61 protein-coding genes and 2 pseudogenes (1 of these 63 running past the window's edge) are annotated in these 57,671 nt (G+C 37.3%); 36 read left to right on the top strand and 27 right to left on the bottom strand.

What is annotated here, in order from left to right; translation table 11 throughout:
* The 4 genes from KGF86_RS12455 to mreBH all read right to left on the bottom strand — a co-directional run.
* Positions 1–666, bottom strand: partial view of an NAD-dependent succinate-semialdehyde dehydrogenase gene (locus KGF86_RS12455; protein ID WP_281413786.1) — the 5' portion only. It extends 780 nt beyond the left edge of the window; the window shows 666 of its 1,446 coding nt (coding positions 1–666); it begins with the start codon at positions 664–666; its stop codon lies off the left edge, out of view.
* Between the two features lie 356 nt (positions 667–1,022).
* Positions 1,023–2,225, bottom strand: coding sequence for an acyl-CoA dehydrogenase family protein (locus KGF86_RS12450; protein ID WP_186868889.1), 1,203 nt, complete (start codon positions 2,223–2,225; stop codon positions 1,023–1,025).
* A 6-nt stretch (positions 2,226–2,231) separates the two neighbouring features.
* Complete coding sequence (locus tag KGF86_RS12445; protein WP_211742070.1) at positions 2,232–3,392, bottom strand: CaiB/BaiF CoA transferase family protein; 1,161 nt, start codon at positions 3,390–3,392, stop codon at positions 2,232–2,234.
* A 741-nt stretch (positions 3,393–4,133) separates the two neighbouring features.
* Positions 4,134–5,141: a rod-share determining protein MreBH gene (gene mreBH, locus KGF86_RS12440; protein ID WP_186868887.1), complete on the bottom strand. Its 1,008-nt coding sequence runs from the start codon at positions 5,139–5,141 to the stop codon at positions 4,134–4,136.
* Between the two features lie 736 nt (positions 5,142–5,877).
* Between mreBH and KGF86_RS19340 the strand changes: the two are divergent.
* The 3 genes and pseudogenes from KGF86_RS19340 to KGF86_RS12430 all read left to right on the top strand — a co-directional run.
* Positions 5,878–6,240: pseudogene (locus KGF86_RS19340) on the top strand (CAP domain-containing protein); the annotation flags it as partial.
* A gap of 21 nt (positions 6,241–6,261) precedes the next feature.
* Positions 6,262–6,639, top strand: a pseudogene (locus tag KGF86_RS19335) (CAP domain-containing protein); the annotation flags it as partial.
* Positions 6,640–6,736: 97 nt separating this feature from the next.
* Positions 6,737–7,093: a hypothetical protein gene (locus tag KGF86_RS12430; RefSeq protein WP_211742069.1), complete on the top strand. Its 357-nt coding sequence runs from the start codon at positions 6,737–6,739 to the stop codon at positions 7,091–7,093.
* A 189-nt stretch (positions 7,094–7,282) separates the two neighbouring features.
* Here the strand turns inward: KGF86_RS12430 and KGF86_RS12425 are convergent, their stop codons facing one another.
* Positions 7,283–7,843 (bottom strand): maltose acetyltransferase domain-containing protein, encoded by a 561-nt coding sequence (locus KGF86_RS12425; RefSeq protein WP_211742068.1) that lies wholly within the window; start codon positions 7,841–7,843, stop codon positions 7,283–7,285.
* A gap of 147 nt (positions 7,844–7,990) precedes the next feature.
* On the opposite strand from KGF86_RS12425, the gene KGF86_RS12420 reads away from it, so the two are divergent.
* From KGF86_RS12420 to KGF86_RS12410, 3 genes are all read left to right on the top strand, one after another.
* Positions 7,991–8,752, top strand: a complete 762-nt coding sequence (locus KGF86_RS12420) for a lysophospholipid acyltransferase family protein (RefSeq protein WP_211742067.1) — start codon at positions 7,991–7,993, stop codon at positions 8,750–8,752.
* 172 nt (positions 8,753–8,924) lie between these two features.
* Positions 8,925–9,920: a glutaminase gene (locus KGF86_RS12415; RefSeq protein ID WP_186868883.1), complete on the top strand. Its 996-nt coding sequence runs from the start codon at positions 8,925–8,927 to the stop codon at positions 9,918–9,920.
* 22 nt (positions 9,921–9,942) lie between these two features.
* The gene (locus KGF86_RS12410) at positions 9,943–10,611 is read left to right on the top strand and encodes an SOS response-associated peptidase (RefSeq protein ID WP_211742066.1); all 669 of its coding nucleotides are present in this window, start codon (positions 9,943–9,945) and stop codon (positions 10,609–10,611) included.
* 58 nt (positions 10,612–10,669) lie between these two features.
* Here the strand turns inward: KGF86_RS12410 and KGF86_RS12405 are convergent, their stop codons facing one another.
* On the bottom strand, positions 10,670–12,148 hold the full coding sequence (locus KGF86_RS12405; protein ID WP_211742065.1) for a sodium:solute symporter family protein: 1,479 nt from the start codon (positions 12,146–12,148) through the stop codon (positions 10,670–10,672).
* 2 nt (positions 12,149–12,150) lie between these two features.
* Positions 12,151–12,324, bottom strand: a complete 174-nt coding sequence (locus KGF86_RS12400; protein WP_186868880.1) for a hypothetical protein — start codon at positions 12,322–12,324, stop codon at positions 12,151–12,153.
* Between the two features lie 207 nt (positions 12,325–12,531).
* Here KGF86_RS12400 and KGF86_RS12395 point away from each other — a divergent pair, with 207 nt between their 5' ends.
* Entirely contained in the window at positions 12,532–13,074 is a 543-nt protein-coding gene (locus KGF86_RS12395) for a transcription repressor NadR (RefSeq protein ID WP_211742227.1), read from the top strand.
* A 60-nt stretch (positions 13,075–13,134) separates the two neighbouring features.
* On the opposite strand, the gene KGF86_RS12390 is transcribed toward KGF86_RS12395, so the two are convergent.
* On the bottom strand, positions 13,135–14,478 hold the full coding sequence (locus KGF86_RS12390) for an alanine/glycine:cation symporter family protein (protein WP_186868878.1): 1,344 nt from the start codon (positions 14,476–14,478) through the stop codon (positions 13,135–13,137).
* A 136-nt stretch (positions 14,479–14,614) separates the two neighbouring features.
* On the opposite strand from KGF86_RS12390, the gene KGF86_RS12385 reads away from it, so the two are divergent.
* The 3 genes from KGF86_RS12385 to KGF86_RS12375 all read left to right on the top strand — a co-directional run bounded on the left by KGF86_RS12385 (position 14,615) and on the right by KGF86_RS12375 (position 16,300).
* Entirely contained in the window at positions 14,615–15,121 is a 507-nt protein-coding gene (locus tag KGF86_RS12385) for a low molecular weight protein-tyrosine-phosphatase (RefSeq protein WP_211742064.1), read from the top strand.
* Positions 15,103–15,396 carry a YtxH domain-containing protein gene (locus KGF86_RS12380; RefSeq protein WP_211742063.1) on the top strand — a complete coding sequence of 98 codons (294 nt, stop codon included), beginning with the start codon at positions 15,103–15,105 and terminating at the stop codon, positions 15,394–15,396. Before KGF86_RS12385 ends, KGF86_RS12380 begins: the two co-directional genes overlap by 19 nt.
* A 79-nt stretch (positions 15,397–15,475) precedes the next feature.
* Positions 15,476–16,300 carry a YihY/virulence factor BrkB family protein gene (locus KGF86_RS12375; protein WP_186868875.1) on the top strand — a complete coding sequence of 275 codons (825 nt, stop codon included), beginning with the start codon at positions 15,476–15,478 and terminating at the stop codon, positions 16,298–16,300.
* A gap of 14 nt (positions 16,301–16,314) precedes the next feature.
* On the opposite strand, the gene KGF86_RS12370 is transcribed toward KGF86_RS12375, so the two are convergent.
* The gene (locus tag KGF86_RS12370; RefSeq protein ID WP_211742062.1) at positions 16,315–18,240 is read right to left on the bottom strand and encodes a heavy metal translocating P-type ATPase; all 1,926 of its coding nucleotides are present in this window, start codon (positions 18,238–18,240) and stop codon (positions 16,315–16,317) included.
* Positions 18,241–18,479: 239 nt separating this feature from the next.
* Here KGF86_RS12370 and KGF86_RS12365 point away from each other — a divergent pair, with 239 nt between their 5' ends.
* A complete protein-coding gene (locus KGF86_RS12365; RefSeq protein WP_186868873.1) occupies positions 18,480–19,322 on the top strand; it encodes a transporter substrate-binding domain-containing protein in 843 nt (280 codons plus the stop codon).
* Positions 19,323–19,333: 11 nt separating this feature from the next.
* A complete protein-coding gene (locus KGF86_RS12360) occupies positions 19,334–20,047 on the top strand; it encodes an amino acid ABC transporter permease (RefSeq protein ID WP_186868872.1) in 714 nt (237 codons plus the stop codon).
* 101 nt (positions 20,048–20,148) lie between these two features.
* Here the strand turns inward: KGF86_RS12360 and KGF86_RS12355 are convergent, their stop codons facing one another.
* The gene (locus tag KGF86_RS12355) at positions 20,149–21,321 is read right to left on the bottom strand and encodes an MFS transporter (RefSeq protein ID WP_186868871.1); all 1,173 of its coding nucleotides are present in this window, start codon (positions 21,319–21,321) and stop codon (positions 20,149–20,151) included.
* 85 nt (positions 21,322–21,406) lie between these two features.
* Here KGF86_RS12355 and KGF86_RS12350 point away from each other — a divergent pair, with 85 nt between their 5' ends.
* The 5 genes from KGF86_RS12350 (at position 21,407) to KGF86_RS12330 (ending at position 29,163) form a co-directional block, all read left to right on the top strand.
* Positions 21,407–22,204 carry a YfkD famly protein gene (locus tag KGF86_RS12350; protein ID WP_211742061.1) on the top strand — a complete coding sequence of 266 codons (798 nt, stop codon included), beginning with the start codon at positions 21,407–21,409 and terminating at the stop codon, positions 22,202–22,204.
* 158 nt (positions 22,205–22,362) lie between these two features.
* Positions 22,363–23,670, top strand: coding sequence for a Na+/H+ antiporter family protein (locus KGF86_RS12345; protein WP_186868869.1), 1,308 nt, complete (start codon positions 22,363–22,365; stop codon positions 23,668–23,670).
* Positions 23,671–23,751: 81 nt separating this feature from the next.
* On the top strand, positions 23,752–24,546 hold the full coding sequence (gene pdaA / locus KGF86_RS12340) for a delta-lactam-biosynthetic de-N-acetylase (protein ID WP_211742060.1): 795 nt from the start codon (positions 23,752–23,754) through the stop codon (positions 24,544–24,546).
* Between the two features lie 558 nt (positions 24,547–25,104).
* Positions 25,105–26,691 (top strand): acyl-CoA synthetase MbcS, encoded by a 1,587-nt coding sequence (gene mbcS / locus KGF86_RS12335; protein WP_211742059.1) that lies wholly within the window; start codon positions 25,105–25,107, stop codon positions 26,689–26,691.
* A gap of 330 nt (positions 26,692–27,021) precedes the next feature.
* The gene (locus tag KGF86_RS12330) at positions 27,022–29,163 is read left to right on the top strand and encodes an ATP-dependent Clp protease ATP-binding subunit (RefSeq protein WP_211742058.1); all 2,142 of its coding nucleotides are present in this window, start codon (positions 27,022–27,024) and stop codon (positions 29,161–29,163) included.
* A gap of 85 nt (positions 29,164–29,248) precedes the next feature.
* On the opposite strand, the gene KGF86_RS12325 is transcribed toward KGF86_RS12330, so the two are convergent.
* On the bottom strand, positions 29,249–29,581 hold the full coding sequence (locus KGF86_RS12325) for a hypothetical protein (protein ID WP_186868865.1): 333 nt from the start codon (positions 29,579–29,581) through the stop codon (positions 29,249–29,251).
* A gap of 249 nt (positions 29,582–29,830) precedes the next feature.
* On the opposite strand from KGF86_RS12325, the gene KGF86_RS12320 reads away from it, so the two are divergent.
* The 4 genes from KGF86_RS12320 to KGF86_RS12305 all read left to right on the top strand — a co-directional run bounded on the left by KGF86_RS12320 (position 29,831) and on the right by KGF86_RS12305 (position 32,785).
* The gene (locus KGF86_RS12320) at positions 29,831–30,706 is read left to right on the top strand and encodes a ComEC/Rec2 family competence protein (RefSeq protein WP_186869102.1); all 876 of its coding nucleotides are present in this window, start codon (positions 29,831–29,833) and stop codon (positions 30,704–30,706) included.
* Between the two features lie 156 nt (positions 30,707–30,862).
* On the top strand, positions 30,863–31,237 hold the full coding sequence (locus KGF86_RS12315) for a GntR family transcriptional regulator (RefSeq protein WP_211742057.1): 375 nt from the start codon (positions 30,863–30,865) through the stop codon (positions 31,235–31,237).
* Positions 31,227–32,081, top strand: a complete 855-nt coding sequence (locus KGF86_RS12310) for an ABC transporter ATP-binding protein (protein WP_186868863.1) — start codon at positions 31,227–31,229, stop codon at positions 32,079–32,081. Before KGF86_RS12315 ends, KGF86_RS12310 begins: the two co-directional genes overlap by 11 nt.
* 2 nt (positions 32,082–32,083) lie before the next feature.
* Complete coding sequence (locus KGF86_RS12305; protein WP_186868862.1) at positions 32,084–32,785, top strand: hypothetical protein; 702 nt, start codon at positions 32,084–32,086, stop codon at positions 32,783–32,785.
* A gap of 49 nt (positions 32,786–32,834) precedes the next feature.
* Here the strand turns inward: KGF86_RS12305 and KGF86_RS12300 are convergent, their stop codons facing one another.
* From KGF86_RS12300 to KGF86_RS12280, 5 genes are read right to left on the bottom strand one after another with little or no spacing between them, the layout of a single operon-like run.
* Positions 32,835–33,611 carry an ABC transporter permease gene (locus KGF86_RS12300; protein ID WP_211742056.1) on the bottom strand — a complete coding sequence of 259 codons (777 nt, stop codon included), beginning with the start codon at positions 33,609–33,611 and terminating at the stop codon, positions 32,835–32,837.
* Positions 33,611–34,522: an ABC transporter ATP-binding protein gene (locus KGF86_RS12295; RefSeq protein WP_211742055.1), complete on the bottom strand. Its 912-nt coding sequence runs from the start codon at positions 34,520–34,522 to the stop codon at positions 33,611–33,613. The genes KGF86_RS12300 and KGF86_RS12295 overlap by 1 nt, the downstream gene beginning before the upstream one ends.
* On the bottom strand, positions 34,523–34,714 hold the full coding sequence (locus KGF86_RS12290) for a PLDc N-terminal domain-containing protein (protein ID WP_186868859.1): 192 nt from the start codon (positions 34,712–34,714) through the stop codon (positions 34,523–34,525).
* A gap of 32 nt (positions 34,715–34,746) precedes the next feature.
* Positions 34,747–35,847, bottom strand: a complete 1,101-nt coding sequence (locus tag KGF86_RS12285; RefSeq protein WP_211742054.1) for a DUF1648 domain-containing protein — start codon at positions 35,845–35,847, stop codon at positions 34,747–34,749.
* Positions 35,848–36,237 (bottom strand): GntR family transcriptional regulator, encoded by a 390-nt coding sequence (locus KGF86_RS12280; RefSeq protein WP_186868857.1) that lies wholly within the window; start codon positions 36,235–36,237, stop codon positions 35,848–35,850.
* A gap of 634 nt (positions 36,238–36,871) precedes the next feature.
* On the opposite strand from KGF86_RS12280, the gene KGF86_RS12275 reads away from it, so the two are divergent.
* Positions 36,872–37,135, top strand: a complete 264-nt coding sequence (locus tag KGF86_RS12275; protein ID WP_211742053.1) for a hypothetical protein — start codon at positions 36,872–36,874, stop codon at positions 37,133–37,135.
* A gap of 41 nt (positions 37,136–37,176) precedes the next feature.
* On the opposite strand, the gene KGF86_RS12270 is transcribed toward KGF86_RS12275, so the two are convergent.
* The 3 genes from KGF86_RS12270 to KGF86_RS12260 all read right to left on the bottom strand — a co-directional run bounded on the left by KGF86_RS12270 (position 37,177) and on the right by KGF86_RS12260 (position 39,160).
* Complete coding sequence (locus tag KGF86_RS12270; RefSeq protein ID WP_186868855.1) at positions 37,177–37,296, bottom strand: YfhE family protein; 120 nt, start codon at positions 37,294–37,296, stop codon at positions 37,177–37,179.
* Positions 37,297–37,352: 56 nt separating this feature from the next.
* Entirely contained in the window at positions 37,353–37,907 is a 555-nt protein-coding gene (locus KGF86_RS12265; protein ID WP_186868854.1) for a GNAT family N-acetyltransferase, read from the bottom strand.
* Between the two features lie 344 nt (positions 37,908–38,251).
* Positions 38,252–39,160, bottom strand: coding sequence for a TIGR01777 family oxidoreductase (locus tag KGF86_RS12260; RefSeq protein WP_425516494.1), 909 nt, complete (start codon positions 39,158–39,160; stop codon positions 38,252–38,254).
* A 62-nt stretch (positions 39,161–39,222) separates the two neighbouring features.
* Here KGF86_RS12260 and recX point away from each other — a divergent pair, with 62 nt between their 5' ends.
* Positions 39,223–40,044, top strand: a complete 822-nt coding sequence (recX, locus tag KGF86_RS12255) for a recombination regulator RecX (protein WP_211742051.1) — start codon at positions 39,223–39,225, stop codon at positions 40,042–40,044.
* Between the two features lie 191 nt (positions 40,045–40,235).
* On the opposite strand, the gene KGF86_RS12250 is transcribed toward recX, so the two are convergent.
* Positions 40,236–40,895, bottom strand: coding sequence for an SDR family NAD(P)-dependent oxidoreductase (locus KGF86_RS12250; RefSeq protein ID WP_186868851.1), 660 nt, complete (start codon positions 40,893–40,895; stop codon positions 40,236–40,238).
* Between the two features lie 97 nt (positions 40,896–40,992).
* Between KGF86_RS12250 and KGF86_RS12245 the strand changes: the two genes are divergently transcribed.
* The gene (locus tag KGF86_RS12245; protein WP_186868850.1) at positions 40,993–41,328 is read left to right on the top strand and encodes a YfhH family protein; all 336 of its coding nucleotides are present in this window, start codon (positions 40,993–40,995) and stop codon (positions 41,326–41,328) included.
* A gap of 88 nt (positions 41,329–41,416) precedes the next feature.
* On the opposite strand, the gene KGF86_RS12240 is transcribed toward KGF86_RS12245, so the two are convergent.
* Positions 41,417–42,403 (bottom strand): metal-dependent hydrolase, encoded by a 987-nt coding sequence (locus KGF86_RS12240; RefSeq protein ID WP_186868849.1) that lies wholly within the window; start codon positions 42,401–42,403, stop codon positions 41,417–41,419.
* Positions 42,404–42,483: 80 nt separating this feature from the next.
* Between KGF86_RS12240 and mutY the strand changes: the two genes are divergently transcribed.
* The 6 genes from mutY (at position 42,484) to yidC (ending at position 47,676) form a co-directional block, all read left to right on the top strand.
* A complete protein-coding gene (gene mutY, locus KGF86_RS12235; protein WP_211742050.1) occupies positions 42,484–43,557 on the top strand; it encodes an A/G-specific adenine glycosylase in 1,074 nt (357 codons plus the stop codon).
* Between the two features lie 98 nt (positions 43,558–43,655).
* Positions 43,656–43,826 carry a gamma-type small acid-soluble spore protein gene (locus tag KGF86_RS12230; protein WP_186868847.1) on the top strand — a complete coding sequence of 57 codons (171 nt, stop codon included), beginning with the start codon at positions 43,656–43,658 and terminating at the stop codon, positions 43,824–43,826.
* Between the two features lie 193 nt (positions 43,827–44,019).
* Positions 44,020–44,550 carry a nucleoside tri-diphosphate phosphatase gene (gene ntdP / locus KGF86_RS12225; RefSeq protein WP_186868846.1) on the top strand — a complete coding sequence of 177 codons (531 nt, stop codon included), beginning with the start codon at positions 44,020–44,022 and terminating at the stop codon, positions 44,548–44,550.
* Between the two features lie 187 nt (positions 44,551–44,737).
* Entirely contained in the window at positions 44,738–46,483 is a 1,746-nt protein-coding gene (locus tag KGF86_RS12220; RefSeq protein ID WP_211742049.1) for an ABC transporter ATP-binding protein, read from the top strand.
* An 84-nt stretch (positions 46,484–46,567) separates the two neighbouring features.
* Complete coding sequence (locus KGF86_RS12215) at positions 46,568–46,948, top strand: hypothetical protein (RefSeq protein WP_186868844.1); 381 nt, start codon at positions 46,568–46,570, stop codon at positions 46,946–46,948.
* On the top strand, positions 46,882–47,676 hold the full coding sequence (gene yidC, locus KGF86_RS12210; RefSeq protein ID WP_211742048.1) for a membrane protein insertase YidC: 795 nt from the start codon (positions 46,882–46,884) through the stop codon (positions 47,674–47,676). The genes KGF86_RS12215 and yidC overlap by 67 nt, the downstream gene beginning before the upstream one ends.
* 79 nt (positions 47,677–47,755) lie before the next feature.
* Here yidC and KGF86_RS12205 read toward each other — a convergent pair whose 3' ends face one another.
* The 3 genes from KGF86_RS12205 to KGF86_RS12195 form a co-directional block, all read right to left on the bottom strand.
* Complete coding sequence (locus KGF86_RS12205) at positions 47,756–48,070, bottom strand: hypothetical protein (RefSeq protein WP_211742047.1); 315 nt, start codon at positions 48,068–48,070, stop codon at positions 47,756–47,758.
* A gap of 19 nt (positions 48,071–48,089) precedes the next feature.
* Complete coding sequence (locus KGF86_RS12200; protein WP_211742046.1) at positions 48,090–48,473, bottom strand: hypothetical protein; 384 nt, start codon at positions 48,471–48,473, stop codon at positions 48,090–48,092.
* Positions 48,474–48,560: 87 nt separating this feature from the next.
* On the bottom strand, positions 48,561–49,859 hold the full coding sequence (locus KGF86_RS12195) for a glutamate-1-semialdehyde 2,1-aminomutase (RefSeq protein WP_186868840.1): 1,299 nt from the start codon (positions 49,857–49,859) through the stop codon (positions 48,561–48,563).
* A gap of 141 nt (positions 49,860–50,000) precedes the next feature.
* On the opposite strand from KGF86_RS12195, the gene KGF86_RS12190 reads away from it, so the two are divergent.
* From KGF86_RS12190 to perR, 6 genes are all read left to right on the top strand, one after another.
* Positions 50,001–50,438, top strand: coding sequence for a potassium channel family protein (locus tag KGF86_RS12190; RefSeq protein ID WP_186868839.1), 438 nt, complete (start codon positions 50,001–50,003; stop codon positions 50,436–50,438).
* 58 nt (positions 50,439–50,496) lie between these two features.
* Entirely contained in the window at positions 50,497–50,967 is a 471-nt protein-coding gene (gene bcp / locus KGF86_RS12185; protein ID WP_186868838.1) for a thioredoxin-dependent thiol peroxidase, read from the top strand.
* Between the two features lie 142 nt (positions 50,968–51,109).
* On the top strand, positions 51,110–51,829 hold the full coding sequence (locus tag KGF86_RS12180) for a sugar transferase (protein ID WP_211742045.1): 720 nt from the start codon (positions 51,110–51,112) through the stop codon (positions 51,827–51,829).
* A gap of 178 nt (positions 51,830–52,007) precedes the next feature.
* The gene (locus KGF86_RS12175) at positions 52,008–52,958 is read left to right on the top strand and encodes a D-2-hydroxyacid dehydrogenase (protein ID WP_211742044.1); all 951 of its coding nucleotides are present in this window, start codon (positions 52,008–52,010) and stop codon (positions 52,956–52,958) included.
* Position 52,959: 1 nt separating this feature from the next.
* Complete coding sequence (locus tag KGF86_RS12170; RefSeq protein ID WP_211742043.1) at positions 52,960–53,517, top strand: cob(I)yrinic acid a,c-diamide adenosyltransferase; 558 nt, start codon at positions 52,960–52,962, stop codon at positions 53,515–53,517.
* Between the two features lie 257 nt (positions 53,518–53,774).
* A complete protein-coding gene (gene perR / locus KGF86_RS12165; RefSeq protein WP_186868834.1) occupies positions 53,775–54,218 on the top strand; it encodes a peroxide-responsive transcriptional repressor PerR in 444 nt (147 codons plus the stop codon).
* A 43-nt stretch (positions 54,219–54,261) separates the two neighbouring features.
* On the opposite strand, the gene pabB is transcribed toward perR, so the two are convergent.
* The 3 genes from pabB to KGF86_RS12150 form a co-directional block, all read right to left on the bottom strand.
* Positions 54,262–55,986 carry an aminodeoxychorismate synthase component I gene (gene pabB / locus KGF86_RS12160; RefSeq protein ID WP_211742042.1) on the bottom strand — a complete coding sequence of 575 codons (1,725 nt, stop codon included), beginning with the start codon at positions 55,984–55,986 and terminating at the stop codon, positions 54,262–54,264.
* Positions 55,979–56,563, bottom strand: a complete 585-nt coding sequence (locus KGF86_RS12155) for an anthranilate synthase component II (RefSeq protein ID WP_211742041.1) — start codon at positions 56,561–56,563, stop codon at positions 55,979–55,981. The genes pabB and KGF86_RS12155 overlap by 8 nt, the downstream gene beginning before the upstream one ends.
* A gap of 167 nt (positions 56,564–56,730) precedes the next feature.
* Positions 56,731–57,117, bottom strand: coding sequence for a YgzB family protein (locus KGF86_RS12150; RefSeq protein WP_186868831.1), 387 nt, complete (start codon positions 57,115–57,117; stop codon positions 56,731–56,733).
* Positions 57,118–57,671 lie beyond the last annotated feature (554 nt).

Raw genomic sequence — 57,671 nt, 5'->3', positions numbered from 1 at the left:
AACCTCTTTATTAGTAAGCATTTCTTTTCCAATTGCTTGAGCATCACCAGTAACTAGATTGACGACCCCAGCTGGCATTCCTGCTTCTTCAAAAATCTTTACAATTTCAATAGCAGACAGTGGTGTTTCAGGTGAGGGCTTTAACACAACTGTACATCCTGCAGCTAGTGCTGGACCTAATTTCCGAGTAATCATGGAAGATGGGAAGTTCCAAGGTGTAATCGCTCCAACAACACCAATTGGCTTAGGTACTACTAGCATACGCTTCGTTTTAACCGATGAAGGAATCCATTCCCCGTAACCACGAGACGCCTCTTCAGCATACCAAAGTAAAAATCCTGCAGCACCTTTTACTTCTCCAATTGCTTCAGCCAATGGTTTACCTTGCTCTTTCGTTAAAATTTCACCAAGTCGCTTAGCCTCTTTTCGCATCAGTTCAGCAGCTTTGTACAAAACACGAGAGCGCTGTCTACCCGTCATTTCACTCCAAACTGGAAATGCATTAGCAGCAGCCTCAATTGCTTCCTTTGTTTCTTCCATACCGCCATAAGCTACCTCTGTAATTGGTTCTAATGTTGCTGGGTTGTAAACGGTATGTGTCTTGGATGAATCAATTTCACGCCACTCACCATTAATGTAAATACTTTTGGTTAATGTTGAAATCATGTTTTTCCTCCCCATTTTAAATTTTTTTAATTCGCGACACCAATAGGCAAATGTAGCCCAGTTCAAATCTATTATAACATGGCAGGGTGTGAGAACACCCAGTTCGGGGTACCTGTAGGTTGATCAATGTCATAAGTATACTGGTAATGGTCAGATGTAAGTTTCTCAAGGTCGCAAGTGAACAGGAAATGGTCGCAAGCACGCCCCCACAAGGTCACATAAACCGCAAAATAAGGCGCATCTCCCACCAACAAGGGCTTAAAAGCTCATTGCTTTGCTTTAAGAAGCATTTACCTAACAATAAGCACAGCGCACCTACAATTATGCAGTAATTAGTAGGTGCGCACTTGTACGCTTTACACTAGTTCTTTATCTGGGTTCCAGGCAGGGAGCATTTTATTTAATGGTTTATCTTTACGATATCCAAGCACATACTCAGCTTGCATAACGGTATGAATTTCACGAGTTCCTTCATATATAACTGGAGCTTTAGAGTTTCGTAGGTAGCGTTCAACTGGATATTCATCAGAATATCCATATGCACCGTGAATCTGCATGGCATCATCGGCGGCACGGTTTGCAAAATCACAAGCTTGCCATTTTGCCAGAGATGTTTCTCTTGTATTACGTTTCCCTTCATTTTTAAGCTCTCCAGCACGATATACTAGTAATCGGCTCATTTGAAGTCCTGCTTCCATTTTGGCAATCATTTGTTGTACTAATTGATGACGGCCAATCGGCTTGCCAAATGTTTCCCGATCATGGCAATATTTCACACTTGCTTCAAGACACGCCATTATTTGTCCAACAGCACCAGCGGCAACCGTGAAGCGCCCATTATCTAATGCAGACATGGCAATTTTGAATCCTTCACCTTCTTCACCAAGTAAATTCTCAGCAGGAACCTTTACATTATCGAAGAAAAGTTCTCCCGTATTACCAGAGCGGATACCATGTTTTCCTTTGATTGCTTTTGAAGAAAAGCCATCCCATGTTCTTTCCACGATAAAGGCAGAAATTCCGTGGTGTTTCTTCGATTTATCGGTATAGGCAAATACTAGGAAATGGTCAGCAACATCACATAAGGAAATCCAAGTTTTTTGTCCATTTAAAATATAGTAATCGCCCTCCTTAACAGCAGTAGACTGCAGGGAAGCAACGTCAGAGCCTGCACCTGGCTCAGTTAAACCGAAAGCGCCGATTTTTCCCCCCTTAGCCTGCGGTGTAAGATACTTTTGCTTTTGTTCTTCTGTACCCCATTGTAATAACGTCATAGAGTTTAATCCGGTATGAACAGATACTGCCGTACGGAATGCAGTGTCTCCGCGTTCTAATTCCTCACATACAATAGCAAGGGCATTATAATCCATTCCACTTCCACCATATTCTTCCGGTATACAAACCCCCATTAGACCAAGTTCAGCTAAACGATTATATATATTTTGATCAAACTGTCCTTCGCGATCCCAATCCGCAATATAGGGCATAATCTCCTTGTCTACGAAACTTCTAACCGTTTCACGCAACATATTTTGCTCTTCAGTAAAATTAAAATTCATCCTTGATCACTCCTGATTCAGATTAGTTTTGATAGATTGTAAAATTTCCTCGTTATGCTCACCAGCATTTGGAGGATGATATCTTAATGTAACGGGTGTCCGAGAGAGCTTTAATGGACTGCCAATCATTTTAATGATGCCAGCAGTTGGATGCTCGGTTTCTAAGAACATATCGCGGGCAGATAGCTGTGGATCTTCGGCAACTTCTTGCAAGTTTTGGATAGGTCCACACGGAACATTGTTTTCATGACACAGATCCAACCAATAGCTAGTCGGTTTTGTAACTAGAATTTCCTGGATTAATGGGATTAATATGTCTCGATTTGCAACCCGTGCAGGATTGGTACGAAAGCGGTCATCTTCACTATATTGTTTTTTTCCTAAAATAGTACAAAATGTTTTAAACTGATTGTCATTTCCAATCGCTATGACCATTTCACCATCCATTGTATTGAAGGTTTGGTAAGGGACGATGTTAGCATGATGATTACCGAGTCTAGAAGGAATTTTTCCAGACATTAAGTAGTTACTGCCGATATTAATTAAGGCACTTACTGCCGAATCATAAAGAGAGAGATCTAGCTTTTGACCTTTTCCAGATTGATTTCGTTCGATAATCGCTGCCTGGATCCCAACCGCTGCGTACAAGCCTGTTAAAATATCGGCTATGGCCACTCCCACCTTTTGTGGACCAGATGCTTCATCACCTGTTATACTCATCAATCCACTCATGCCCTGAATGATAAAGTCATAGCCTGGTAAGTCTTTATAGGGACCAGTTTCACCGAATCCAGTAATAGAACAGTAGATTAACCTTGGATTAATATTGGCTAGGTTATCATAATCAATCCCGAATCGCTCCATCGTACCGGTCTTGAAATTATGAATTACAACATCAGACTCTTTAACTAACTCTTTAATAGTTTGAATGCCTTCATCAGTTTTGAGGTTTACCGTGATGCTTTTCTTGTTCCGATTGGCACAAAGGTAATAGGCACTCACATCATTTTGAAAAGGAGGACCCCATTTCCGTGTTTCATCACTTCCACCAGGTGCCTCCACTTTAAGAACCTCAGCACCTAAATCACCTAGTATCATCGTACAATATGGCCCAGCAAGAACTCGTGTTAAATCAAGAACTCGTATATGCTCTAAAGCTCCTGACACGGCTACACTCCTTTCTTCATACTCATTTTGTTTTTCTATAGGTGAAATTAACTTGCGAAAAATATAATAAAAAAAGCCAATTCAAAATGAACACAGCTGGTGCTGTAACTCAAGTTGAACTGGCTTATCGCCTGTTGGAACAGATCAGGTCGCGAACTGTGAACAAGCTAGGCAGTATGGTAAAGTGTATTAATCTGTTAAAAAAGGTCATGCGGGTTAACGGTGTAAGCGCTTTAACATGACTCTTTTCTTTAGTTTAATTTATTCTAATATATTTGTAAACAGGTAATCGTTAATTTTTTGTTTGTTAATTTGAGGGCTGTAGATTTTAGGGGGAGGAGGAATGATAGGGCAGCAGATCTAATAATAAGGAGATGCGCCCAATTTAAGTTAAGATGGTCCCAATCAACGAGGAGATGCGCCCAATCCAAGTCAAGATAGACCCATTCCACACAGGGAGATGCGTCCAAACCAAGCCAAGATAGACCCATTCCACAGGGAGATGCGCCCAACCCAAGCCAAGATAGACCCATTCAACTGGAAGATGCGCCCGACCCAAGTTAAGATAGCCCCATCCAACCGGAAGATGCGCCCAAACTAAGTCAAGTTAGTCCCATTCAACTGGAAGATGCGCCCATCCCAAGCCAAGCTAATCCCATCCACTCAAAAGCTACGCCCAAACGCATCAGCACACACTACCAAACTCCAAAATAAAACACGGGAGCATGTGCCCCCGCTTTATTACTTCGTAGCTTTTTCAAGCTTAGAAATCATTTTGATTGCTTTTCCGGTACCGATAGCTACGGATTCTAGTGGGTTTGGTGCAAGATGAACAGGTACAGATAACTCATGTGCTAGCCATTCTTGCATGCCTTTTAGCAACGATCCTCCACCAGTAATGACAATTCCGTGATCTACGATGTCACCACTTAATTCTGGCGGACAGTTTTCTAAAGTTACCCTGATAGCTTGTAAAATTTGCTCTAGAGATTCGCTAATTGCTTCATAAACTTCTTTAGATGAAATAGAAATTGTTTTTGGTAGCCCGGTTACCATATCACGACCACGAACATCTATAAGTTCTTCTTTATGATTTTCGTGAGCGTAACCGATTTCCATTTTCACATTTTCAGCGGTACGTTCACCGATTAGAATATTGTATTTCTTGCGGATGTATTGGATAATCTCTTCATCCATTTTATCTCCACCAACACGAACAGAGCTAGAGGATACAACTCCACCAAGGGAGATGATTCCGATTTCAGCAGTACCACCACCGATATCTACGATTACGTTTGCAATTGGTTCATCAACTGGTAAGTCTGATCCAATAGCAGCAGCTACAGGCTCTTCAATTAAATGAACTTGCTTCGCACCATAGCTAGTTACCGCATTATGAATAGCTCTTCTTTCCACAGTTGTACTACCAGAAGGTGTACATACCACCACGTTTGGTTTTCGCATAGACATGCCTAATTTTTTGCTTACTTTCTTTAAGAAAGCCTTTAACATTTGAGCCGTAATATCGTAGTCAGCAATAACGCCGTCTTTTAGTGGGCGAATAGGTACGATATTTCTTGGTGTTTTACCGATCATTTCTTTTGCTTCCGTACCAACAGCTACGACTTGCTTTGTATTTATATCAATTGCCACAACTGATGGCTCGTTTAAGATAATGCCTTTATTTTTAGCATAGATAAGTATATTAGCAGTACCTAAATCAATTCCGATTTCTGCATTAGAAAACATAATTAGTTCCTCCATTGATGACGATTAGTCTTACTATATAATATAATCTTCTACTTCGACAAATAAATTATGGGTGTTAATAGACATATTTTTAGTATTTGCAAACTCTCTTACATTATCAGGAATAATTGGTTCGATATCCATTACCACAATATATTAGTGCCACTATATAAAAATAAGACAAAATAGGAGTAAATACAAGTTTCATTTCCTTTACATTTTTTGTCGAATGTAATAAAACTGGAAATTTCAAGAACGACAGGATGTGAGATAATAAACTCAGAACGTGTCGAAACGGGAAATGATAATGAAAAGGGGAGCTAATATGAAAGGGAAAACAGTACATATAGGGTTACTCGTCCTGACATGTATATTATTTATCATGCCAAAATTAGTCGATGCTGAAAATAAAGAACTGTACCGCTATTACTTCAAGGAGGGCACCTTCTATAAGCATACGGCTTCCTCATTAAATGAATATTTCCAACTAAATAGAGGCGGGCAAGGAAAAGGAATAGCAAATATAGACTGGAAAGGATTGAATAACCTAACGCTTGCATGGAGAGCGGGGAAGGAAGAGGTAAAGCATACGAAAATAAAGCAAGATGTACAGCAAGAGGAGCAACAAGCAGCACCGCCTAAACAAAACTCTGCGGCAAAGGAAACATTAAACCCGACAGAGAAACAGACAGAAGAACGAACTGTTCAAACTACAGAGATAATTCAAAGGGAGTTTGAGCAGGAGGTTATTCGACTGACCAATATGGAGCGAGAAAAAGCCGGGCTAGCCCCTCTGCAGCTAGATAATCAGTTGGCGGAGGTAGCACGAAGAAAATCAGTGGATATGGCAACAGAAAATTATTTTTCTCATGAGAGTCCAACCTATGGTTCCCCATTTGATATGATCGATAGTTTTGGAATAACGTATTATTCAGCAGGAGAAAATATCGCGAAGGGGCAAACCTCACCACAAGAAGTTGTCCAGGCCTGGATGGATAGTAAAGGGCATCGGCAAAATATTCTTCACCCTGATTTTACTCACATAGGAGTGGGCTTTACGCAACAGGGCTATCATTGGACACAGCAATTCATAAAAAAATTAGATCCATCAGTTAACGAGTCTACCTATGAACAACAAGTCGTGGACCTAACCAATCAAGAAAGAAAAAAGCACGGTCTAGCACCGTTATCAGTAGATAGCAAGCTGGGGGAGGTTGCCAGAGCTAAGTCGAAGGATATGGCGGAAAAGGATTACTTTGATCATACAAGTCCTACATATGGTTCCCCATTTGATATGATGGATCAATATGACGTATCGTATCAAATAGCAGGTGAGAACATTGCTAGAGGTCAATTTACCCCCGAAGAAGTCGTAGAAGCGTGGATGAAGAGTGAAGGGCATCGGGAGAATATTTTAAATCCCGATTTCACCCATATCGGCGTTGGGTTTGTAAAAGAAGGTATCCTTTGGACGCAGCAGTTTATCAAGAGAAAATAAGCGGACAGTTTAAAACTAACTGTTCGTTTTCTTGTCATTAGATTCCGAATATTATATTAACATGAAGGGAGTAAGTATAAGAAAGAGAGGTCAATCGATGAAAAAGAACATTGCTATTGTTATTTTAGCCATACTTAGTTTGGTATTGGTTCAGTTTACTGGTCAATTGTATCAAGATACGAGAGCGTATAAAAGTGAAATCGCTTCTTTTTACGAAAGACAGGTAAAAGATACTCGCAGGCTAGTTAACAGAATTAGTAGCACTAATATAGAAGAAGCTACTAAAACAGAAGACGGAAAAAAGCTACTAGATAATTACCGTGAACAAATACTAAATAGTTCATTTCGATTTATGAACCTGCAAAATGAATTACACACAATTGGATATATGCTCTATGACATAGGACAATTATTACAAAAAGCGGCGGGTATTCAGTATCAGTTAAGGAGGTAGAAGAATTAAAAAAAGAGCTGGAAATGGTTAGTCTGATCATGATGGAGCTTCAAAATCACCAGGATTTTCCTTCTTACGAGCTGTTTACGAAGAGTAACCATGAACTCAACGAAAAAATAGAACAGCGTCTGACCGAAGAATAGTAAGTAATAAAAAGGGAAGGCACGCATCGTCTACGCACCTAGCTTTTTATTCCATAATCTCTTTAATTATCCTTGCCGGATTGCCGCCCACTACAACATTGTCAGGTACATCCTTCGTTACCACAGACCCCGATGCAACGACGACATTATTACCAATTGTAACGCCTGGATTAATTACGGATCTTCCACCAATCCAAACGTTATGACCAATCCAAACGGGCTTACCAAATTCTGCTCCTGAGATGCGCTCCTGGGCATTTAAAGGGTGGGTTGCAGTATAAATATGAACTCCCGGCGCAACGAAACAATTATCACCTATTCGAATCTCACATACATCTAAAAAAACACAATCAAAATTAGCATAGAAATTCTCCCCGACATAAATGTTATATCCGTAGTCACATTTGAAGGTTGGTTCTATGTAAATATTGTTACCTGTTGAACCAAATAATTCCCTTAATAATGTTTTGCGTTTTTCATTATCTGTTTCTAGTGTTTCGTTATATAATCTTGTTAGACCTCTTGCATGTATCCTTTCCTTTACCAGTTCTGGATCTCCAGCAAGATACAATTCCCCGAGTAACATTTTTTCTTTTTCGGTTTTCATTTGATTCACTCCTTTTATTATTAATTGCTTAGTAATAGCATACACCTTTTATTGGATAACTTCTAAGGTTAACTGTTACATTTATATTACTTGAACATAGACGGTTTCAACGTATAATAAAACATGTACAATAGGAGGAATCAAACGATGTTATTTTCTATACGAATCTATACCTATGCAATTATATTAGTTATAGGCAGTCTTTTTAATTTACAAAAGGCAAAAAAATTATACCGAAAAACAAGTACGGAAGAGATTCGAGAAGAAATATTTCATACGCCTAAAACAGTTTCCCAAAAAGTCATTAAGGCTACAGGCACGAATGTTTTGTTAACTGGTAGTGAAAAAATCCCTGAGGGTCCTGTTTTGTATGTAGCGAATCACCAAGGGTTGTTTGATATTTTAGCTTTTTTAGGGCATTTAGATAAACCTATAGGCTTTATTGCGAAGAAAGAAATTAACAAGCTACCAATTATTAGAACATGGATGAGTTTGTTAAACTGTGTATTTATTGATCGGGAAGATCGACGGCAATCCATGAAGGCAATTAATCAAGGAATCGAAAACTTAAAAAATGGTCACTCACTCGTTATTTTTCCAGAGGGAACTAGGAGTAGAGGGAATAAACTAAATGAGTTTAAACCAGGTAGTTTACGACTTGCGACAAAGGCAAATGTTCCAATTGTCCCTGTGACAATTAATGGCACCTATAAGATGCTTGAGGAAGGAAATGGTCGTGTACAGGGTTCTTCGATTACGATGACCATCCATGATGCAATCTTTCCAGAAGAATATGCATCCCTGAAAAGTGCTGATCTGGCAGAACATTTACAACACATAGTTGAAAGTGCTTTGCCATATAGAGCGGAAAGAGAAAAGGAAGTAAAAGTTGCCATTACTACTCAATAGTATAGAAAATTTTCTCGACAGTGTGGTTGTGAATGCCACACTGTTTTTTTACCTTCACAAATGGTTATTTGCGATAAATTTATCCTTTCATGGCAAGAAAATTCTCAATATCTAATCGATAACGTTACATACTAGGGGTAGTAACTTATTTTGTTAATTTGAGGTGAAACAAATGGTTCAGGGTACTGTTAATTGGAATACACAGTTAGATGAAAAGTGGTTGCAGAATTATGTAGATGATTGGGTAACTTTTTACCGTAAAGATACGAAAGAAGGGGAAGTTGCATCTTATATTCCTATCTTAGCCAATGCAAATCCTTGCCATCTTGGCATAGCAATCCATGGAAAAAACGGCCTGAAGATTTGCTCAGGTGATGTTGATATATCCTTTACGATACAAAGTATTTCAAAAGTAATTAGTTTTATAGCAGCTTGCATGGAAAAAGGGGTTAGCTATGTATTAGACAGGGTAGATGTCGAACCGACAGGACAGGCGTTTAACTCCATTATGCATTTGGAAATGAAAAGTCCAAATAAGCCTTTTAATCCTTTCGTCAATGCCGGAGCAATAACCGTAACATCAATGCTTAAAGGGGATACACCTAAGGAAAAGCTAGAGACAATACTAGTATTACTTGAGCGGATGATTGGTTATCGTCCTATAGTTAATCAGGAGGTTTATCAATCGGAATATGAGACATCAGCACGAAACCGAGCAATAGGATATTATTTGGTGGAAACAGGATTTTTGGAATCAGACCTAGAAGTAACATTAGAGACATATTTTCAACAATGTTCCATTGAAGCAACGGTTGAAGATTTAGCTCGAATTGGGTTAATTTTAGCAAATGATGGAGAAGATCCTAACAATGAGGAAGAAGTTATTCCACGTCAAATAGCCAGAATTACGAAAGCATTAATGCTAACTTGTGGGATGTACGATGCCTCTGGAAAATTTGCCACCTATGTCGGTATTCCCGCAAAAAGTGGTGTCTCTGGAGGGATTGTTGCCGTAGCACCACCTCGCGTAAGAAGTTCTGAATTACCTTTTATTGAAGGATGCGGAATCGGTGTTTACGGACCTGCCCTAGAAAATAGAGGAAATAGTATTGCGGGAATGAAGCTTTTAAAACATATTGCATCTCAATGGGATCTAAGTATTTTTTAACTTGTTCAAAGGGGGATTTTATATGTGTGGAAGGTACACACTTCTAGCAGATGAACTAGAGATACTGGAGGAGTTCGAGCTAGAGCAAGAGATTGCAAATTACCATCCAAGTTATAATATTGCACCAGGGCAAAATGTGCTTGCTATTATTCATGATGGTAAGCAAAAACGTGCAGGCTATCTACGTTGGGGACTCGTGCCGTCCTGGGCAAAGGATGAGAAAATAGGGTATAACATGATTAATGCTAGAAGTGAGTCAGCCCATGAAAAGCCTAGCTTTAAGAAGCTACTGTCCCGCAAACGGTGTTTAATTATAGCGGATAGCTTTTATGAGTGGAAAAGGACAGAGAATGGAAAACAAGCAAAACGCATTCAGTTAGCAAATCGTAAGCTATTTGCATTCGCAGGGCTATGGGATAAATGGTCCCAACATGATAAACGTTTATTTACCTGTACAATCCTAACCCGTGAAGCGAATCCATTTATGAAGGATATACATGATCGTATGCCGATTATTCTACCAAAGAGCAAAGAAAATGAGTGGATTGCACCAGAAGAGATGGTCCCATTAGAAGCTAGAGAGTTCATCTTTCATTTAGAACCCGAAGAACTTAAAGCTTATAATGTGTCGAACTATGTTAATACCGCAAAAAATAATAATGAAAGCTGCATTGCTCCAGTTGCGGATTAATTAGTGCCATGAAAAAAAAGAGACCGTAATAACACAGTCTCTTTTTGTTAATGACTTTTTATTCTATGGCTTTCTTTGTTTTTCGATATTCCTTCATCAAATTAACAAACTCATGTGCTTTTGCTTCCGGTGGTCGTGATATTAAGCTGACACCAATAAATAGTACAGATGAAATTATTAGCCCCCATATTCCGGAACCTAGGCCAAGCGGTTTTGTACCAGTAGCTTCTAGATAAAGTACTAAAAGCGCTGTTACAATTACACTAACGATAACTCCTAAGGAAGTTCCACGCTTCCAGAAAAATGTCCCGACAATAGCTGGAACACCAACGATTAACCCAGATGAAGCAGCAACAGACAAGACAGCGATTAAATCTAACTCCAGTTCTGCAAAAGCATAGGCTAATATAGCGATTACTGGAATAATAATTTTTCCGACTTTTAATTGCTTTCGATCGTCTGGCCGACTTTTCATGTTCCCATAGACATCTCGAGCAAACATAGAGGATAAGGTAAGCATGATAGAATCAATGGTGGATACCGCTGCAGCTAAGATTCCAACCATTACGATTACGCCTAATAGTGGTGGAACAGCATCAGATGATAACAGACTAGGAGTTGCTAGGTCTGCTTTTTCTAAGTCTGGGAAAAGCTGTAAAGCTGAAAATCCCCACATAACCGATACAAATGTATAGATTAATCCGAATACAAGAAATCCGATTAACATTTGTCTTAAGCCTTTAAAGGAATTCGGCATGAATAGTCGTTGGCTTACCTGTGGATTCGAAATACTAAAGAAAAACCATGGTATGGTTAATCCCAAGAAAGTTAAAATGCTAAAATAACCATTTCCTGGTACAGCTAACATTTCTGGTTGTGTTGTTTGTAAATTATCGAAAAACTGTCCAAATCCGCCAAGCGAATGGACGATTAAGATTACCACGATAGTAGATGTAATAATCATAAATATTGCTTGAAGGGAGTCGGTCCAAACCACTGAACGAATTCCGGCAGCATAAGAGAAGAACAGAGCGAGCGCGATAGCGATGATAACCCCGGTAGAAAAAGAAATCGAGCCACCTGTCATTCCTTGTAATAAATATCCAACACCGGCCAATTGTACGGCGCTATATGGAATTAGGAATAGACAACTCATGAGTGCAATAACTATTGCAGCAGACTTACTTTGATACCGATCCCCAATCATTTCCGATGGCGTCACATACCCATTTTTCTTTCCAGCTAACCAGAATCTAGGTCCAAATATTAAAATTAGCGAAACACCTATAAAATAAATTATTTCAAAACCAAGTGCACCGACCCCGCCTTGATAAGTAAGCCCAGCTAGTCCAACCATCATAAAGGCACTGTAAGTCGTAGCACTATAACTAAGCGCGGATAATATACCATTCATTTTACGATTGCCAATAAAGTAACCCGACATTCCAGGGAGATTTCCTTTTCTAGATAATAAAGCAATCGTGGATGCGATGATAATATAGATAATAATTCCCCAAATGACAAAACTAGTATTCAATTCTATTCACTCCAATCCCTTGTCAGCATGATGTTTGCAATAATAATAACAACGCCTGTTATACCCCAGAACAAAAAGCTACCTGTCCAAGATTGAACAGCCGATAGCATGGTGTATGGAATAATATAGGCCAAGAGAATGGTTATAATGATAATGATTCCCCAAATACGTTTCATTTGTATTCTCCTTCATTTCATAATTTAATAGATCCACTAAAAACTTTACATGTGTCTTTACACATATATTTACACATATGGTATAAAAAATCAATTGTAATTTAAAAATGACATATTAGTCTGTTACGAATAGGTAAGGTATAATAAGAGAAAATCGTGTAACGTTAGTGTGTATAATAAGTGAAAAAGTATGCGGAGGTTGTACCAATGACGGGAGAAGCGAAAAAAATTCTAGGGGAAAAAAGAAGAAGTTTGATTCTAACTTGGTTAAAGGACGAGCGTGAGCCTATTACAGGGAAAGAGCTATCAGAGCGTTCCAATGTAAGTCGTCAAGTCATTGTACAAGATATATCTCTTTTAAAAGCAACAGGTGAGCCGATTATGGCTACCGCTAGGGGTTATGTTTATTTACGTGATAATCATGAGAACGAACGAGCAACTCGTGTAATCGTTGTGAAGCATACAGCAGAACAAACAGCTGAGGAGCTTTACACATTAGTAGATCATGGAGTTACAGTAAGAAATGTAATGGTGGAACATCCAATATACGGTGATATAACAGGCTCCTTAATGATTAAAAATCGTAAGGAAGCGGATGCTTTTTTAGAGGAATTAAAACATACAGGGGCATCGTTGCTTTCTAGGCTTACAGAAGGTGTACATTTACACGAGATTGAAGCAGAGAGAGAAGAACAGTTAGATCAAGCCTGTGAGGCGTTACGGATGTTAGGGTATTTATTAGAGGATTAACAATATATTTTAGAAAAAAGGACAATTAACCCTTTAATAAGGGAATTGTCCTTTAAAACATTAAGCTCGTTCTTGTTCCTTCTCTTTTCTTGCAACCTCTAAGAACCTCTTCGTTTCATAAACGACTACACCAGATAGTCCTAGTAACCCAATTAAGTTTGGAATTGCCATTAGGGCATTCATCGTGTCCGAAATATTCCAAACTAGATCCAACGATTGAACTGCACCCCAGAAAATAGCTAATACAAATATGATACGGTAAATCGGAACAGCACGATCATTGAATAAATAGGCAATACATTTTTCACCGTAGTATGACCACCCAACCATTGTGGAAAAGGCAAATAATACAATGCCAATGGTGACAATATAACCACCCCAGTCACCTAAGAACGCTGTGAAGGATGCCTGTGTTAGAGGGCCTCCAGATAAGCCACTACCGGCAAGATCTGCCATCACAATGGTAATTCCAGTAATGGAACATACGATAATCGTGTCGATGAATACCTGAGTCATGGAAACTAGCGCTTGCCTACCTGGATAGTCTGTTCTAGCAGCCGCGGCAGCAATTGGTGCAGAACCTAGACCGGCTTCATTGGAGAATACACCACGAGCCACACCATAGCGAATAACCGAACCAAGTAGCCCACCGCCTACAGCACTCGCTGTAAATGCATCCGTGAAAATTAGACTAATTGCCGCTGGTACCAAATCGAAGTTAAACACAATAATAGCAAGTCCACCAAGTACATAGAATAAAGCCATAATAGGAACAAAGAAAGCCGTTACCTTTCCGATACTCTTAATTCCACCAATGATGACGAGGCCAGCTAATACGGTTAGGGTTAGCCCAGTAACCCAAGTAGGTACATTAAAAGAGCTGCTTAATGCATCAGAAACTGAGTTAGACTGAACCATATTTCCTATACCAAATGCTGCACAAGCACCAAATATGGCAAAGAGAACGCCAAGCCATTTCGCATTTAAACCTTTTTCTAAGTAGTACATCGGTCCCCCAGACATTTCACCTTTACTGTTTTCAACTCGATATTTAACCGCAAGTATAGCTTCAGCATATTTTGTTGCCATGCCAAAAAATGCCGTAAGCCACATCCAAAACACAGCACCAGGGCCTCCTAAAACAACAGCAGTTGCTACCCCAACGATATTTCCAGTACCAATGGTAGCTGCCATAGCCGTTGTTAAGGCTTGAAAATGGCTAATATCACCTTTTGATTTTTTATCCTGTTTACTTGGGCTAAACGCTAGACGTAAGGCATAGGGAAGTGTGCGAAACTGTAGAAATCCAAGACGCAAAGTTAGGTATATACCGGTTCCAACAATAAGAATTAATGTTGGTGGTCCCCAGACAAAATCATTAATACTACTTATTATTTTTTCCATATGACCCCTCCTTTTCTTATTTATTATAGATATAATATTTAGAACATTCAATAAGTATTACGAGTTTCCTCTATCATATCACTTAAAACTTATGGCGATATTGATTATAATAGATACGAAAGGTGGATACGTCAATATGATTAAAGTTTTATTTGTATGTCTCGGAAATATATGTCGCTCTCCAATGGCTGAGGCAGTGTTTCGCCATTTAGTAGAGAAGAAAGGATTATCAGAACAGATTAGTGTTGATTCAGGTGGTATAGGCAGTTGGCATATTGGAGAAGCACCGCATACTGGGACTAGAAAAATACTAGATCAACAGAATATTACTTATACTGGGATGAAAGCGAGACAAGTATCTGAAAAAGATTGGCATGATTTTAATTATATTATTGCGATGGATGACCAAAATATAAATGATTTGCAAAAAATTAATTCTAAAACTGAACATGTTGTCGTTGCTAAGTTGATGGATTTTGTGACGGAACCAAAAGAACTAGAGGTTCCAGATCCATATTATACGGGAAATTTTGATTACACATATGAATTGGTTTCAGAGGGGTGTACCCATTTACTTTCGTATATACAGAAGAAACACAACATACAAAAAAGGAGAGATATTGATTGGGTAAAAAAAGATTGATTTCAAGTATTGCTGTTGGTGCGGCTATAGGTGGCATTGTAGCGCTTTTTGATTGGGATACAAGGAATTATGCAAAGCATAAATTAGCCAATGTGAAAGATAAATCTGTCGATATAATGAGAAATCCAGCTTTATCAGTTCATAATGCGCGAGTAGCAATGGAAGAATTTAGTGAGAGCTTCGCATATCAAACTGAAAACGCAGTTAATGCATTAGAACAAGTAGAAAATACATTAGTCAAAGTAACCTCCAAACCTAAACAAATAGAAGGTTAAATACTATTCGAATACAGATAAATATGAATCAGGGACATAGCGCTGACCCCTGTTCTTTTCTGATGTGGGAGGTTATAGCTTGGATCAAACGATAACCTTTATAAAAAAGCTAATTGGACGAATTCTAGAAGTAGAAGCATTTGGTCTTGCCGCACAATTAGCTTATTTTTTTCTTTTATCCTTATTTCCTTTACTCGTTGTTCTTATAACATTAGTAGGTTACCTTCCAATTGATACTGGTGTTTTGATTAGGATATTATCTTCTGTTGCACCACCAGATTCCATGCAATTAATCGAGGCAAATGTGGATCAACTTGTATCACAACAAAATGGACATTTATTATCGATTGGGATTATTGGTACATTATGGGTTGCTTCGAATGGGATCAATGCCATTATGCGTGTATTTAACCGTTCCTATGAGGTGGAAGAAGATAGGTTTTTCCTTATCTCGCGATTGATTGCGATTGTTCTTACAATTGCGATGATCGGTGTTATTGTTATTGCTATTCTGTTACCAGTTCTTGGTCGAATGATCGGAGTCTATTTATTTTCTTTCTTTGGATTATCAGAGGACTTTCTTACGGTTTGGGAGATGCTGCGTTGGGTTGTAACATCGGTCGTATTCTTTATTGTGTTCCTCTTTTTATATAAGTTTGCACCGAATATAAAGGTTTATTTTCGTGAAGCTTTTTGGGGAGCACTATTTGCCACGATAGCCTGGCAGCTGTCATCTTACGCATTTTCCTATTATGTATCCAATCTTGGGAATTACTCAACGACTTATGGTAGCTTGGGAGCAGTTATAACATTAATGATATGGTTTTATTTATCTGCCTTTATTGTCATTATCGGTGGAATACTCAATGCAACCATAAGCAAAATGAAGCATGAGGACTACTAGTTAGTCCTCATGCTTCATTTTAACAAACGCAGTCCATTTAGAATTACTAATATCGTACTTCCTTCATGGCCAATTACACCGAACGGAAGGTCAATGGCTTGGAAATAATTTGAAAGTATGAGAATCACAATTACACCAATTGAAAAGAAAACATTTTGTTTTATAATCCGATTCATTCTTTTAGAAAGTGTAATCGCATTGATAATCTTAGATAGGTCATTTTTCATCAATATAACATCCGCAGTCTCTAAGGCTACATCTGTGCCTTCCCCCATTGCTATGCCTACATTAGCAGTTGCTAGAGAAGGAGCGTCGTTGATCCCATCTCCAACCATGGCAACATGCAGGTAATTTTGTTGTAATTCTTTTACATGGTTAACTTTCTCTTCTGGTAGACAATTAGCAATGTAAGCATCCATTCCAACTTCTTCCGAGATAGCTTTGGCTGTCCGTTCATTGTCTCCGGTTAGCATGATTGTTTTGATGCCAGATTGTTGTAAGGATTGAATGGCCATTTTAGTATCTCTTCTAATAGTATCCTTAAGTCCAAACGCTGCAATAATTCTATCTTCTGTTTTTACGAATACAACGGTTTTCCCTTCACTAGCTAATTGGTTTAAGACACCATCATGGAAGGCTTCAGCTAGTTCTTTGCCAACATATTCTGGTTTTCCAATCTGCCACAACTGGCCCTCAACTAAGGCTTCTATACCTTTCCCACTAATATTTCTCAAATCAACTACATCGATTACCGTTTTAGTTTGACCTATTTGTTCCTTGCTGTAAGAAGTAATCGCATTGGCTAGTGGATGTGTTGATTGACTCTCGATAGCACCAGCTATAGCTAGAACAGCATCTGTATCCGTCCCTTGTGCATAAAAAGCATCTGTAACCATTAAATCACCTTTTGTTAATGTTCCAGTTTTATCAAAAGCGATTGCCTTAATATGGCTAAGGTTTTCCAGGTGCACCCCACCTTTAAATAGAACGCCTTTACTAGCACTTGCTGAAATAGCGGAAAGCATTGCTGGCATAATAGAAGCAACAAGTGCACAAGGAGATGCTACAACTAATAAGATAATAGCTCGATAAACGCTTTCTTCCAACGACCAATTCAATAGTAAATAAGGTAAAAACAACATGATACTAAACGCTACTAGAACAACTTTTACATAAGTTCCCTCAAATTGTTCAATAAATAATTGAGAAGGAGATTTTTCTTCCTGTGCAGATTGTACGAGATTAATGATTTTCTGAAACATAGTTTCATCGGCGCTTTTTGTAATCGAGATTGTAATCGCTCCATCTAACGAAACAGTACCAGCTAGCACTTCTTGTTTTCTTGTCCTCGTTACTGGTATAGACTCACCGGTAATGGCACTTTCATCAATGGAGGTTGAGCCGGTACGAATAATGCCGTCAGCAGGAATCCTTTCACCTGCCCGAACAAAAATCGTATCGCCAATCTTTAATTGTTTGATCGGAACGATTTCTTCTTGACCATTGGTAATTCTAGTTGCTTCTTCTGGTTGAAGCTCAAGTAAGGCGGAAATTTCCTCTTTGCTTTTATTCATCGTATAGGTTTCTAATGCACCTGATAAAGCAAAAATAAAAATCAGTATAGCGCCCTCTGTCCAATAGCCGATTATAGCTGACCCAATGGCAGCGAATATCATGAGCAATTCGACATTAAGCTCTTTATTTTGGATGGTTTCTGTAATTCCCTCTTTTGCCTTTGCATATCCACCAATACTAAAGGCGAGGAGATGAAAGAGGACGAACCAAGTAGAGGATAAATGACTCTCTAATAGCCAAGTGACAAGGATAATAAAGCCACTGAATAAAGCGGCAATTAATTCAAGATGAGGTACTGATTTTATTAACCACTTTGTGGGTTGCGTTGTTACTGATTTAGGAAATATAGCCGATCTCCATTCCATTAAAAGCCCTCCTAACATAGTAATTACTAATTAATAATTATTATAATTTAATATTTACTATTATCATAACACAAGATATACGCCAGTCAATAAAATGTTTCCTCAAAACATGTACTACTAAAAGTGTAGAAAAAACCATAACAGTTAATTGGCTAATTTAAATAATTTGAACGCTTACAATAATGTCTGTTATAATCAAAAAGATCATTAAAATATAACAGACCAAAGGGGGCTTTAAGGTGAAGAAAATTTACCTTGTGTTAATTGTATTAAGCATAGTATTTCTTCTCGCTGCGTGTGGAGGAAATGAAAACGATCAAGTAGAGGATGCCATCTGGGAGAGTATCCAAGAATCTGGCGAGATTGTAGTTGGAACTGCGGGAACATTGTATCCGGCTTCGTATTATCCTGAAGGATCTGATGAACTAACGGGGTATGATGTAGAGGTTTCTCGAGAAATCGCCAAGCGACTAGGTGTGGATATTAAATTTGAAACGATGGCTTTTGATGCTATGTTATCTGCATTGCAAAGTGGTCGTGTTGATATTATTCAAGCAGGGCCAAGAGAAGCAAGTCGTGAAAAATTCGCTTTCTCAGAACCAATTAAATATTCATTTTCGACAATGATTGTTCGTGCAGATGACCTATCTGGCATTCATACATTGGAAGATTTAGAAGGTAAAAAAGCTGGCGGAGCGGCAACTACAGTATATAGTGATATCGCTAGAAAATTTGGTGCAGAAGTTATCACCTATGGAAATGTGACGAATGATGCATATTTGCGTGACGTGCACAACGGGCGTACAGACGTAGTTATTAACGATTACTACCTTCAAGCTTTAGCCATTCAAGCATTTCCAGAATTCAATATTACCTTACATCCTGACCTTCGTTTCCATCCAACTACAAATAATGTCGTAATGCCAAAAGAAGCAACGGTATTATTAGATAAGGTAAATGAAGTTGTTGCTGAGATGAAAGAGGATGGTACATTAACAAAGATTTCAGAAGAATTCTTTGGAGGACTGGATGTATCGAAAGAGACGGAAGAGGAAGTTATTGAAATCGAAGGAATCGAATAATAGGTGATGAAATGTTTGAAATTGATAGAGTTCAATTAGATAAATTATTTGATCCAAAGCTTGCATGGGATAGCTTACCGTTTTTATTAGAAGGGGTACCAATGACCATCTCGCTTGCTTTAATCGGAATGGCTATTGGTCTGATACTAGGATTTTTTATTTCACTAGCAAGAAGTTCATCAAATTTTATCCTTCGTTGGCCATCAAGGATATATATATCGTTTATGCGAAGCACACCAATTATCGTGTTTCTATTCTTGATTTATTATGGTTTACCGATCATGGGAGTCAAATTAACCGCCTTTGTTGCTGCATCGATTGCGTTTGGGTTAAATAGTGCAGGATATATTGCAGAAATCTATCGAGCAGCACTATCTAGTGTGGATAAAGGGCAATGGGAAGCGGCTAAGGCATTAAATATACCGTATTGGAAGGCAATGCGATTAATTATCTTGCCGCAAGCAATTCGTATCGCCATTCCACCTTTAGCTAATGTATTTTTAAGTGTGATGTTAGGAACTTCACTGGCTGCTATTATTACGGTACCAGAGCTATTCCAAAAATCACAAATAGTAGCTGGACGTACTTTTGATGCGATGACCATGTATATTATGGTTGCTTTCGTCTATTGGCCGATTGGAATTGCTATATCTTATTTACAAGATAGATTAGAAGCAAGGTATGGCAAATATGTGGATATTAAAGCAAATCGAGCGATAAATTAAGAGCACATTAGATGTAAATAAAATACTCCCCTCGGACAGACAGATAAACTGTTTTGCCTGAGGGGAGTATTTTTTGTCCAAACATTCACCCTTAGTGAAAATTAATTACTAACCATAACGGCACTGTTTCGCTTCATTAACATCGCACCTATAATCAGTGCTAAAACAGCTGCAATAACATAGAAGAACGATACATGAGGGAATATATCAATAAATATACCACCTAAATAGGGTCCACCTAAGCTCCCGATACTAAATGCGATACTACATAACAGGTTTCCTGCTGGTAATAATGACTGTGGGAGTAAATCCGTCATATAAGATATTCCTAATGAGTATAGTGAACCAACAAAGATTCCCGCTAATGTAAATAGAATAAATAACGGGATAACAGATGCCTCGAATAAAGCCGCACCGATAAAACAGAATAGACCAAGTGTTAAGATGATTAACAGGATTTTTCTCCTTCCAATTCGATCACTCAGTATTCCAAGAGGTAGTTGAGAAATTAGACTTCCACCAGCAAAGCAAGGAATAATCAATGAAAGCATGTCTACATCATGACCAATCCGAAGGCCGTATATGGGAAAGGTAGCGTGAAGAGTTGCCTCCAAGAACCCATAAGCAAGCGGCGGTAATAAAGCAATCCATGCGATCTTAGTTGTCTGAATGAATCGCTTAAGAGAGCTGTCTTTCGTTGTTTCTACACTTGGTGCTTCGCTACTTGGTAGTCCATTACGGACAAATAACATTAGGGACCATACGATAGTACTTAATAGTGCAGATGCAATAAACGGTAGTGCTTCATTCACCTCTAATAGCCTGGTAAATAATGGGCCAATCGCAAATCCTAATCCAAAGGACATTCCATAAAGTGAAATGCTTCTTCCCCTCGTATGCTTATCTACTGTTGTGGTAATCCATGTTTGTGTCCCAAAGTGTAGCATATTATCACCAATACCAATTGCTACTCTCAGGATAAACCAGAACCATAGCGCTTCCCACAAAGGGAATAATAATAAAGAAACAATAACCAATAAACCACCAATTAAGATAATCGGTTTAAATCCAAATTTCTTCATTGGTTTTTCCATGAAAGGAGAAGCTAGTAAAACCCCAATGTATAATCCTGTAGCATGTAAGCCATTGACAGAAGAACTTACACCGCCCTGTTCTAAAATTATCGCCAGTAGTGGCATAAGCATTCCTTGTGATAAACCAGAAATCATCACAAGCAAAATTAAAATCCAAAAGCGAAAACGATCTAATATCATTTTTTGTTCCCCCCTATAGATGACATGTATGTATAAAATTGCAAGCACACGAAAAAACTAAGGCAAAAAGAGAGGAATGGGCATGATGAAAAACAATTATATTATAGCATTAATCATGTTTTTACTTGCAATATACTCTCCAATTATCGTCCTAGCTAAAGAGAAAGGAGAGAAAGAGAAGAATGACTATGAAATTCCTAGTCATGTCTTAGATATTGCAAAAGAAAATACCTATCCTAATTCCAATGAAGATGAGGAAGTTATTGAGCCAAGTAAACTCACACAAGAATTAATGGATAGTACCGATGTGAAAATTAGTAACCCAAACTTAATCAAAATGTTGAATGAATCCACCATTAACCCATCTCCAATTGGTATTGGCTATCGAGGAATGGTGTTTCTTGGACGATGGCCTCTACACTACGAATCGGATGATACCAATATAAATTGGGAGTATCAAAAGATTAACGTTAACGAGCTTAATAATATGGGTGGAACAGATAATCAAAAGCTAAGTTTTAATCAACAAGCCCAAAAAGAAGTAAAGGGTGCTTTAACAAATAAGATTAACAACCCTAATGATGTGAAACAAATGATGATTATGACATCTAAACAAAAGACTAAATTACCACTTTCTTATACTACTACCATTGGCGCAGGAACGAAAAAAACGAATTCCTATGGTGTTCCTCCAGAGAAATACGGCTACTTACATGCCTTTGCACCTGCGGTAAATGAAAAAGGGAAAGTAACATTTGGAGAAGTTTATATTGAACTAAAAGGAACGAAGAAATCACTCGTTATTAAAAATGTGACAAAGCAAGGTATCGGTGCGTGGATACCAATCCAAGATCATGTATCTTTTTCATTTGAATTAAAATAATCCCCTTCTAAAAGTTCTGATTCTATAATGGTTTCAGAGCTTTTTTAGTTAATTTGTATAGAATTCCAGATCTTGGTGAAAATAATAAGTTGACTAAAATACTTCGATGCTTTATCATGTTAAAGTAATGAAGCGAGAGAGTTAAGGGGGAAGACAATATGGAATGGGTAGTCATTGTATCCGTATTAGTAATGACATTATTAAGCTTATTAAGGGTTAACGTAATAATCTCTGTTATCATTGCAGCTGTTGCTGCAGGATTAATGGCAGGATTGAATGTTATAGAAGCAATTGAGATGCTTGTAAATGGAATGGGTGAGCAAGCAAATACAGCGTTAAGTTATATATTACTAGGAGCTTTTGCAGTAGCTATTAGCTACACAGGTATTACAACTATATTAGTTAACTATTTAATCAAGATATTAACCGGCAAGAAAACGATGCTCCTACTAGCTATAGCAGGTGTTGCTTCTTTATCACAAAATGCTGTACCGGTGCATATCGCGTTTATCCCAATTTTAATCCCACCACTATTGAAACTATTTGATAAGATGCGGGTTGATCGTCGTGGGGTGGCAGTAGCATTAACATTTGGTTTAAAGGCTCCTTATATTCTGATTCCCGCAGGATTTGGCCTTATTTTCCACCGTACAATCTATGATGGCATGGTACAAAGTGGTGCAACTATTACAATGGGAGAAGTTGCAAAATCAATGATTATCCCCGCTTTAGGAATGGTAGTTGGTTTATTCATTGCTATTTTCATCACATATCGTAAAGATAAAGAGCCTAAATCGGATGTCGCAGGGACAGCTGCTTTTGTCAACCAAGATTTAGAAGAAGTTAGCTTTAATATAAAGCATGTACTAACGATTATAGCAATCCTTGGTGCTCTAGTAGTCCAAATCATTACTGGAAATCTAATTCTAGGTGCATTAACAGGTCTACTATTAATGGTATTATTCTTTGTTGTTCCATTTTCTAAAAGTGATAAAATCGTGGCAGATGGTGTCAGTATGATGAGCTCCATCGCATTCGTAATGCTTGTAGCATCCGGGTTTGCCAATGTTATAAAAGAGACGGGTGCAGTGGATGCCCTAGTTGAAGCATCCTCTGGATTTCTAGGAGATAATAAGGCAATCATTTCGTTTGTCTTATTAGTAGTCGGATTAGTGATTACGATGGGTATTGGATCATCGTTCGGAACGATTCCAATTGTAGCTGCATTATTTGTTCCAATATGTTTAGCGGCTGGTTTTTCGCCACTGGCAACAGCAGCACTAATAGGAACAGCTGGTGCACTTGGTGATGCTGGCTCTCCTGCATCTGATAGTACACTTGGGCCAACATCAGGATTAAATGCAGACGGAAAGCACAATCACATTTGGGATACATGTGTTCCTACATTTATTCACTTTAATATTCCACTATTCATCTTTGGGTGGGCAGCATCATTGTTCTTATAAACGAAGATGTAGGTAAATAGATTATAAGTGAATAAAAAGAACTGATTTAGCAAAAGGTAAGAAAAAAATAGGTGGGGTATCATGCATAAAGGGCATTTCGTATTAGCATCTACCATCATATTTTTTCTTGCCTTTTTTTATATGAATGTAGATGAGGCAGAAGCTTATGGTTGGGGTTATAAGAAAAACAAGAATCATGAGAGGCCAGATATAGGAAAGTATCATCAAATATTAAAAGACTATGGTAGTTATTATGTTGATGATTCTGGTGATAAAACACTTTACTTAACCTTTGATAACGGCTATGAGCAGGGATTTACCGATGAAATATTAGATGTATTAAAAAAAGAAAAGGTACCTGCTACGTTTTTTGTGACGGGACATTATGTTAGTAGTGCCCCTGATTTAATTAAGCGAATGGTAGATGAAGGACATATAGTAGGAAATCACTCCTATCATCATCCAGATTTTACGATATTAACGAAGGAAGTTATGAAGCGGGAACTGGAAACCTTGGAAGAGGCGGTTGCGAAAATATCTAAACAAGATGACATAAAATATGTCCGTCCACCTAAAGGGATGTTTAATCAACAGACATTGGAATGGGCAAACGACTTGGGTTATATTCATGTATTCTGGTCGCTAGCAATAATCGATTGGGATACAAAAGCCCAAAAAGGTTGGCAATATGCTTATGATGAAGTGATGGAGCAAGTTCATCCAGGAGCTATTATTCTCCTTCATGCCGTATCAGAGGATAATGCACAAGCGTTAGAGAAAATTATCCAAGACTTAAAGAAAGATGGATACACGTTTAAAAGTCTAGACGAATTGGTAATGAAAGATAAAGTATCAGAGCCGATTTACGGTTATTGAAACATACTAAGATTAGTGGGTAAGGTCATCGACGGGTGACTTTTCCCACTATTTTTCTTTTTAGAGGTATAGTAAGGCTGGGACAAAACTAAAACAAAGGTAATAACAAACGAACCATCACCACATTAGCCCCGGAAATATACGGAGACTCCTGTGGGAGGAAAGGCATCGGTGAGACCCCAGGGGAGCGTTAGCTCTTAGGAGGATCACCAGCCGCCCGACGGTAAAGAAGACACTGCGAGGTCTTTTCGAGCAGATGTCGCACTTATGCTGTGATGAAGTGTAAAGAAGACACTGCGAGGTCTTTTCGAGCAGATGTCGCACTTATGCTGTGATGAAGTGTAAAGAAGACACTGCGAGGTTTTCTCGAGCAGGTGTCGCCCCTGTACTGGAAGCAACCGCAAGTATATTTCCGGGGCGGGTTTGATGCGCTAACTTTAATGTTCGGTATATCCTATGTGTAATAGTATTGTCCCAGCTTTTTTTCACTTAAATTATATTTTAACATTTCAAAATTTTTGTTATAATAATTGGAAATAAGCTAAGGGAGTTGATGAGGTGAAGCGAGAGGATCTAATTGCTCCTATGGACTATAACATAGTGATGGAAATGGAGAAGCATGTGCAGCACGAAAACAGAAAAGCGTTAATTTGGGAAGACGAAGAAGGTAGAAAACGGGAAATTACATATGGTCAACTCATGAAAAACGTGAATAAAATTGGAAACGTTTTCCTGGAAAGTGAATTAAAAAAAGGTGATAAGCTTCTCGTCATGATTCCACGTAGAATTGAAGCTTATGAGGTTTATTTAGCGGCCTTAAAGGCTGGCATTATAGTTGTTCCTAGTTCCGAAATGCTAACAACGAATGATTTACAATACCGGATAAGCCACGGAGAAGTAAATGGTGTGGTAAGTTATCATACTTTTACCGAGCAATATAAAGATCTTCATGAATATGACTCTCTTATAAAGTTTGCAGTCGGCAGACCAGTCGATAATTGGTATTTTCTCGATGGGCTGATGGAGGATTCATCGCCTAGGTTAGAAGTGGCAGCTACAACAAGAGATGACACGGCTTTTATCTCTTATACATCTGGTACTACTGGCAACCCTAAAGGCGTTGTGCATACCCATGGCTGGGGATTTGCTCACCTTAAAACAGCTCCAGAAAATTGGCTATGTGTAAAAGCTGGAGATAAGGTCTGGGCTACAGCAGGACCTGGCTGGCAAAAGTGGATATGGAGTCCATTCTTATCGGTTCTAGGTATGGGGGCTACAGGCTTTATTTATAATGGAAGATTTAACGCAGAAAAATATTTAAGCTTATTAGAAGAAAATAAGATTAATGTCCTCTGTTGCACACCAACAGAGTATCGCCTAATGGCTAAGGTTGATGATTTAAGTAGATATCAGCTAACACATCTTCATAGTGCTGTTTCTGCTGGTGAACCATTAAATGTGGAAGTGATTAATACATTCCGTACCTACTTCAATGTGACCGTTAGGGATGGCTACGGACAAACAGAAAACACATTATTACTAGGTGTCATGAAAAACATGGAGGTTAAACCAGGTTCCATGGGTAAACCAACATCTGGGAATGATGTAGAAATTATAGATGAATTTGGTGAACCAGTAGGAGTCAATGTAGTTGGTGATATCGCTGTTCGTTTAAACAGTCCTGCTTTGTTTAAAGCGTACTATAAAGATGCAGAACGTACTAATGCTTCACGGCGAGGGGATTTTTATATAACAGGAGATCAAGCTCGAAAAGACGAGGACGGATATTTCTGGTTTGAAGGTCGTAGTGACGATATCATCATTAGCTCAGGTTACACGATCGGACCATTCGAGGTGGAAGATGCTCTAGTGAAACACCCACATGTCCAGGAGTGTGCTGTTGTAGCAAGTCCGGATGCGGTACGAGGAAGTATTGTAAAAGCCTTCGTTGTTCTAAAACCAAATGTTCAAGAAGAACCAGGTCAATTAACGAAGGAATTACAAGAGCATGTCAAATCATTAACCGCACCTTATAAATACCCTAGGGAAATAGAATTTATAAAAGAATTGCCCAAAACTATCTCTGGGAAGATTAGGCGGGTAGAATTAAGGAAGAAAGAAATAGAACGGAAGGTATCACAATAGCAGCCGATTGGCTGCTATTTTTTATGGGAAAAGGGATAGAACTGCTGAATGGATGAATTAGATTAGCGCATAGGCAGTAAATAATTGATAGGAAGGTTCAATTGATTAAATAAGGGGATATAGGGATAGGAAGTGAGCGAAAGAGTATGAACTATGGTTTTAGAGATGACCTACAAAACAGTACGATACGTGTTCACTATTGCCTCTCAAAAAAATGGAACAAAATACTTGAAAGTCAAAAAAGGTCAGAGTATAATAAAATCACAAGGTCAAAGATAGTCAAAGTCAAATTTGATCTTATTGATATTTAATTATCGGGAGGAATGGAAAATGAAATGTCAAAAATGTGGTGTAAATGAAGCGAACATTAATATGGCAATGCAAATGAATCATGAAAAGATGCAGATGCACCTTTGCAATTCATGTTTCCGTGAAATCCAAGAAAATATGATGAATGCAAATGGATTTTTCTCTAATCCTTTTGATGGAGAAAATGATGCATTTGCAGATAACTTTTTCCAAAATAATGGTTCAGCATATTCTAATACATCAACAAAAACAAAGCAAAAAAGAACAAAGCGAAATGGTTTGCTTGATCAACTAGGGAGAAACTTAACCGACGCTGCTCGCGCTGGTGAAATTGACCCAGTAATTGGTCGTGATCAGGAAGTTAAACGTGTTATTGAAACATTAAATAGAAGAAATAAAAATAACCCGGTTCTTATTGGTGAACCAGGTGTTGGGAAAACAGCTATCGCAGAGGGACTAGCTTTAAAAATAGCAGAAGGTCAAGTGCCTGCGAAATTAATTCATAAAGAAGTCTATATTTTAGATGTTGCGTCTCTAGTCGCAAACACAGGCGTCCGTGGTCAGTTTGAGGAACGCATGAAACAGTTAATTAAGGAATTACAAGAACGAAAAGAAACGATTCTGTTCATCGATGAAATTCATCAAGTAGTGGGTGCTGGAACTGCAGAAGGCTCTCAAATGGATGCAGGTAATATCCTTAAACCAGCTTTAGCTCGTGGGGAACTACAAATCATCGGGGCAACTACGTTGAAAGAATATCGAAAAATTGAGAAGGATGCTGCTCTGGAACGTCGCTTCCAACCTACTATCGTGAAGGAGCCATCTGTTGAAGAATCAATTCAAATTCTAAATGGGATTAAAGATCGTTATGAAAGATTCCATGAAGTTCGTTACTCAGAAGAAGCTATTCATGCATTTGTCACATTGTCTGCACGTTATATTCAAGACCGTTTCTTACCAGACAAAGCGATTGACTTAATGGATGAAGTTGGTTCCCGTTTAAACCTAGCTAATTCACAAAAAGATTCTAGCTCTATTCAACGACGAATCGACGAAATCGTGAAGGAGAAGGAAGCTGCAGCTGAACAAGAAGATTATGAACGTGCAGCAAACTTACGCTACCAAGAAATCCAGTTACAAAAGCAGCTTGAAAAGGCTAAAGGTAAAGAGCAAGTCATCGATGTAGATATTTCCGATATCCAACTAATTGTAGAAGAGAAAACAGGTATTCCTGTAACAAAACTACAAGCAGATGAGCAAGCGAAAATGAAAAATATCGGTGATAACCTTCGTAAGAAAGTAATTGGTCAAGATGAAGCAGTGGATAATGTGGCAAAAGCAATTCGCAGAAGTCGTGCCGGACTTAAATCTAAATACCGTCCAATTGGATCATTCTTATTTGTAGGTCCAACCGGTGTTGGTAAAACAGAACTTACAAAAGCACTAGCAGAAGAATTATTTGGTACAAGAGATGCAATGATTCGTTTAGATATGAGTGAGTATATGGAGAAACACTCTGTTTCTAAAATTATCGGTGCACCTCCAGGATATGTAGGTCATGATGAAGCAGGACAATTAACAGAACAAGTTCGTCGTAGCCCATATTCCATCATCTTATTGGATGAAATTGAAAAAGCACACCCAGATGTGCAAAACATGTTCCTACAAATTATGGAGGATGGTCATCTAACAGACTCACAAGGTAGGAAAGTAAGCTTTAAAGATACCGTTATTATAATGACAAGTAACGCTGGAACAGGTATGAAATCAATTACAGTTGGTTTCAATAAAGATAAGCACGAATCAGTATCCACATTGGAAAACTTAAGCTCATACTTTAAGCCAGAGTTCTTAAACCGATTTGATGCAATCATTAACTTCAATGAGTTAACAGAAGAAAATCTAATGAGCATTATCGATTTAATGTTAACTGAGTTAACGGAAGTAATTAAAGAAAATAACATGGAAATTACCATCACTAATGAAGCGAAAAAAGCCCTAGTTAAGATTGGTTATGATCCTAAATTTGGTGCACGCCCATTACGCCGTGTTATCCAGGATAAAATTGAAGATCCATTAACAGACTTACTTTTGGAAGAGGAAAACGTGAATAAAGTTCATGTTTCTGTGAAAAATGGTGAGGTAGTAGTGAATAAAGCGTAAACAGATAAGATGCATTGGTCAAAGTCCAATGCGTCTTATTATTTATATATCGGATGAATTTTCGTTCTTCGTTTTATGACTTAATTTATTTTTTCAAATATGCATTCTCAAGAAACTGTATTTCAACATTTTCTATGTCACACATATTAAATGCTGTTTCGTATTTCCTTTGAATAGAAGATACAAGTTCATCATATTGTTCTTTAGGAATAGATTGTTGCCAAGCAAATTGAAAAGAGAACAGGGTATCTTTCTTCTTTTCATTTGGAGTAAATGCCATATTTTCCTTTGTTGCATAACTATTACCATGTGCTGCTAAGTTGAGCAGTAATACTTCAATTATCTTTTGCTCACGTTCATTAAAGTCATGGTCCGGTTTAGACACCGTAACATCAACCATTGCAATATTTATAGTCATCTCCACCTTTAGTTGTTAATCTGTATATACCTCTAAAGAATGTAGTGTGTTACTCATCATCAATTCCCCCTTTTATCCGATATACTAGTATTCGACAAGAATTTTTAAAATCCTTCATTTTAAGTAATATTTTTGCGACGAAGCACAGTCAATGAGAATTTATAGCATAGGCGACAAAGGATACATAAATATTTCGCTTAGAAACGTGAAAGGATAGTAATGAACTCTTTTACAAAGGATGTATCATTCATGCTGCGACCAACTAGAATTCTCTCCTACTTCTTAATATTTTTTCTTATTTTTGCGATAGACAGTGTACCAGTTCAAAGTCATCAGGCACCGAAAATGGAAGTGCATTTTATAAATGTTGGACAAGGAGATAGTATCTATATAAAGACCCCAAATAAAAAGCATATATTAATTGATGGTGGTCCACCAATGGCAGGCAAAAAAGTAGTCCGTTATTTGAAAGGACTAGGGATTGATAAAATTGATTTAATGATAGCTACCCATCCAGATCGTGATCATATTGGTGGGCTTCCAGCAGTAATGAAGGAATTTAAGGTAAAAGAAATATTAGATTCTGGAAAGCTTCATATTACCCGGGCATATGCGAATTATATAAATGAAGTTCGTAAGCAGGAAATTCCGTTAAAGGTTGCGAAAGCAGGCAAGGAATTGCCAATTGATACACTCTTGGATATTCGAATCCTTAATGCGCACGGCAAGCATAAAAATAATAATCAATCCTCGATTGCTTTAAAGCTCAGCTATAATGACATCGACTTTTTATTGCTGGGAGATATAGAAGATGCCCAAGAGAAAAAAATAGCTGCTAAGTATGATGTACGTGCTGAAATAATTAAAATTGCGCATCATGGTTCAAAAACAAGTAGCTCTGAAAATTTTCTAGAGTTAGTAGAACCTGATATTGCGGTGATAACCTATAGTAAATATAATGACTATGGTCATCCTGTTAACCGAGTGATTAAGAAACTAGTGGAAATGGAAACGAATATATACTCCACTGCAGTTTATGGAGATTTGGTTATCCATACAGAAGGAGAAGACTATATAATATTTCCGCAAAAAGCACCCATACAAGGCATATTAGAGCGTAGCTAAAGAGACAGTCCCACTGAAAAGGTGTGAGACTGTCTCTTTTTTATGGGCTCTTTTATTAATTAAGTTTAATTTTTTCAAAATAATGTTGACAATAAACCTTCAATGCTATATGGTTAGTTACATAAGTAATGAACCATTTAACGAAGGAGCTTAAACATGAAGAATCATTTGGATGATAATAGACCCATATTCCTTCAAATAAAAGAACAACTAGAAGATTCCATCATAAATGACTCCATTAAGGCAGGGGAACGGGTGCCATCTACGAATGAGTTTGCAGCATTTTATAAGATAAATCCAGCTACTGCAGCAAAGGGGATTAATGAACTCGTAGCGGAAGGGATTTTATTCAAACGAAGGGGTGTAGGGATGTTTGTGACAGACAATGCGAAGGAGATTTTGATTGAAAAACGAAAGCAGACATTTTATGAGAACTTTATTCTCCCATTAAGGGAAGAGGCAAAAAAGCTACGAATAAGTGAAAAGGATTTAATGAGAATGATGGAGGGGGAACACGATTATGAAAATTGAGGTTAAGAATTTAACGAAGCAATACGGGAATAAACGAGCATTAGATTCTATATCTTTTATGCTTAATGAGCCGAAGATATATGGCTTACTTGGTCGGAATGGTGCTGGAAAAACTACCTTTATGGAAATATTAGCTGGTCAAATTTTATCAACAAGTGGAGAGATTCTGATTGATGGTGAAAAACCGTTTGATAATCAGAAACTAACAGAATCCATTTGCTTAATTAAAGAAGGTCACAATTTTAAAAAGGATTTGACTATAAAGCATGTCCTAAAGATTAGCTCATACTTTTACCCTAATTGGGATCAATCATTAGCATTAGAGTTGGTGAAGGAATATAACTTGGATTTAAAAGCTAAGGTAAAAGCATTATCAAAAGGGATGGAGTCTGCTCTTGGGATTATTGTTGGTTTAGCTAGTAAAGCACAGGTAACGGTGTTTGATGAACCGTATATTGGACTTGATGCAGCGGCACGAAAGAAGTTCTACGAAATTCTTCTAGAAGAATATGAAAAAGAGCCAAGAACGATTATTTTTTCTACTCATTTAATTGATGAGGTTAGCCTAATGTTTGAAGAAGTCCTCATTATTCAAGATGGAAAACTTGCATTACAGGAAGATGCAGACGTGCTACGAAATAGTGCATGTGCAGTTTCTGGGACGGAAGAATTAGTAGAGAATTTCATTCAAGATAAAGAAGTGATAATGACGAAAAAGCTTGCAGGTATGATGACGGCATATGTGGTAGGGCATTCGGAGGCTGCAATTGCAGCTGGATTATCAGTTGAAGGTGTTCCAATTCAAGAATTAATGATCTATCTTACGGAAAGAAAAGGAGCGTAATCATGAATAAACAGATTAAAGGTTTACTATATTTCTATATTAGTGATATTCGCCATAACATTCTCATATTTTGGTCTATTTTATTATTTATGCTATTAGTCTCTCTTGCTTTTGGAGTGTACCTATTAGGTGTAGAAGATGGCATGTTAGCATTTGGCTTTCCGTTTGCAATTTACTTTTATTGCTTGGTCATAGGATTTACAAGGGTAAAGGAGAGCATTCCTTTTTCCATTAAAATGGGAGCAACTCGTAAGAACATCTTAATTAGTATGGGTATTTATTTCTTAATCATTGCCACGGTACAATCTCTAGTTGCAAATACAATTCAAGAAGTCGTGTTACTTATTACAAAGAATGCAAATATCACATCTTTTATGTTTTTACATCCAGCAATGATAATAGAAGACACTTGGTTAAATCGGGTATTGATTGACATTAGTATCATGTTTTTCCTGCTATCCTTTATGTTCGTCATGGGCCTACTATTCTATAAATATGGTCTTGCTGGTGGGGGACTCGTAGCAGGGGTACTGGTCATATTGCTACTATTTGGAATTGCTAAAGGCTGGATTTATGATATTATTGTCGAGTTCCTAAATCAAGTAAATATAGTATTTTTCTATCAAATGTTCGGGATTGGTTTATTGATCATATTACTTTCCTTTGTGTTTGTCAGAAGAATTACAATAGAGAAGAGAAGATAAACAACACAAGGGACATCCTAACGATAACGACAGGATGTCCCCTAACCTATTATCCAGCCATTTCTTTCCGTTTAAATAGCTGTCCTGAAACGAGAATTAATACGATTGAAATCGCTAGTGTGATAACCCCGGTTAAAATTAAATCGGAATGTAATTCGCCAGTACTCATTGACTCGATAATGTAACTAGATAAGTTATTCGGACTCCAATCCAAAACATGCTGGAATATCTGGGTTACGATACTCATCACCATAATCGTTAAAATGGTAAAGAACAGAACTAAACCTGAAGATTTAATCACCGTGTTATAAAAAATGGTCAGTGAAACCACAAGGGTTAACCATAAGCCATAGAAAATATATGTGATAAGAAAATCGCTGAAGGATATTGTCCCAAATAAAAGATTAATATAGTACCAGCTAACTAATAAGGCTAACAACAGAGACACCCATACTAATAGTAAATAGGAAGCCCATTTAGCTGTAATATAGTTCATATAATGTACAGGCTTAACTAAGATAAGCTCGGAAATACCACTTTTCCGTTCTCCAGCTATTGTTCCCATTGCAATTAAGACTACTACTAGTACTCCTAAAAAACTTAACTGTGAAAGACTCATCATCATGACCTCTGGCGGTGCAAATTCAGGTAGTTCAAATGTAGTACCCTCAGGAACCCCACCGACAGAATCAATAATCTGAGGTAAGTAGTATGTCGTTAATGGATCCATTATGGATATTAAAATTATCACTAATGGAACCCAAATCCACTTCTTATTTCGCCAATTCTCTAGCAGCTCTTTTTGAAATAATGTCATCCATTGCATTACGATTTCACCACCCTCATAAACATATCCTCTAGTGAGGCTTGATTAATTGAAAATGTTGTGATTGGCCAATTCTCTTTAGTAGCTATGGCGAGAATTTCATCTCGTGCACTTTTTACCTCGGAGGCAGTAATGAAAAGAGTGTTCCTTTCTAGTTTTGTACTTATTATAGTTTCTAGTTTGTTTAGCTTTTCTTGGTAAAGGCTTAAATCTCCTTCCACCTGCAACTCAATTATCGTAGTTTGATATTTTTTACGTAATTCTGCTATCGAACCAAATTCAATGATTTGTCCTTGGTGAAGTAAGATTAGTTCATCACTTACTTCCTCAGCATCATTTAAGATATGAGTAGAAAATAAAATAGTCATTTCTTCTTTTAATTTTTCCATTAGAACTAATACTTCTCTTCTGCCAAGCGGATCAAGCGATGCGACCGGTTCATCTAAGATTAATAGTTTTGGGCGGTGAATAATAGCTTGTGCGATACCTAGTCGCTGCTTCATCCCTCCAGAGTAGCGACCAATTCGCTCGTTCTTAGCTTCATCCGAAATCCCGACTATCTTTAATAGCTCATCTGCCCTTTTTTTCGCTTCTTCTTTAGTGAGCTTTGCTAATTTCCCACTGTAAACTAAAAATTCCTTACCTGTCATCCAAGTGTGGAAAGCAGGATATTGCGGCAAGTATCCAATTTTATCGCGAATGTCATGGTTCTTTTCTTGATTCTCAAATTGAATAGTTCCGTCAGATGGTTTTAACAGTCCAGATAGTGCCCGTAATGTTGTCGTTTTACCTGCACCGTTAGGACCAATTAGGGCAATGCATTTGTTGTGACCAAACTCAAAGCTAATATGGTCCACGACGGTTTTGGAACCATATTTTTTAGTTAGATTATTTACTGTAAGTAAACTCATTTAACGTTGTCTCCTTCCAAAAATGAAGTAGATAATAGGTCCGACCATGCTAACAAAAACAATAATCAGTACCCATAACCATTTCGGGCCATTTGTTTCTCTTACTTTTACTAAGTCTACAATGGCAACAATTAATAAAATTAGCTGAATAATGAAGAACGGTGCAAGTATCGCCCAATTAATATCTCCCATAAAATCTCAACTCCCCCTGAACATAATAATAATTACATCCCTAACAACAGTGGAATGCCTACTGCTAATAAAATTATCCCTAACATAATGCTCCATGCAAGTGGTCGTGCCCAATTAATAGTCCAACCAATTCCAAATCGCTTCTCTAAAAATAGCGCTGGGTCATTCGTGTTAAAGTAAAATATTCCTAGCTTCCAATTGGAATCATCATCCCGATTAATCACTTCTCCATTAGTACCAGTTGACACTTTTATTCTGCTACCACCCTGTCCTGTCGTGATTGCCAAGATGATTGCCCAAAGGGTGAGTATAGCTGTGAAAACTAGCGGTGAAATGGTAAGAATTGCTGGGTTAACTGAGAAAATAAAGGAAAACTGAATGAAAGCAAATAATAGTGTTAATCCGATCCCAGTAACAATAAGGTACATTGACCATCTTCTTCTGAAAATGATATTTTGTTGTAGGGATTCTTCTGGTTTTTCGGCACTAATCTGTTGCTTTGCTTTAGCAATCATAGTATTTAAAAACATAAATAACAGTGTTAAATAAAGACTCATGATTGGCATAGCAAGAAGGATGCGTGTCGATTTATCCTCCCAGTTCGTAACTTCACCGCTCATGTTATATTGAATTGGAATTTGCTCTGGTATACGGTCATAGAACATAAAGGTTATAGTAATCATCGCAAACGTTATGAGAAATGAAATAATAAACCAAGCATTGGAATGGATTAATTTATGACTTCTGAAATCAGTTGAGACGAATATTGCTTGCGCTTTTTCTTGGCCCCAGTTTTCGAGCTGCTTCAACCGTTTCATGGCTCGATGAAAATGTAAGTAGATAAAAAAGGTGCCAATTAGATATAGGAATATTAATAGAGAGAAGGAAAGAGCAAAAGTAATTTCATCTAAGTTATCAATAAAGCTTAGAACTAAAAAAAGTACGACTACTAAAATACTTGCTATTCCAGAAAACTGGACATATTGTTTCCGCAGCTTCTTGATGTTATCCGAATGATAAATATCTTCCGGAATTGATACACCAAAGCTTTCTGTTTTTCGTGTCCAATATGGAATAAACATTGTTAAGATGAAAACCGGAAGTAAAATAAGGAATAGATATATCATATTCATTTACGCAGAACCCCCTTGATAAGTTTCAAAAATCGTAGAACAAAGCCTTAAAAATTCCTCTTCACTAACATCCCGACATATTGATTCAGCAATGAGGGGACGCAAATTTTTCTCCAGCTGCTTCTTATAATTGGCATCGGCCTTAGGAACACCATCCGGATTCACCACAACTCCTTTTTGTCGGTGGATTAGAATAAATCCATCCTGCTTTAATTGTTGATACGCTTTATTAACAGTATGCAAATTTATTCCTATGTCAGAAGCAAGTGACCGAACAGATGGAAGTCCTTCACCAGGTGCAATTTCCTTACGAGCAATCCCTTCAATGATTTGATGGACTAACTGCTGATAAATTGGTTCATTCGATTCAAAATCTAGATTTATTAGCACATTGGAACACGCTCCTTTAAACTGGGAGAGTTAATATCCCAGGTATTTTTATGAAAAGCTTATTTTTTAGTTCTAACTGTTATATTAATAGTATAACAGTTAGAACATGTATGTCAATAAGGATAATCATTAAATTTAGTTTATGGAGGAGGGAATGAATATAAGAGAAGGTAATGGATTAAAGTACTTGGATTTTTTAATTGGAATGAACAATAGGGGGGAGCAGTTGATTAATTAATCTGGGATATTATAGAAGAATGAATGATTGAAGAGGCGAATTGATGAATTTGACCGAAACATCATTTTAAAATAATCATTAAAAGCAACGTTTAGGAAAGAAATAAGTTAACCACAGGATTATCCACAATGAGATACACTATTAATCAGGAATAAACTAAGTTATGCACAGTATTCACAATTAGTTATGGGTACTAATCAACATTATCCTGTGTATAAATTAAGGGGGAAACAGCGCTTTCCTTTTATTTATCCACAAAAAATGGCTTTAGTGTGTGTAACTTTTATAATAGTGAGGTAAAGCTACACATAAACAACTTAAGCATCTAAGAAAACAATTTGCTGTAATAAATTTCATAGTATAAAATGGAACCAATACTACGAGGGGGTGTAGGGGTTGAAGATTATCGTTCAATCATGTATTTTTTCTTTTGTCCTTCATCTATTTTATATCGTCGGAACCTTGTTGGTAGGGTACTTCCAAACGAAGAATTATCAACCTACTATTGCTGGGAATTGGGATACTGTAGAAACACTTCAAAATGAAGTAGCTTTCGGGATAGTGGGTTCACCTCTATACTTTCTGTTCACATTCCTCGGATTAGCACTAGTCTGTGCTTTAATACTTATTTCCTATAGAAAATTTGTTAGAACTAAATAGATATAGCATTGCTTATAGGAAAGGGAAAAAAGGACCGAAGCTTAGCTTCGATCCCCTCTTTGTCTAGCGCGGTCTGCACGCTTAAACTCCTTTTGATACAATACTTCCTGCGTTTTGTTTAGAAACTTATCTCTTACTTCACGCTTTTCTCTCGCCGACATGGTCATCCCTCACTTTTATTCTTAGAATAACCATATCTGTAATATTTATGCAATTTTTATACTACTTCATTATCCGCACTTGCTTCAAGGTTCGCAAATTGTTGATATGATAGGTAATGCTCTCTAGAAATTGCAAAGATATCGTATATTTCTTCGTTCTGATTTACTTTTTGATAAATTTCTGGGTAAATGGTGTTTCCTAAGGCTACATAAGGAAGTTTTAGAACGGCTTTTGTAGAGCGGAGATTTGTTTTTCGTACCTTCATGAAGATAGTCTCGATTTCATAATCAAAGAATAACTCATCGAAAAACTGCTCCTTAGCAAGTCGATTATACCCTTTCCCGAAATAAGGCTGGCCAATCCATGTTGCCAAAAAACCGTGATTCTGTTCGATATCAAACAGATTAATCGTACCGATTGCCTGCTGATATTCGTCTAAGATCGTCCTTGAGATTAACTCACCGCGTTCTTCTGCTTCAATTGTCTTTTTGGTGATGAAGTAAAACTCATCAGTAGTTGTTGCCTTATGTCTAACATATGGGAACACATCTGGGTGTGACATCAGTTCAAACAATACTGGCACCTCATGTAATTCACGCTTTTTTAGCATCAAAAAACCCTCCTTATTTATGCAGGAGGGTAACCAAAGAAAAGGAAACCTAGTTGGTAGCCCACCCGCGAATTTTTATTAAGATCAACAAAAATTCGGGGTGGGAATCGAACCCACTAGAACCAGTCAAAAAACTGGTGGCGCACCATTTGCCTTCCCTATTATATTTGGGCAATTTGGAAAGTATAACGTTCTTTCCTAGTTGCATAAGAAAAACTATCATACTCACAAAAGATCAGTGAATATGTGCTCTTCTAGACGTTTCGATTTGTAACAATACATATAATACTATGATTATCACCAAAATGGAACAACTTTTTTATCAAAAATATCGACAAAATTTGTTAATTTTTCTTTACATCAGCAAATAGTTGATTTAACGCTAATTCCAGCGTTGGATATGTGAATTGGAACCTGTTTTCGATTGCTTTATTTGGTAGCACATACTGTCCTTTCAACACCAGTTGACTCATCTCCCCGGTAACAGTACGGACTAAAAGCCCGGGAGTAGGAAACCAATAAGGACGTCTTAGACTCCTGGCAAGAATCTGATTAAATTCCTTATTCCGAGATGGGGTTGGAGCTGTCACATTGAGAGCACCAGATATGTGTTCATTTTGGATAGTGAAAATCAACATATCCACGACATCATCTATATGAATCCAAGAGGTCCATTGCTCACCTTTACCAACTTTACCACCGACAAATAATTTCGTAGGTAGCGACATAAGTGGTAATGCACCACCATCTCTACCTAAAATCACACCGAATCGTGCAAATATCGTTCGAATAGCCATACCTTCCGCTTGCTTAGCTGTATTCTCCCATGCTACTACAACATTAGCTAAAAAATCATCCCCAGGCTTTTCTGTCTCCTCAGTAAACATTATTTCATTAGAAACGCCATAGTAGCCTACAGCAGACCCACTTATAAAGACTTCTGGTTTGACATCCATATTCTTCATGAGATGAATAATCTTTTGGGTGATTTCGATTCTGCTAGATTTAATCTTTTCTTTCTTTTTCTTCGTCCAGTAACCGAATAAGCTCTCGCCTGCAAGATTAATCACCCCATAAATAGGAGGAAGTTTTTTTGCATCCTCAAATGTGATATATGTAGTATGTTCGGTATTGGTAAATTTCTCTGGAGTGCGGGTTAAGATATAGCTGTTATGATGGAGTGAAGTTAGCCTTTCAACAAGCTTTTTACCAACAAAACCAGTACCGCCCGTGATTAAAAAATTCATGCATATCTCCTCACTTTTGGTAATCTTATATTATGATCATGTTATGATGGACAAAAGGGGTGAAGAAGTTGCCAGCAAAAATAAGCCGAATAACAACACAACAAAAGAGTAAACAACGTTACAATATTTATTTCGTTGAAGGTGACGGTGATAAGTATGCCTTTAGTGTTGATGAAGCAATCTTGGTGGAATTTGGACTCCGAAAGGGACTTGAGCTAGATGAAGCAACGATTGATCTCCTCATCCGAAAAGATACAATCCAAAAATCCTATCTGTTAGCAATCAATTATTTAAGCTTCCGAATGAGAACCAGACAGGAAATATATGATTATTTAGTGAAAAAGGAAGTAGAGCCCGAGCATATTATAATCATTATCGATCGTCTCACGAAGGAAGGATTGATTAATGATAAACAATTTGCTGAAGCCTTTACTTTAACTAGAATAAATACAACCTCAAAGGGTCCTCTATTAGTAAAACGAGAATTAATTGAAAAAGGAGTTGCCCCATCGATTGCGGAAGAAGCTGTAACACTTTATAACTATGATACACAATTTGAGAAAGCAATGAAATGGGTAAACAAAAAAATAGGCTCCAGTAAGAAAGAATCTTTTAACAAAAAAATCGAGCAGCTACGAATCATTCTAGTCCAAAAAGGATTTACATCGGATGTGATAGGTGAAGTTTTATTATCAGTAGTAGATGAGAAAGATAACGCTGCAGAATGGGAATCACTAGTATACCAAGGCGAAAAGCTTGTCCGAAAACACTCTGCTAAAAAGTCAGGATACGAGCTAAAAATGAAAGTAAAAGAAGGTTTATATCGTAAAGGATTTCAAATAGATTTAATCAATAAGTTTATCGATGAAGAGATTGAAGCGGGATTTTAGGGACTTGCCAGGGAACAAGTCCCTTGTTTTTTAGGTATTGTAAATTAGGGGGAGATGCGCCTATGCGAGAGAAGGATGAGCCCGAGTGAGAAGTAGATGCACCCAAACGAGAGATAGATGTGCCCAAAAAGCCAAGCGACAAAATACATGCCCCCAAACTCCCGCCCCAGCGTCAGCCACCCTAAATTCCTCTACTTATCAATCACAATCTCCAAACGGCCATCATCTTCTGCATAAATTTGTTTCGCTACGACTTCAGGACTTTTTAGACGTGAGGGATCGTTAACATGATGGGAATTAGACCAGAATGGTGTGTTCATTCCGCCCATGTAAACGGCAGTGATAGAGAAATCTTCATCTTCCCATTCTTTTTGTAGGGATTCTGTGAAGCCTCGGATAGCGAATTTACTAGCACAATAAAGAGATTCATTAACTTTTCCACGTATTCCTGCGGTAGAAATAATCGTTAGGATTCTACCTTTACTTTTTCGGATAAGTGGAAGAGCAGCTTGTACGGCTAGAATAGTTCCTTTTACATTTGTATCTAGAGTATTATCAATATCGTCAACCGTATAGTCCTCAACAGGTCCAAATACACCAGTGCCAGCGTTATTAATGAAAACATCTAGCTCACCGATACGCTGAAAGGCAATTTGAATAGAAGCATCTTCTCTTACATCACAGAGAACAACTTCTGCGTCAAATCCATTTTGAATTAGTTGATGTTGAACAAGCTGTAACGGATTATTTCTTCGTCCTAATAAATAAACTGTATAGCCATGCTTAGCGTATTCGAATGCTAAGGCCTTTCCTAGCCCAGTACCAGCACCTGTAATTGCAACTTTTGGCATTTATTTAGCCACCTTTTGTCTAATAGTAATGTATAACCATTTTAATTGTCTTAAAATGTTGATAAAATGTAAAGTGAGTTGAAGGGGGACTAGCTAAATGAATTATCGGTATAGTGATTTATCTGTGGAGCAATTACTTGCTTTAGTAGGAGAATTTAAAGAAAAAGCCCAAAAGGCAGAGCAATTAGGTAATATTAGCGAAGTTCAAATATATGAAAGAAAAATGCAATTAGCTTTAGCATATACATTAAATCCAGAAGACTTTAAACCAGGGAGCACATACGAGTTCCGTCATGACCCAGGTCACCGGTTTAAAATTAACTATTTAGAAGGGGTTTTTGCATGGGGGCATCGCATCAATCTATTGGATGAAGTATATGAAAAAGAAGAGGCGATTCCAATTTCTTTATTAGGGAAAAAATTAGATAACTAATAGAAGAGAGCTCTGTTTAGAAAAGGAGCTCTTTTGATTTTAATAAAAATGGAGAGAAGCGGTAGAACTATGCTTCTCTCCTTGTTCACTATACTGGACTATCGCCAACATATAATTTGTTTTGCAGCTTATGTTCTGAAAAAATCCAGCCTGTATAAGAACTAATTATCTCGTGATCGTTATTGATTTGCACCACTGCAACGAATGGGTAATATGTTTTAGAGCGATATCTTAAATCAATAAAACGTAACTCAGTATAATCATCGTATGCACTAATCTCCCAACGGTATATAGGAGAGAAGGATAAAAATGCAGATATATTTTTATCCTGCATGGCTATATCAATAATCGGAGAATTAGGTAATGGAACTTTTTCAAACTCATCCACAATTTCAATATGGCCATCTTCCACTATTCCGACGTAGAACTTAGTTGGTGTTGTAATGGCAACTCGCCAGTAATTTTGCTTTAAGGTTGGTGAAGTTGCTATTTCCGTTGTATCTGGAATGAATTCATGGATAGTTTTAACAATTTCTTTTTTCTCCATATAACGCTTGATGTAATATAATATAATTACTGCGTAAATGATTAAAAAAGTAATTCCAGGATTTGCTCCTATTATCCAAGCCACTATCCCTGCTACATGTAGGGTGAAAATATAAGGATCAAAGGTATTGATAAAACCAAGGGCAATCCATTTATTTGTAAAAGGACGAAATGCTTGTGTACCATAAGCATTGAAAATATCTACAAAAACATGTACGAAAACCGCAAATGCTGTCCATCCCCATAGATGCCAAAAATTAACTTGAGGAACAAACAAGTGGATAATCGTTGCGATCAAAACACCCCAAGTAATAACGGCAGGGACAGAATGGGTAACTCCTCGATGATGTCTAATATAGGTTGCATTATTACGTAATTTTAATACAGTATCGAAATCTGGTGCATGTGAACCAATAATTGTACCGACTAGGACTGCGTTGAATAAGACCGGATCATTACTCACGGCCGGGTCGAGCGTTGCTAGGCCTGCTAAGGCAACCCCCATAACAATGTGGGTTCCAGTATCCAAATCGAATTCCTCCTATAGAATCTAGATTGAGGTTTAAATTTTTCAGTGTGTTTTTAGTGTACCATAAAGGAAGTGGTTATATGACAGTTCAGGATAATCCGTTACAGAATTTTAATATTTCTGCATTTCAAAATGATCTTTTAACTTGGTATTATACAAACAAGCGAGACTTACCATGGCGACAGGATCAAGACCCCTATAAAGTGTGGGTATCAGAAATTATGCTACAACAAACAAAAGTGGATACAGTTATCCCGTATTTTAATAATTTTATTGAAAAATTTCCTACAGTATATGATCTAGCAGCTGCTGAAGAACAGGCCGTATTAAAGGCTTGGGAAGGATTAGGGTACTACTCCCGTGCCCGTAATTTACAACATGCAGTGCGCGAAGTAGTGGAAAATTACGGCGGGACAGTTCCTGATGATTCGAAGCAATTAGAAGGATTAAAGGGAATAGGATCTTATACAAAGGGCGCAATCCTTTCTATTGCCTATAATCAACCAGAACCTGCAGTTGATGGAAATGTCATGCGTGTGTTCTCTCGAGTATTAAATATTGATGATGATATAGCTTTACCTAAAACAAAGAAATTATTTGAATCGGTTACAGGAGAAGTTATCTCACATGAGGATCCCTCATCCTTTAACCAAGCAATTATGGATCTTGGAGCAACCATTTGCACCCCAAAATCCCCTGCGTGTTTAGTATGTCCCGTACAAGAGCACTGTGAAGCATTTAAACTAGGCATTGAGCAACAATTACCGATAAAAACAAAAGCTAAAAAGAATAAAAAAATGCCATATGCAGTATTATTACTACGAAATGAAGAAGGTAAAGTTGCCATCGAGCAACGACCGGAAGAAGGCTTATTGGCTAATCTTTGGCAATTCCCGATGGTTCCATTGCAAGAGCTTGAAATGGAATTACTAGAAAATTGGTTCTATGCCCATTATGGGGTAAGAGTTAAATTAGGAAAGAAACAAGGGGAATTTAAGCATGTATTTTCACATTTAACATGGGAGCTTGGTATATATCCAGCAGTCTTAATGGAGCAGGCAGAACAGGTTACCAGTCTCACGTTTGTTGATGAAGCAGAGTTAGGAAATTATCCATTCCCAGTTTCTCATCAAAAGATGATGCAGTTTTTATAAGAAATATACTGGAGAAAAACTTCCAAAATATACTATTGAATTACCTTCATAATTACGCTTCTATCTGGAAATAGTATTTATTGTTGGAGGTGATAATAATGGCTAAAAATCCTAACAAAACTGTTTCTGGTACTAATGTACAAGAAGTAAAACAGCAAAACGCGCAATCTAAAGCAGGTCAAGGACAATTTGGTACAGAATTTGCTTCTGAAACAAATGCTCAAGAAGTTAGACAGCAAAATCAACAATCTCAAGCTAATAAAAAATAACGACTACCCTCGAAGTAATGAAGAGCTTCCTTTCTCCCGGAGGCTCTTCTTTTTGCTTATCACATTGCTTAATGCTTTATATTTTATTTGACACCCCTTATAATAGATAGAAAAAGTTAGACAAATTGTCGATTTATAGGATGTGTAAGTAATTTATATAATGGTTTAAGTAATTAGAATGGGAAGGGATTAGATGGTAGCTCCGAGGGCTGGTACAGATTTAAAAATTCAAAGCTATAAACATAATGGCAACTTGCATCGTGTTTGGGAAAGCACGATTGTGTTGAAGGGAACGGAACAGGTTGTAATCGGGGCTAATGATAAGACAAATGTGTTAGAAAGTGATGGGCGTACCTGGATTACAAGAGAGCCTGCTATATGTTACTTCCATTCCAAGCATTGGTTTAATATAATCGGTATGCTTCGTGACGATGGTATCCATTATTATTGTAATATTAGCTCTCCATTTGTTTATGAAGAAAATGCAATAAAGTATATTGATTATGATTTGGATTTAAAGGTCTATCCAGATATGACGTTTGATTTATTAGATGAAGATGAATATCAACTTCATAGGGATGAAATGAATTATCCTGGAGTATTAGACCGAATTTTATACAATAATATGGCAGAACTACAGCATTGGATTCAGCAGAGAAAAGGCCCGTTTTCACCTGGTTTTGTTGATCAATGGTACGAACGTTTTCTTACATATAGATTTTAAGTAGATTTCAAGTGCAAATAGGTCATGATAACCTTGTTACATGTGTAGCAAGGGTTTTGCTTTTTTTTATAGGGAAAGCATAATAATCGTGCCATGCGACATAAAAAATACTATTGTATTCCGTTTTTCACATCAGAAGTTAGAGAACAATAATTCTAGAAAAAAATAAACAGAAAGTTGATGTTTTATGAGCAGTATAAAACAATTCATGGAATATGTTAAACCATATAAATGGAAAATTATCGTTACCATCGTTATTGGGATTGTGAAATTTGTAATACCACTATTAATTCCATTAATCATGAAATATGTCATTGATGACATTATTGGTCATGAGACATGGGGGACTGATGAAAAGCTTACCAACCTCTTCTGGATTATGGGTGGAGCATTTGTCATTTTTCTTGTTCTACGTCCACCAATTGAATATTATCGTCAATACCTTGCCCAGTGGGTAGGGAATAAAATACTTTATGATATAAGAGATAAGCTATTCGACCACTTGCAAAAATTGAGCTTAAGATACTATTCTACGACAAAAACCGGCGAAATAATTTCCCGGGTAATAAATGATGTCGAACAAACAAAGAATTTCGTTATCACGGGTTTAATGAATATATGGCTTGATCTGATAACAATATTTATTGCCATTGGTATTATGTTATCGATGGATGTTGGTTTAACGATAGTTTCGATTATTTTATTCCCGATATTTGGCTTTTCCATTAAATATTTTTATGGGAAATTACGTCGCCTGACAAGGGAACGTTCTCAAGCATTAGCAGAGGTACAAGGGCATTTACACGAGAGGGTGCAGGGTGTTCCGGTTACCCGAAGCTTTGCATTAGAGGAATATGAGCAGAAAGAATTTGATAAAGAAAATAGTAAGTTTTTAAATAAAGCATTAGAGCATACGACTTGGAATGCTAAGACCTTCGCCGTAACCAATACAATAACCGATTTAGCGCCGTTATTAGTAATAACCTATTCGGGTTATCAGGTAATCGTAGGTAATTTAACATTAGGTACCATGGTAGCATTTTTTGCTTATTTAGAAAGGGTCTATAGTCCATTACGTAGATTGATAAACTCATCTACTGTACTTATCCAATCGATTGCTTCTATCGACCGTGTATTTGAATTTATGAATGAAAAGTATGATATTGTCGATAAACCAAATGCAGTCAAAGCAGGTCGTGTTCATGGCGATATTGAGTTTGATCAAGTGTCCTTCCAATATGACGATGAAAGTACTGTGCTGAAGAATATTAACTTGAAGGTTCACCAAGGTGAAACAATTGCCCTTGTCGGTATGAGTGGTGGAGGTAAATCAACATTAATCAGTTTGATTCCCCGTTTTTATGATGTAACCGGAGGATCGATAAAAGTGGATGGAATCGATATCCGTGACTATGAAGCAAGAACACTTCGTAACAATATCGGTATGGTACTTCAGGATAATATATTATTTGGGGATACGGTAGCTAGGAATATTCGTATGGGGAACCCGCATGCAACAGATGAAGAGGTTAAGGAAGCGGCAATAGCTGCCAATGCCCATGATTTCATTATGGAACTACCACAAGGATATGATACATTAGTAGGTGAGCGTGGTGTGAAGCTATCTGGAGGACAAAAGCAGCGTATAGCAATTGCTCGTGTTTTCTTGAAGAATCCACCAATCCTTATCTTTGATGAAGCGACTTCTGCGCTAGATTTAGAGAGTGAGCATACGATACAGGAAGCGATGGAAAAATTAGCCTCCGATCGAACAACGTTTATAGTTGCCCACCGACTGGCAACTATTACTCATGCGGATAGAATTGTCGTAATCGAAAATGGGGAAATAACGGAAGTAGGATCGCATACTGAACTTATGAAATCAAAGGGAATTTATTATGATTTGTATCAAGTACAACACTTTGATGACTAATGGAAATAATTGTTCCTAGAAAGAGAAACTTTTTAAGCGTATCATACGTATGAAATAGAAGTATGGTGAAGGGGGTGAATACAGATGGTACTAGATTTTCTATTTGAATTCTTTGGTGATTTTTCACCATTTTATCTATATGTAAGTGTATTACTTTCCGCTATATATGTTATTCGTTGGTTCCCTGAATTTGAATTCTTTTTCAATAAGCAGGTGGATATAAGAGACCACTACCGATTATATGGTAATTTTGAGCCTGTACTTCATCAAGTGAATGAAATTGTAGAGAGGCGTAATTGGTTAGCGATTATTACGAAACGAATCGAAGTACCAGATGATGATGAAGAAGGAGCTCTTTCCTCTTTTTATAAATTTGTTAAAAAACGAGGAGGAGCACAATGGAAAAACAATCTGTATTCACTAACTTTAAGAAAATCAGCCTTTTCGGAGGCATTTTACTCATAATATTTCTAGCTGGATGTTCTGGGAATAGTTCATCCGAGTCAACAGGATGGTTTAATCACATTTTTGTAGACAGCTTTTCTACCATAATAAAATCTATTGCAGTATTCTTTCATGATAATTACGGTCTTTCTATTATTATCATCACCGTATTAATTCGAATAGTCATTATGCCATTTATGATTAAACAAACAAAGAATAGTATGCAAATGCAAGATAAAATGAAAATTCTCAAGCCTGAGATGGAAGAGATTCAGGCTAAATATAAAGATAAAAAAGACCCTGAATCACAAAGAAAGCTTCAACTAGAAATGATGCAGCTCTATCAAAAGTATAATTTCAATCCACTTGCGTCTTTTAGTGGTTGCTTACCGATGCTTATTCAGCTTCCATTTCTAATTGGATTCTACTATGCTATTCGCCAAACACCAGAAATAGCAACTCATTCATTCCTATGGTTTAACTTAGGAGAAACGGATTTCATCATGGTTGCCATCGCTGTATTGGTTTACTTCATTCAGTATAAGGTGTCACAAATTGGACTTGATCCAAAGATGAAAAAGCAGATGGCATTAATCGGATTGATATCACCAATTATGATTGGAATTATTTCGCTAAATACGCTAGCTGCTTTACCATTGTATTGGACAGTTGGAGGAGTCATCGTGATTATACAGACCTTAATTTCGAAACGAATATATTTAGCTCATAAGCGACAACAGGAAGAATAATGAAAAGCCACCAATAAATCACGGATGATGTTATTGGTGGCTTTGTTTTTAACGTAAAATGTGTAAGAGCACTATAATGTTACTCGTTGGCTTCAATATAAAATCCATCTTTAAAAGTAGTTAAGGCAACTGTATGACCATCTTTTTCGTAAATTCTCATAGCCCCCATTTGATCCACTTGCTTCCAGCCAAACAGTTTTAGATGTTCTACATAAAGTGTATTTATTCCGATGAAATTGAAAGAAATTTCATGGTCACTGTACTTCTTATCAACCTGTGCAATTATTGGAACTGGAAAATGGTGTACAGTTGAATGCTTCAAACTTCCAAAAACGAGTACGAAAAAAAATAGGAGAATAATTCCGCCTTTTATTAACTGCCTTCTTGATTTCATTTTGTTTCCTCCGCATGTATTAATCAATGATCATTGTTTTACGAGATATCACTAAGCTAAATAAAAAGCTAAGATGGAAATAAATAAAGGCAGGAACGATTCCTATTAGTACAGTTGGTAAAATGGTACTGCTTGAGATGCTACCTTGACTAAAAGAGAAGATAAACATGGTAACGATACCGCCTAATGTATAAACAATAATCGATAGAAAATATTCTTGTAGTAAGCTACTTATCTTTAATTTCTCAAGTAGGTATACATCGACAATGTAGGAGCATATGCCTCCAGCTATTAGAAAGATCGGAAGGGAGATAAGAAAAGCAATGAAGAAGTAGTCAAAGAAAAGTAATCCAATAATTAATGCACTGAATACTGTTGCTAAAGATTTCTGAAGGAAATACATTGAAAGCACCCCACTCTTTTAGAAAATTATACCATATTGGAATATGAAAAAACACTTGTGATAAATTTATCACAAGTGTTTTTGGGATTAGTTAGAAGCCATTTCTTTAAAGGCATTCCCCACTGCTTCAATTGTTTGGTCGATATCAGCTTCTGTATGCTCTGTTGTAATAAACCAAGCTTCATATTTCGATGGAGCAAGGTTGATTCCTTGGTTCAGCATTAGTTTAAAGAACGTAGCGAATTGTTCGCCATCACTCGCTTCTGCGCCCTCATAATCAGTTATTGTATCCGTACTTCCAAAGTACACAGTTAAAGCACCACGTAGCCTATTAATGGAAAGTGTCATTCCAAATTGTTGTGCTTTTTCTAGTATCCCTTTTTCTAGGCGGGCACCAAGCATGTCCAATCTTTCATAAACACCATCTTGTTTTAAAACTTCTAAACAAGCAATTCCTGCTGACATGGAAGCTGGGTTTCCTGCCATTGTACCAGCTTGATAGGCAGGCCCCAGTGGTGCAACTTGTTCCATAATATCCTTACGACCACCATAGGCTCCAATTGGTAGTCCGCCACCGATAATTTTACCCATTGCTGTCATATCTGGTTCAATACCATAGACCTGTTGTGCACTTCCATAGGTAAAGCGAAAAGCAGTGATTACTTCATCATAAATGACAAGTGCTCCAGCCTCGTGGGTTAGCTCATTTACTGCTTGTAAGAACCCTTCTTTCGGCTCAACGATACCGAAGTTCCCTACAATTGGTTCCACTAGAACACAAGCCAGCTGATCGCCCCATTTATCCAACGCATCCTTATAAGCATCAATATCATTAAACGGAACTGTTATCACATCTTGTGCAACCGATACAGGAATACCAGCAGAGTCTGGTGTGCCTAAGGTTGATGGGCCTGAACCAGCTTGTACAAGTACAGCATCAAAGTGGCCATGATAGCTCCCTGCAAATTTAATCACTTTCGTACGACCAGTGTATGCTCTAGCTACCCGAATAGTTGTCATGACAGCCTCTGTACCAGAATTAGTGAAGCGAACCTTTTCCAATGATGGAATGGCTTCTTTTAACATTTTGGCAAACTGATTTTCTAATGGAGTAGGTGTGCCGTATAGTACCCCATTTTCCGCTGCCTTTTTAATAGCTTCTGTAATATGTGGATGTGCATGACCAGTAATAATCGGGCCATAAGCTGCTAAATAGTCAATATACTTATTGCCATCAACGTCCCAGAAATATGCTCCCTTAGCACGTTCCATATAGACAGGCGATCCACCTCCAACCGCTTTATAAGCTCGAGATGGTGAATTTACTCCACCAACAATATGTTGTTGCGCTTCTTCATGAAGTGCTTCAGATTTAGTAAAGTTCATCATTTTCCTCCTATGTAAAAAGCATGCTAGTTTTATTTCACGTTACTTATTGTATCGCATTCAACTTGAAAATAAAATGACAAGCCCTCGGAACTACTAGCATATTATGTAGTAATGCTTATAAAAGAAGAGGGAGATTGTATGAGTATACTACCATGGTTATTGGTAATCGTTGTAAGCTTCATTATTGCTAAAAGTATCTATGGATTTGTTATAGGAGAAAAGGAAATCATGGGATTCCGAATAAAGGAGCGGAGCTTTTCCATTGAAATGTTCACTTCTTTAGTGATTACCTATACGATTGTCATAATTGGATTTGGTTTAATTTATTTTATCCTTTCCTTTGAAGGGATTTACTTGGTTGAAGGTGGGGAATTAAGGAAGGTCAGTCCAATTGGATCTTTGATACATTCGATGTATTTTAGTGGTGTTACGATGTTGACGATTGGTTATGGTGATATTACCCCGATTGGTATTGGAAGATTACTTGCGTTAATTGAAGCATTAATTGGCTATATTTTACCGACAGCATTTGTAATTCATTTTGTCAATTCTAATCAGGAGCGGGCAAGAGAATAGCATTCCACTTATCGTAATGTTATAGTGAAGGTGAATTAAAGTTTTGGAGGTTTTATAAATGACGTTAGAAATAGGAAAACCTGCCCCTTCCTTTGCCCTTCCTAACCAAGAAGGAGAAGAAGTTCGTTTAGAGGATTTAAAAGGAAAGCATGTTGTGTTATATTTTTATCCGAAGGACATGACACCAGGATGTACAACAGAGGCTTGTGATTTTCGTGATAATCATGAAAGCTTTAAAGAGCTTGATGCTGTAATCGTGGGTGTTAGTCCAGATCCAGTTGCAAGTCATCAAAAATTTAAAACAAAGCACGAACTACCATTTTTACTTTTAGCTGATGAGGATCATAAGGTAGCAGAAGCATATGATGTATGGAAGCTCAAAAAGAACTTTGGTAGAGAGTATTATGGTGTAGAGCGCTCCACTTTCATTCTTGATAAAGAAGGTAAACTTCAGAAAGAGTATCGTAAAGTGAAAGTGGATGGTCATGTGGAAGATGCACTGAACTTTATTCGTGATAATTTAGTATAATCGTATAAGGGGACACATATTTTAGTAGAATCTAAGTATGTGTCCCTTTTGTGTATCATCATTTTCAGGTGATTTATCGTTACCAAAATTTGAAGACTGATTATATTACTTTTCTATTACATAGTTATATAAGCCTAACGCTTTGAATACGTATTTAGTAATAGGATTTGTACAATGTAAAGAAAGGTATGATCAGAAGATGCTAGAGTCTGCCAAAACGAAAACAAATTATTTCATCCATATCAATCTTTATTTCTTTCTTAAAAGACTATCAGATATGATCGTGTGTACCATTCTATTTCTCTTTTTTTTACCTCTATTCTTATACATTTGTATACGAATAGCGAAAAAAGAAGGGAAGCCTATTTTCAATCGAGAAGTACGAGTAGGGAAAAATAATCGGACGTTTGTCATGTGGTCCTTCCGTACGATGACAAACGGATCCAAGGTCATTCGCCAGCTTCCGCCATATCCATTTCCAAGCTCCTGGGATAACGGCGTACCGAATTACTTTAAGATAATCCGGGATAAACATGTTACGTACACGAGTACAGGACTGTGGTTAAGTAAGTATCATTTAGATAAATTACCGCAATTGATTAATGTAATTCGAGGGGATATGAGTCTAGTAGGACCAAGCCCAGAGCGACCAGAAATAGTTGATTATTACAACCGCCAGCAGATGAAGCGTCTTAAAGTTCGACCTGGATTGACCGGCTATGCTCAAATAAAAGGAGCTACCAATGAAAAGCACGGTTTGAAAATAAGATATGATCTATACTATACGCAGAACTGCTCCTTTAAGCTAGATGCCATGATTTTCTTTCAATCTATCAAACGTTTGTTTAAAAAGAAAGACTAATATTGCGTAGCCAGTATCTCATAGTTGGGATCTGGCTTTTTTTGACAGATAGGAACGTATCAAATCAAAGCGTCTAACTCCGAGCGCACGAAGCTTTTCTGATTTAAGTTGTTCAATCTTTCTAATGTGTTTATTATGGAGATAGGGATTAATAGTTATTATAAAGGGGGAATTTAGCTTGGTTATTCTTTTCTCAGCAAGTATTTCAGAAAAACATCAGCACACATTGGTAGAAAGCTATCCGAACGTGGAGTTTATTTTTACAACAGGTATGGAAGAAGCGGAGCAACATTTAGAGAAGGCTTCTGTACTAGTAACATATGGTGATGATGTAGATGAGTCGAAACTAGAAAGGGCTGCACAACTAAAGTGGATCATGGTGCTTTCAGCTGGTGTAGAGCAATTACCTTTTCAGCAAATAGAAGATAGGGGAATTCTGATTACAAACGCTCGCGGTATTCATAAAACTCAGATGGCCGAATATAGTCTTTCTATGATGCTACAAGTGTATAGACAAGAAAAAACGCTAATGGAAAATGAAAAAAATCATAAATGGGATAAATCAGTACGCATGAAGGAAATAACAGGGCAAACACTTCTCGTCTTAGGCACGGGAGCAATTGGACAGGAAGTAGCAAGACTTGCAAAAGCCTTCCAGATGACGACAATTGGTGTTTCTCGTAGTGGAAGACTAGTAGAGCATTTTGATCAAGTATATACAATCAAAGCGATTAAAGAGGTACTACCAAGCGCAGATTTCATTGTCTCAGTCTTACCAAGTACTGCAGAAACAAGATACCTATTAACAGAAGAGCATTTTATTCTGATGAAACATGATGCTGTTTTTATTAATATAGGTAGAGGTGACCTTGTTAGAACGGAAACCTTGTTACAAGCTGTTAAAGAGCAGCAAATTGCCCATGCGGTATTAGATGTTTTTGAGCAGGAACCTCTTCCAGAAGATAGTCCGCTATGGGCAGAACCAAATATTACGGTAACACCACATATCTCTGGACAGTCACCAAACTATATGGTTCGAGCATTAGCGATATTCCAGGAAAACCTAGATAAACTACTGAACGGTGAAAGTGACTACGTTAATAAAGTTGATCCATCTAGGGGGTATTAAAATGCGAATTTATACAAGATCAGGTGATAAGGGCTTAACTTCATTAGTATATGGAAAAAGAGTGCCAAAGAATGATCTTCGGGTAGAAGCATACGGAACTTGTGATGAAGCCAATTCCATGATTGGTCTTGCATCCAGTCTACTAGAAGGAGAGAGCTGGGAAGGGAAGGCTAGTTTTCTAGAGCAAATGCACCGGGTTCAAACGATTCTTTTCCATGTTGGTGCAGAATTAGCAACACCACCGGATAAGGAAGTAGTATGGAAGCTTAAGAAAGAGCATATTGAAGAGCTAGAAAAGCAAATTGACGAGTGGGATCAGCATTTAGATGCCTTAAAGCAATTTATTCTACCGTCAGGCCACCGTGCATCAAGTGCACTCCATGTGGCAAGAACTGTAACACGTCGAGCCGAGAGACTAGCAGTTGGTCTGGTAGAAGAATTAGCTAATCCTTTAGTTGTATCCTATTTAAATCGATTATCTGATTATTTATTTGTCGCAGCTAGATATGTGAATAAAGAATTAGGTGGGGAAGAGTTACCGCTGAATACGGAAGTGTAATTTATTGCTCTAAATTATATTGGCACATTATATTCCAGAGCAAGTAAGAAGCACTAACAACATCTTAGATTTTAATATTATCTAATTCATTGTCTATGCATTTCTGTTTGAGACACGGGCAACTAAGTTATAATATTTATCCATTACAATATACTAATATTGACAAGACTGAATGGATAGGCGTACACTAATTATAAATATTATAATATAATAATTGTATCAGACTTAGAAATTCTCACGAAAGCGAGGTGCATGACGTGTCAGAAAATAGACTTCAAAAAGCAATTGTTGCATTGAAAGAGTCAGGGGTACGTATTACACCACAACGTCATGCGGTGCTTGATTATCTAATGAACTCAGTTATTCACCCAACAGCCGATGATATATATAAAGCACTAGAAGGAAAATTCCCTAATATGAGTGTAGCAACAGTATATAACAATTTACGTGTACTACGTGAAAACGGATTGGTTCGTGAACTAACATACGGCGATTCCTCGAGTAGGTTCGAAATTAATTTAACCGATCATTACCATATTATTTGTGAGTCATGTGGAAAAATCGTCGACTTTCATTATCCATCATTAGATGAAGTAGAATCCTTAGCAGCAAAAGTGACCGGATTTGAAGTTAGTCATCACCGAATGGAAGTATATGGAACTTGTGAAGAGTGTAAACAGCAAAAAGGACATAAACATTAATGTAATGAATAGCCCTGCTCCAATGATGGTAGCAGGGTTATTTTTATGCTAAATGGACTAATACCCATTGCCTTACACTATTGATAAACCAAATCTTACTACAATTAGAAAGTTCCTCTATGCGAATAACTCGTTCTGAGATTGTTCCTTCATTCAGTAGTTTTTCTCGATAAGTTCCAGCTAATAGACCAGACTGTACAGGTGGTGTGTATAGCTTTCCTGCAAGTTCGACGACGACATTACCACGGGTGAATTCTGTTATCTCATGATGTTCATTCCATAATAAAACATCAAACACATCATCTACCTCACCCAGAAGTTTTTCGTAAACGATACGATTGGTTGTTTTATGATAAAGAAAAATATCATCCTGGGATATCGCATGTTTCGCTAATGAAACAGGTTTCCCGTCGTTAACAACAGCCTCTTCCTTTGTGACATCTACGGCTAACTCTCCGTTTGGATAAAGTATAACTCGTACCCTAAAGTTCCCATCTGGATGTCTATTGGCAATGTCATGGAGCATTTCCATTAGCTGCTCCTGGTTGAATTGAAATTTAAAATAGGAAGCGGAGCGCTTAAGCCTTCGTAAATGATTATCCAAAACATGATAATCCCCATCGAATAAACCAATCGTTTCTATGAGCTGGAAATCGTTATTTGCATTAGACAGTACCTTTGCTTTAGTTAATACTTCATTATACTCTTCATCTTCCTTAGAGTCCCAAGTAATTCCGCCACCAACACCATATGTAGCCTGGCCATTATCGTCAATGACTACGGTTCGGATTGGGACATTGAAAATTGCTTCTTGTTCCGGAGTTATAAATCCAATTGCTCCACAGTAAACCTCGCGCGGAGTAGTTTCTTGATCATGAATAATATTCATCGTACTGATCTTAGGTGCACCCGTAATCGAACCACATGGAAATAATGCGTTGAATATATCTACAATCCCTATCTCATTATCAATTTCCCCTGTTACAGTAGAAGTCATTTGAAATACGGTCGGATATTCCTCGATAGTAAATAGTTCCGGTACCTTTACTGAGCCAGGCTTTGCTAATTTACCTAAGTCATTTCGTAGTAGATCAACAATCATAACATTCTCAGCCCGATTCTTCTCTGACTGAGAAAGCCATTTGGCATTTTCTTGGTCTTCTATTATAGTGTTCCCTCTACCAATCGTTCCTTTCATTGGCTTCGTTGTAATTTTTCCCTCTTTAAGATGGAAAAACAACTCCGGGGAAGCGGATAATACACTAAAACCCTCTATATCTAAATATGCGCTATAATTGGCGGATTGTGAACTAGCCAGTTGTTGGTAATAAGCAAAGGGATCCCCATGAAAATCGGCATCCATACGGATCGTGTAATTAACTTGATAGGTTTCTCCGTACTCAATATGTGTTTTGATTTGGTTGATAGAACGGTTGTATTCCTCCGTAGAAGTATTGGGCTTCCAATCTGTAGTATAGAAGGATCCAATTGATTTGTTAGCTATGTTACTAGTACCTTCATATATTCCAAACCATAAGAGTGGCATACGATTTGTATCAAATACTTTCATGGATTGTTCAAAGGCTGGTGCTGCCTCGTAGGATACATAGCCAGCAGCATAATAGCCATTATGAATAGCATCTTGAATCTTCGCTAAACTAGGAACAACTTGATCAATCTCATCAGTCGTTATAATCTCAACAGGGTTTTCAAAAGTAGTAGAAGTTCCATTAAAATCAAAATGAAGGAAGGGTTTATGTTTATTCATTCATTACGCTCCTCTTAGAACTGAGAAAATTATCTAATAATGCTAGGCCACTTTCGGAAAGAATAGATTCTGGATGACCTTGAATCCCTTCTATCGGATATTGTTTATGTCTTAACGCGGCAATATCACCAGCTTCCGTATAGGCACTTATTTCTAGGCATTGTGGAAAGCTGTTTTTATCTACTATAAGAGAATGATATCTTGTAATTTGTACAGGGTTTGCTAAATCTTTAAAAATTCCTTTTCCATCATGCTTAATAGAAGATATCTTACCATGTGTAGGATCGCTCGCCTTAATTACATTCCCTCCAAATGCTTCTGCTATAATCTGATGACCTAAGCAAACACCGAGAATTGGATAGTCTTGATACAGCTCCTTGACAATATCTAAACATATCCCAGCATTACTGGGATTGCCAGGACCAGGTGAAAGTAATATATGAGATGGTTGAAGAGTCTGGATAATGTCTAATGTTATTTCATCATTTCGAACAACAATAGTCTCTTGATTTAGCTGGTCTATATATTGAACTAAATTAAATGTAAAAGAATCATAATTATCTATTATAAGTATCAATGAAATTCCTCATTTCTAAAAAACATCGCTTTTCTTTCTATAATTATATTGATTATTTCTATACAACTCAGGCCGCTTGTAAAAATGCAAAAGTATTTAGATGGGGAGGGGAAAGATGTATTACTGTGCTAATTCTTAAAAAAATAGCATCTACCGATAGGCAGATGCTATTTGGTGTTATTATTTTTCTTCTGTTCTCTTTGGTATTTTCGAGAATTGTATTTTTCATCAAATTCCTTACCCTCGAGATCTTTATCTAATGTTAGTGGTTGTTTGCAATGCATACAAGCATCAACACGTCCTAGCATTTTGGTTGGCTTCTCACAGCTTGGACATATAATTGGAACTGCTTTAGTTGAGAGCATCCCTATCCAAAAGTATACTACTGTACTCAATACAATGGAGATGACGCCTATAAGAAAGAATATAGCCATTAACCAATCAATCTTCTTTACTAACAAACCTATGTACATAAAGCCAATTCCCGCAAATATAAGTATTAGGGCAAAGGAACGGATTTTATTGATTTTACTCGAATAAACTAGTTGAGCCATACAAATGTGTCCTCCTTATTATATATGTGTAGTATAGCATTTTTTTATAAACAATAGAATTGTTTTCCTATAATATGGACATAGTATATGAAAGGTTCATTGCACACGATAGCTTAGATATGAATAGAATACATTAGTAATGGTTGTTATTAAACGACATTAAATAAAAGTAAAAATTAGTGTTGACTTAGGTTGATATAAATGGTAAAGTTATATCCGTTGCTCAAATGACACGCATCATTTAGCGACAGATATTTGAAAACAAATTAAAAAAAGTGTTTGACATTATAATGGCAAACATGATATATTATTAAAGTCGCTGATTTGAGAAGCGATTCAAGAAAGTGAAAAACTTCTTGGAAAATGTTGTTGACATAATGTGGTCAACATGATAATATATAAAAGCTGTTGTTGAAATAGCGATAAAGATTTTGCTCCTTGAAAACTGAACAAAACAACCAGTATGTCAAGAAAAAACATACCCTGTTTTTTCTATTAAAGAATTACAGAAGCTAGCAGCTTCTTTGCTAAGAATTTACCTATGATTGATTGGT

This window comes from Ornithinibacillus massiliensis (assembly GCF_018310345.1).
Taxonomy (GTDB): domain Bacteria; phylum Bacillota; class Bacilli; order Bacillales; family Amphibacillaceae; genus Ornithinibacillus; species Ornithinibacillus massiliensis.
Note: the sequence above shows the minus strand (reverse complement) of the source record. Positions and strands in the feature narration are given on the sequence as shown.

Bases quoted from the DNA above. Each gene is read 5' to 3' on its own strand.
- KGF86_RS12300 (WP_211742056.1), bottom strand. From the start codon at position 33,611: ATGCAATGGATGACATTATTTCAAAAAGAGCTGCTAGAGAATTGGCGA.
- KGF86_RS12355 (WP_186868871.1), bottom strand. From the start codon at position 21,321: ATGATATTAGATCGTTTTCGCTTTTGGATTTTAATTTTGCTTGTGATG.
- KGF86_RS12250 (WP_186868851.1), bottom strand. From the start codon at position 40,895: ATGCCAAAAGTTGCAATTACAGGTGCTGGTACTGGGCTAGGAAAGGCC.
- KGF86_RS12190 (WP_186868839.1), top strand. From the start codon at position 50,001: ATGAGTATACTACCATGGTTATTGGTAATCGTTGTAAGCTTCATTATT.
- KGF86_RS12360 (WP_186868872.1), top strand. From the start codon at position 19,334: ATGTTTGAAATTGATAGAGTTCAATTAGATAAATTATTTGATCCAAAG.
- KGF86_RS12425 (WP_211742068.1), bottom strand. From the start codon at position 7,843: ATGAAAACCGAAAAAGAAAAAATGTTACTCGGGGAATTGTATCTTGCT.
- pdaA (WP_211742060.1), top strand. From the start codon at position 23,752: ATGCATAAAGGGCATTTCGTATTAGCATCTACCATCATATTTTTTCTT.
- KGF86_RS12310 (WP_186868863.1), top strand. From the start codon at position 31,227: ATGAAAATTGAGGTTAAGAATTTAACGAAGCAATACGGGAATAAACGA.
- KGF86_RS12415 (WP_186868883.1), top strand. From the start codon at position 8,925: ATGGTTCAGGGTACTGTTAATTGGAATACACAGTTAGATGAAAAGTGG.
- ntdP (WP_186868846.1), top strand. From the start codon at position 44,020: ATGGTAGCTCCGAGGGCTGGTACAGATTTAAAAATTCAAAGCTATAAA.
- KGF86_RS12350 (WP_211742061.1), top strand. From the start codon at position 21,407: ATGAAAAACAATTATATTATAGCATTAATCATGTTTTTACTTGCAATA.
- KGF86_RS12315 (WP_211742057.1), top strand. From the start codon at position 30,863: ATGAAGAATCATTTGGATGATAATAGACCCATATTCCTTCAAATAAAA.
- pabB (WP_211742042.1), bottom strand. From the start codon at position 55,986: ATGAATAAACATAAACCCTTCCTTCATTTTGATTTTAATGGAACTTCT.
- KGF86_RS12215 (WP_186868844.1), top strand. From the start codon at position 46,568: ATGGTACTAGATTTTCTATTTGAATTCTTTGGTGATTTTTCACCATTT.
- KGF86_RS12195 (WP_186868840.1), bottom strand. From the start codon at position 49,859: ATGAACTTTACTAAATCTGAAGCACTTCATGAAGAAGCGCAACAACAT.
- KGF86_RS12285 (WP_211742054.1), bottom strand. From the start codon at position 35,847: ATGAATATGATATATCTATTCCTTATTTTACTTCCGGTTTTCATCTTA.
- KGF86_RS12170 (WP_211742043.1), top strand. From the start codon at position 52,960: ATGCGAATTTATACAAGATCAGGTGATAAGGGCTTAACTTCATTAGTA.
- KGF86_RS12325 (WP_186868865.1), bottom strand. From the start codon at position 29,581: ATGACTATAAATATTGCAATGGTTGATGTTACGGTGTCTAAACCGGAC.
- KGF86_RS12345 (WP_186868869.1), top strand. From the start codon at position 22,363: ATGGAATGGGTAGTCATTGTATCCGTATTAGTAATGACATTATTAAGC.
- KGF86_RS12245 (WP_186868850.1), top strand. From the start codon at position 40,993: ATGAATTATCGGTATAGTGATTTATCTGTGGAGCAATTACTTGCTTTA.
- KGF86_RS12270 (WP_186868855.1), bottom strand. From the start codon at position 37,296: ATGTCGGCGAGAGAAAAGCGTGAAGTAAGAGATAAGTTTCTAAACAAA.
- KGF86_RS12320 (WP_186869102.1), top strand. From the start codon at position 29,831: ATGCTGCGACCAACTAGAATTCTCTCCTACTTCTTAATATTTTTTCTT.
- KGF86_RS12265 (WP_186868854.1), bottom strand. From the start codon at position 37,907: ATGCTAAAAAAGCGTGAATTACATGAGGTGCCAGTATTGTTTGAACTG.
- KGF86_RS12150 (WP_186868831.1), bottom strand. From the start codon at position 57,117: ATGGCTCAACTAGTTTATTCGAGTAAAATCAATAAAATCCGTTCCTTT.
- KGF86_RS12295 (WP_211742055.1), bottom strand. From the start codon at position 34,522: ATGAGTTTACTTACAGTAAATAATCTAACTAAAAAATATGGTTCCAAA.
- KGF86_RS12390 (WP_186868878.1), bottom strand. From the start codon at position 14,478: ATGGAAAAAATAATAAGTAGTATTAATGATTTTGTCTGGGGACCACCA.
- KGF86_RS12290 (WP_186868859.1), bottom strand. From the start codon at position 34,714: ATGGGAGATATTAATTGGGCGATACTTGCACCGTTCTTCATTATTCAG.
- KGF86_RS12400 (WP_186868880.1), bottom strand. From the start codon at position 12,324: ATGAAACGTATTTGGGGAATCATTATCATTATAACCATTCTCTTGGCC.
- KGF86_RS12450 (WP_186868889.1), bottom strand. From the start codon at position 2,225: ATGAATTTTAATTTTACTGAAGAGCAAAATATGTTGCGTGAAACGGTT.
- KGF86_RS12200 (WP_211742046.1), bottom strand. From the start codon at position 48,473: ATGTATTTCCTTCAGAAATCTTTAGCAACAGTATTCAGTGCATTAATT.
- bcp (WP_186868838.1), top strand. From the start codon at position 50,497: ATGACGTTAGAAATAGGAAAACCTGCCCCTTCCTTTGCCCTTCCTAAC.
- KGF86_RS12230 (WP_186868847.1), top strand. From the start codon at position 43,656: ATGGCTAAAAATCCTAACAAAACTGTTTCTGGTACTAATGTACAAGAA.
- KGF86_RS12330 (WP_211742058.1), top strand. From the start codon at position 27,022: ATGAAATGTCAAAAATGTGGTGTAAATGAAGCGAACATTAATATGGCA.
- KGF86_RS12370 (WP_211742062.1), bottom strand. From the start codon at position 18,240: ATGGAATGGAGATCGGCTATATTTCCTAAATCAGTAACAACGCAACCC.
- mutY (WP_211742050.1), top strand. From the start codon at position 42,484: ATGACAGTTCAGGATAATCCGTTACAGAATTTTAATATTTCTGCATTT.
- KGF86_RS12305 (WP_186868862.1), top strand. From the start codon at position 32,084: ATGAATAAACAGATTAAAGGTTTACTATATTTCTATATTAGTGATATT.
- KGF86_RS12220 (WP_211742049.1), top strand. From the start codon at position 44,738: ATGAGCAGTATAAAACAATTCATGGAATATGTTAAACCATATAAATGG.
- KGF86_RS12385 (WP_211742064.1), top strand. From the start codon at position 14,615: ATGATTAAAGTTTTATTTGTATGTCTCGGAAATATATGTCGCTCTCCA.
- yidC (WP_211742048.1), top strand. From the start codon at position 46,882: ATGGAAAAACAATCTGTATTCACTAACTTTAAGAAAATCAGCCTTTTC.
- KGF86_RS12420 (WP_211742067.1), top strand. From the start codon at position 7,991: ATGTTATTTTCTATACGAATCTATACCTATGCAATTATATTAGTTATA.
- mreBH (WP_186868887.1), bottom strand. From the start codon at position 5,141: ATGTTTTCTAATGCAGAAATCGGAATTGATTTAGGTACTGCTAATATA.
- KGF86_RS12395 (WP_211742227.1), top strand. From the start codon at position 12,532: ATGACGGGAGAAGCGAAAAAAATTCTAGGGGAAAAAAGAAGAAGTTTG.
- KGF86_RS12430 (WP_211742069.1), top strand. From the start codon at position 6,737: ATGAAAAAGAACATTGCTATTGTTATTTTAGCCATACTTAGTTTGGTA.
- KGF86_RS12410 (WP_211742066.1), top strand. From the start codon at position 9,943: ATGTGTGGAAGGTACACACTTCTAGCAGATGAACTAGAGATACTGGAG.
- KGF86_RS12205 (WP_211742047.1), bottom strand. From the start codon at position 48,070: ATGAAATCAAGAAGGCAGTTAATAAAAGGCGGAATTATTCTCCTATTT.